Source organism: Paenibacillus sp. D9 (genome assembly GCF_001188365.1).
Taxonomy (GTDB): domain Bacteria; phylum Bacillota; class Bacilli; order Paenibacillales; family Paenibacillaceae; genus Paenibacillus_O; species Paenibacillus_O humicus.
In genome coordinates this window covers 4,485,400-4,541,901 of sequence record NZ_JZEJ01000001.1, presented here as the reverse complement: position 1 = coordinate 4,541,901, position 56,502 = coordinate 4,485,400, and the positions used below count along the sequence as shown (strand labels likewise).

At 60.2% G+C, this 56,502-nt stretch carries 45 protein-coding genes and 1 pseudogene; 17 read left to right on the top strand and 29 right to left on the bottom strand.

Translation table 11 applies throughout. From position 1 onward, the window contains the following. Positions 1–49: 49 nt before the first annotated feature. Positions 50–1,771, bottom strand: a complete 1,722-nt coding sequence (locus VE23_RS20395; RefSeq protein WP_049868928.1) for an ABC transporter ATP-binding protein — start codon at positions 1,769–1,771, stop codon at positions 50–52. A gap of 772 nt (positions 1,772–2,543) precedes the next feature. Continuing rightward, positions 2,544–3,566 (bottom strand): phosphotransferase enzyme family protein, encoded by a 1,023-nt coding sequence (locus tag VE23_RS20390; RefSeq protein ID WP_049868927.1) that lies wholly within the window; start codon positions 3,564–3,566, stop codon positions 2,544–2,546. A gap of 137 nt (positions 3,567–3,703) precedes the next feature. Between VE23_RS20390 and VE23_RS20385 the strand changes: the two genes are divergently transcribed. Continuing rightward, the gene (locus VE23_RS20385) at positions 3,704–3,979 is read left to right on the top strand and encodes a YciI family protein (protein WP_049868926.1); all 276 of its coding nucleotides are present in this window, start codon (positions 3,704–3,706) and stop codon (positions 3,977–3,979) included. Positions 3,980–4,091: 112 nt separating this feature from the next. Here the strand turns inward: VE23_RS20385 and VE23_RS20380 are convergent, their stop codons facing one another. Both VE23_RS20380 and VE23_RS20365 read right to left on the bottom strand, forming a co-directional pair. Beyond that, positions 4,092–7,217: a glycosyl hydrolase family 18 protein gene (locus tag VE23_RS20380; RefSeq protein WP_157054010.1), complete on the bottom strand. Its 3,126-nt coding sequence runs from the start codon at positions 7,215–7,217 to the stop codon at positions 4,092–4,094. 1,226 nt (positions 7,218–8,443) lie between these two features. Next, the gene (locus VE23_RS20365; RefSeq protein WP_049868922.1) at positions 8,444–9,391 is read right to left on the bottom strand and encodes a ribose-phosphate diphosphokinase; all 948 of its coding nucleotides are present in this window, start codon (positions 9,389–9,391) and stop codon (positions 8,444–8,446) included. Positions 9,392–9,823: 432 nt separating this feature from the next. Here VE23_RS20365 and VE23_RS20360 point away from each other — a divergent pair, with 432 nt between their 5' ends. From VE23_RS20360 to VE23_RS20345, 4 genes are all read left to right on the top strand, one after another. Then, a complete protein-coding gene (locus tag VE23_RS20360) occupies positions 9,824–10,537 on the top strand; it encodes an MOSC domain-containing protein (protein ID WP_049868921.1) in 714 nt (237 codons plus the stop codon). Between the two features lie 156 nt (positions 10,538–10,693). Then, entirely contained in the window at positions 10,694–11,101 is a 408-nt protein-coding gene (locus tag VE23_RS20355) for a hypothetical protein (RefSeq protein WP_157054009.1), read from the top strand. Between the two features lie 342 nt (positions 11,102–11,443). After that, positions 11,444–11,923, top strand: a complete 480-nt coding sequence (locus VE23_RS20350; protein ID WP_021879703.1) for a hypothetical protein — start codon at positions 11,444–11,446, stop codon at positions 11,921–11,923. A 122-nt stretch (positions 11,924–12,045) separates the two neighbouring features. Continuing rightward, a complete protein-coding gene (locus VE23_RS20345) occupies positions 12,046–12,354 on the top strand; it encodes a DUF1871 family protein (RefSeq protein WP_049868919.1) in 309 nt (102 codons plus the stop codon). Here VE23_RS20345 and VE23_RS20340 read toward each other — a convergent pair. The 3 genes from VE23_RS20340 to VE23_RS20330 form a co-directional block, all read right to left on the bottom strand. Beyond that, on the bottom strand, positions 12,348–13,130 hold the full coding sequence (locus tag VE23_RS20340) for a DUF4367 domain-containing protein (protein WP_049868918.1): 783 nt from the start codon (positions 13,128–13,130) through the stop codon (positions 12,348–12,350). The genes VE23_RS20345 and VE23_RS20340 overlap by 7 nt on opposite strands. After that, entirely contained in the window at positions 13,127–13,702 is a 576-nt protein-coding gene (locus VE23_RS20335) for an RNA polymerase sigma factor (RefSeq protein WP_049868917.1), read from the bottom strand. The genes VE23_RS20340 and VE23_RS20335 overlap by 4 nt, the downstream gene beginning before the upstream one ends. 269 nt (positions 13,703–13,971) lie before the next feature. Next, the gene (locus VE23_RS20330; RefSeq protein WP_174806390.1) at positions 13,972–14,862 is read right to left on the bottom strand and encodes a formylglycine-generating enzyme family protein; all 891 of its coding nucleotides are present in this window, start codon (positions 14,860–14,862) and stop codon (positions 13,972–13,974) included. Positions 14,863–15,244: 382 nt separating this feature from the next. On the opposite strand from VE23_RS20330, the gene VE23_RS20325 reads away from it, so the two are divergent. After that, complete coding sequence (locus VE23_RS20325; protein WP_048746014.1) at positions 15,245–15,883, top strand: NAD(P)-dependent oxidoreductase; 639 nt, start codon at positions 15,245–15,247, stop codon at positions 15,881–15,883. Between the two features lie 163 nt (positions 15,884–16,046). Beyond that, a complete protein-coding gene (locus VE23_RS20320; protein ID WP_049868916.1) occupies positions 16,047–16,580 on the top strand; it encodes a cysteine hydrolase family protein in 534 nt (177 codons plus the stop codon). Positions 16,581–16,751: 171 nt separating this feature from the next. Here VE23_RS20320 and VE23_RS20315 read toward each other — a convergent pair whose 3' ends face one another. The 4 genes from VE23_RS20315 to VE23_RS20300 all read right to left on the bottom strand — a co-directional run bounded on the left by VE23_RS20315 (position 16,752) and on the right by VE23_RS20300 (position 20,667). Beyond that, positions 16,752–17,678: a TauD/TfdA dioxygenase family protein gene (locus VE23_RS20315; protein WP_049868915.1), complete on the bottom strand. Its 927-nt coding sequence runs from the start codon at positions 17,676–17,678 to the stop codon at positions 16,752–16,754. A 52-nt stretch (positions 17,679–17,730) separates the two neighbouring features. Then, the gene (locus tag VE23_RS20310) at positions 17,731–18,765 is read right to left on the bottom strand and encodes an aliphatic sulfonate ABC transporter substrate-binding protein (RefSeq protein WP_049868914.1); all 1,035 of its coding nucleotides are present in this window, start codon (positions 18,763–18,765) and stop codon (positions 17,731–17,733) included. Positions 18,766–18,887: 122 nt separating this feature from the next. Next, positions 18,888–19,811: a TauD/TfdA dioxygenase family protein gene (locus VE23_RS20305; RefSeq protein WP_049868913.1), complete on the bottom strand. Its 924-nt coding sequence runs from the start codon at positions 19,809–19,811 to the stop codon at positions 18,888–18,890. A 235-nt stretch (positions 19,812–20,046) separates the two neighbouring features. Next, complete coding sequence (locus VE23_RS20300) at positions 20,047–20,667, bottom strand: TetR/AcrR family transcriptional regulator (RefSeq protein ID WP_049868912.1); 621 nt, start codon at positions 20,665–20,667, stop codon at positions 20,047–20,049. A gap of 291 nt (positions 20,668–20,958) precedes the next feature. Between VE23_RS20300 and VE23_RS20295 the strand changes: the two genes are divergently transcribed. Continuing rightward, entirely contained in the window at positions 20,959–21,723 is a 765-nt protein-coding gene (locus VE23_RS20295) for an ABC transporter ATP-binding protein (protein ID WP_048746023.1), read from the top strand. A 118-nt stretch (positions 21,724–21,841) separates the two neighbouring features. Beyond that, positions 21,842–22,666, top strand: a complete 825-nt coding sequence (locus VE23_RS20290) for an ABC transporter permease (RefSeq protein ID WP_021879691.1) — start codon at positions 21,842–21,844, stop codon at positions 22,664–22,666. Between the two features lie 87 nt (positions 22,667–22,753). Here VE23_RS20290 and VE23_RS20285 read toward each other — a convergent pair whose 3' ends face one another. The 6 genes from VE23_RS20285 to VE23_RS20260 all read right to left on the bottom strand — a co-directional run bounded on the left by VE23_RS20285 (position 22,754) and on the right by VE23_RS20260 (position 28,215). Continuing rightward, positions 22,754–24,121 (bottom strand): dihydrolipoyl dehydrogenase family protein, encoded by a 1,368-nt coding sequence (locus VE23_RS20285; protein WP_049868911.1) that lies wholly within the window; start codon positions 24,119–24,121, stop codon positions 22,754–22,756. 129 nt (positions 24,122–24,250) lie between these two features. Continuing rightward, positions 24,251–24,883 carry an ABC transporter permease gene (locus VE23_RS20280; protein WP_049868910.1) on the bottom strand — a complete coding sequence of 211 codons (633 nt, stop codon included), beginning with the start codon at positions 24,881–24,883 and terminating at the stop codon, positions 24,251–24,253. Then, the gene (locus tag VE23_RS20275; RefSeq protein ID WP_048749104.1) at positions 24,855–25,853 is read right to left on the bottom strand and encodes an ABC transporter ATP-binding protein; all 999 of its coding nucleotides are present in this window, start codon (positions 25,851–25,853) and stop codon (positions 24,855–24,857) included. Before VE23_RS20275 ends, VE23_RS20280 begins: the two co-directional genes overlap by 29 nt. A gap of 19 nt (positions 25,854–25,872) precedes the next feature. Then, positions 25,873–26,796, bottom strand: a complete 924-nt coding sequence (locus tag VE23_RS20270) for an ABC transporter substrate-binding protein (RefSeq protein WP_232317003.1) — start codon at positions 26,794–26,796, stop codon at positions 25,873–25,875. Between the two features lie 14 nt (positions 26,797–26,810). After that, complete coding sequence (locus VE23_RS20265) at positions 26,811–27,449, bottom strand: ABC transporter permease (protein ID WP_049868909.1); 639 nt, start codon at positions 27,447–27,449, stop codon at positions 26,811–26,813. 250 nt (positions 27,450–27,699) lie between these two features. Beyond that, complete coding sequence (locus VE23_RS20260) at positions 27,700–28,215, bottom strand: acyl-CoA thioesterase (protein ID WP_048749099.1); 516 nt, start codon at positions 28,213–28,215, stop codon at positions 27,700–27,702. A 239-nt stretch (positions 28,216–28,454) separates the two neighbouring features. Between VE23_RS20260 and VE23_RS26680 the strand changes: the two genes are divergently transcribed. After that, positions 28,455–28,898, top strand: coding sequence for a hypothetical protein (locus VE23_RS26680; protein WP_157054007.1), 444 nt, complete (start codon positions 28,455–28,457; stop codon positions 28,896–28,898). Between the two features lie 200 nt (positions 28,899–29,098). Here VE23_RS26680 and VE23_RS20255 read toward each other — a convergent pair whose 3' ends face one another. Then, complete coding sequence (locus VE23_RS20255) at positions 29,099–29,779, bottom strand: TetR/AcrR family transcriptional regulator (protein ID WP_049868908.1); 681 nt, start codon at positions 29,777–29,779, stop codon at positions 29,099–29,101. 170 nt (positions 29,780–29,949) lie between these two features. On the opposite strand from VE23_RS20255, the gene VE23_RS20250 reads away from it, so the two are divergent. Both VE23_RS20250 and VE23_RS20245 read left to right on the top strand, forming a co-directional pair. Continuing rightward, on the top strand, positions 29,950–30,897 hold the full coding sequence (locus VE23_RS20250) for an SDR family NAD(P)-dependent oxidoreductase (RefSeq protein ID WP_049868907.1): 948 nt from the start codon (positions 29,950–29,952) through the stop codon (positions 30,895–30,897). A 691-nt stretch (positions 30,898–31,588) separates the two neighbouring features. After that, positions 31,589–33,082: a long-chain-fatty-acid--CoA ligase gene (locus VE23_RS20245; RefSeq protein WP_049868906.1), complete on the top strand. Its 1,494-nt coding sequence runs from the start codon at positions 31,589–31,591 to the stop codon at positions 33,080–33,082. 166 nt (positions 33,083–33,248) lie between these two features. Here VE23_RS20245 and VE23_RS20240 read toward each other — a convergent pair whose 3' ends face one another. Next, positions 33,249–34,181, bottom strand: a complete 933-nt coding sequence (locus VE23_RS20240) for a DMT family transporter (RefSeq protein WP_049868905.1) — start codon at positions 34,179–34,181, stop codon at positions 33,249–33,251. A 230-nt stretch (positions 34,182–34,411) separates the two neighbouring features. Between VE23_RS20240 and VE23_RS20235 the strand changes: the two genes are divergently transcribed. The 4 genes from VE23_RS20235 (at position 34,412) to VE23_RS20220 (ending at position 37,579) form a co-directional block, all read left to right on the top strand. Then, complete coding sequence (locus VE23_RS20235; protein ID WP_049869808.1) at positions 34,412–35,086, top strand: lysoplasmalogenase; 675 nt, start codon at positions 34,412–34,414, stop codon at positions 35,084–35,086. Between the two features lie 388 nt (positions 35,087–35,474). Continuing rightward, positions 35,475–35,828 (top strand): ArsR/SmtB family transcription factor, encoded by a 354-nt coding sequence (locus tag VE23_RS20230; RefSeq protein WP_048749092.1) that lies wholly within the window; start codon positions 35,475–35,477, stop codon positions 35,826–35,828. 102 nt (positions 35,829–35,930) lie between these two features. Then, positions 35,931–36,434, top strand: coding sequence for an SRPBCC domain-containing protein (locus tag VE23_RS20225; RefSeq protein ID WP_049869807.1), 504 nt, complete (start codon positions 35,931–35,933; stop codon positions 36,432–36,434). Between the two features lie 368 nt (positions 36,435–36,802). Next, the gene (locus tag VE23_RS20220; RefSeq protein WP_049868904.1) at positions 36,803–37,579 is read left to right on the top strand and encodes a GNAT family N-acetyltransferase; all 777 of its coding nucleotides are present in this window, start codon (positions 36,803–36,805) and stop codon (positions 37,577–37,579) included. A gap of 122 nt (positions 37,580–37,701) precedes the next feature. Here VE23_RS20220 and VE23_RS20215 read toward each other — a convergent pair whose 3' ends face one another. The 6 genes and pseudogenes from VE23_RS20215 to VE23_RS20190 form a co-directional block, all read right to left on the bottom strand. Then, positions 37,702–38,406: a copper homeostasis protein CutC gene (locus tag VE23_RS20215; RefSeq protein ID WP_049868903.1), complete on the bottom strand. Its 705-nt coding sequence runs from the start codon at positions 38,404–38,406 to the stop codon at positions 37,702–37,704. A gap of 67 nt (positions 38,407–38,473) precedes the next feature. After that, positions 38,474–39,649, bottom strand: coding sequence for an acyl-CoA dehydrogenase family protein (locus VE23_RS20210; RefSeq protein ID WP_048749115.1), 1,176 nt, complete (start codon positions 39,647–39,649; stop codon positions 38,474–38,476). A 200-nt stretch (positions 39,650–39,849) separates the two neighbouring features. Continuing rightward, positions 39,850–40,938 (bottom strand): aspartate-semialdehyde dehydrogenase, encoded by a 1,089-nt coding sequence (asd, locus tag VE23_RS20205; RefSeq protein WP_083436603.1) that lies wholly within the window; start codon positions 40,936–40,938, stop codon positions 39,850–39,852. Between the two features lie 561 nt (positions 40,939–41,499). Further along, on the bottom strand, positions 41,500–41,820 hold the full coding sequence (locus VE23_RS26675) for a hypothetical protein (protein ID WP_157054006.1): 321 nt from the start codon (positions 41,818–41,820) through the stop codon (positions 41,500–41,502). Positions 41,821–42,071: 251 nt separating this feature from the next. Next, a complete protein-coding gene (locus tag VE23_RS20195) occupies positions 42,072–42,443 on the bottom strand; it encodes a VOC family protein (RefSeq protein WP_049868902.1) in 372 nt (123 codons plus the stop codon). Between the two features lie 379 nt (positions 42,444–42,822). Next, a pseudogene (locus VE23_RS20190) lies at positions 42,823–43,365 on the bottom strand (acyl-CoA thioesterase); the annotation flags it as partial. A 152-nt stretch (positions 43,366–43,517) separates the two neighbouring features. Between VE23_RS20190 and VE23_RS20185 the strand changes: the two are divergent. After that, complete coding sequence (locus VE23_RS20185) at positions 43,518–44,414, top strand: LysR family transcriptional regulator (RefSeq protein WP_048749110.1); 897 nt, start codon at positions 43,518–43,520, stop codon at positions 44,412–44,414. An 84-nt stretch (positions 44,415–44,498) separates the two neighbouring features. On the opposite strand, the gene VE23_RS20180 is transcribed toward VE23_RS20185, so the two are convergent. From VE23_RS20180 to VE23_RS20165, 4 genes are all read right to left on the bottom strand, one after another. Then, positions 44,499–45,062 carry a hypothetical protein gene (locus VE23_RS20180; protein WP_049868901.1) on the bottom strand — a complete coding sequence of 188 codons (564 nt, stop codon included), beginning with the start codon at positions 45,060–45,062 and terminating at the stop codon, positions 44,499–44,501. Between the two features lie 315 nt (positions 45,063–45,377). Then, positions 45,378–46,061 carry a S1C family serine protease gene (locus VE23_RS20175; protein WP_021879237.1) on the bottom strand — a complete coding sequence of 228 codons (684 nt, stop codon included), beginning with the start codon at positions 46,059–46,061 and terminating at the stop codon, positions 45,378–45,380. 46 nt (positions 46,062–46,107) lie between these two features. Then, the gene (locus tag VE23_RS20170) at positions 46,108–54,702 is read right to left on the bottom strand and encodes a chitobiase/beta-hexosaminidase C-terminal domain-containing protein (protein ID WP_049868900.1); all 8,595 of its coding nucleotides are present in this window, start codon (positions 54,700–54,702) and stop codon (positions 46,108–46,110) included. 89 nt (positions 54,703–54,791) lie between these two features. Then, the coding region (locus VE23_RS20165; RefSeq protein ID WP_198156194.1) for an S-layer homology domain-containing protein at positions 54,792–56,502 on the bottom strand (1,711 nt) is incomplete at its 5' end.

Genomic DNA, 56,502 nt, shown 5'->3' with positions numbered 1-56,502 from the left:
CGAAGGGTCCCGCCCGGGGCGAGGAACTCTCAGCGGTTCGAGCCATTGCTTAGGCATGCCGGGCCTCCTCTCCATACTGCGACTCGTAGATTCGGCGATACAGCTCCGAATCCGCCATCAGCTGCTCATGGCGCCCAGCTGCCGTCAGACGGCCGTCCTCCAGCAGCAGGATCAGGTCCGCCGACACGGTCGAGCTTATTTTCTGCGTAATCAGGAATGTTGTGCAGCTCATGACTTCCAGCTCCTGCAGCAAGAGGGCTTCGGTCTTCAAGTCCAGGGCGCTGGTGCTGTCGTCGAGTATAAGGATTTTCGGCTCCCTGACGAGCGCTCTGGCGATGGAGAGGCGCTGCTTCTGGCCGCCGGAGAGGTTCACGCCGCGCTGGCCGAGCATCGTTCCGTATCCGTCCGGCAGGCGCATGATCGTCTCATGCAGCTGGGCCGCCTTCGCTGCGGCCGCGATCTGCTCCTCCGTCGCATGCTCGTTGCCCCAAGAGATATTTTCGCTGACTGTGCCGGAGAACAGCGTCACGTCCTGCGGGACATAACCGATCGCCCGGCGCAGCGCCTTGACATCAAGCTCCCGAAGATCGGTGCCTCCGACCGCGATCACGCCATCGGTCGGCTCATACAGGCGCAAAATCAGCTGCACGAGCGAGGACTTGCCGGATCCCGTCGCCCCCATGATCGCGACTCGCTGCCCTGCGCGCGCATGGAAGCTGATGCTTTCCAGAATCGGGATGCTGCTCTCCGGGTAGGTAAAGCCTACCGAGCGGAATTCGACATCCGATCCCGCAAGCGGCTTCGTTCCGGAAGCCGCTTGCGCATCGCAGCGGTCCGCGTTCAGCACTTCGCGGATACGCCGGGACGATGCGCCGGCCCGGGAGAACATCGCGGCGATCCATGCCAGCATGCTCATCGCGCCGATCGTCCGCAGCGCATAGTTGATGACCGCAACCGTCTGTCCCTCCGTCGCCGATCCGGATGCGATATCGAGCCGGCCGTACCAGAGAATGGCGATAATGGCGGCGTTGACGATGAGCATGATGAACGGCTGGGTCGTTTCCGTCAGGCGCAAGGCGCGTACGGTGCCCTTCATCAGCTCGGCGCCGGCTTCCCCGAAGCGCTTGACTTCATAACCCATGCGGACAAAAACGCGGATGAGGCGGATGCCGGTCAAGTTCTCCTGAATGACGGCGTTGACCTTGTCGAGACGGCGCTGCACCGTCTGGAACACGGAAGACGCCCGGCCGATCATCCAGCCGACGAAGAGCAGCAGCAGCGGCAGCGTCGCGGCCAGCATAAGACCAAGGCGGAAGTTGACGACGAGCGCCATCAGGACGCTTCCCGCGACCACAAGCGGGATTCTCGTCATGAAGCGGAGCGCCATGAAGACCGTATCCTGAACCTGGCTGACGTCTCCCGTCAGACGGGTGATCAGGCTGGACGCCGCGAACCGGTTGAACACCTCGTAGGTGAACGACTGCACCTTGCCGTACAGCCGCTCCCGCAGGTCGTAGCCGAATCCCTGGCTTGCGTACGAAGCGTAGAAGGAGCTGCATATCCCCGCCGCGAAGGCGATCAGCGCTCCTCCAGCGAGCACGCCCCCCCACAGCCAGACGACCTGCAGATTTTTATGGGCGATGCCTTCATCGATAATCTTCGCGATGATAAAAGGCTGGGACAGCTCCACCGCCAGCTCGACAAGCATCATCAGCAGAGCGACCCCGGCCGAGATGCGGTACTTGGACAGCGATGACAATACTTTCTCCATATGCCGTGATGCACCTCCGAAGCTATGTATGCGTTTATTATACCCTATATTTCCCAAGGCCGGCTCCGGCTCTATCCTTGCGGGCAGGTGCCCTGCTCCGGCTCTATCCTTGCGGACAGATGCCCGCCTCCTTTGCGGCTGCCCTTCCTTAGGGATAGCAGGGCTGTAATGGCAAGCCTTCTTCAAGTGCAAGCAAGGAGATGAGCCCGGCGCGTCCCTCCCTATCGGACATACGATCCGTTATTTGGATTCCGGCACCGTTTTAAAAAATTTAACGGACATCAGATTCGTTATTGTTGGATTTCCCGCCCTGCCAGACCGGTTTCCGTTCGAATAGCGGATCCTATGTCCGATAAAAGGGGTTTTTCGGGAATTTGGAACAACTAACGGATCCTATGTCCGATATAACGGCATTTCAAGCAGCCATGCCTCCTGCAAGCGGCTGAAAAGGCTGCTCGTGCTGCCAACGTCCCCGTACAACCAATTCTTACCCCGGTGCAGGAGAACTAACAAGCGCTGTTGGCAGATACCGTCCCTAAGGTACCAAAACGCTCCGGCGGAACGGGCGGAATAAGGGCAGGCAATACGCTGCACAGGCAGCGAGAGTTCTGGCTCCGAACTACCGGCGGCATTCGAAAGCCGTCCATGCGGACGGCTTTCTTCAAGCTCTAACGGCGGGCAGCCCCCTGAAAATCGAGAGAGACATCAAGAAATCCCGGCGATAATCCTTCCCTTGATTTGAACTGTCCGCACGGACGGTTGTCGCAAGCATCTACCTGCGCGCAGCGGCCAGTTCCCTGAAATCAAAAGAGACGATCGGAGTTCCGGCCATAATCCGTTCCTTCATTTGGCCCATCCAGGCGCGGATCCCTTCCGTCAGCTCCTCCGGTCCAAGCTTCTTGGCAAGGACGGTATACAAAGTGAGATCGCGCATCTCCAGGAACAGTCCCAGCACATCCAGCCACTCCTCCGGCATCTCCCGTTCGCTGCGATAGCCTTGCAGGAAGCCAAGGAAGAAGTCCGCCGCATATGCGTCCCGATCCGCGCCGTATCGATCTGGAATTCGGGAGCTGAGCGCGTAATAGAGCGGAATGGCGACATCATGGATGTACCAGCTGTATTCCAGGTCGTCGAAGTCGAATACCGTGATGCGGCCTTCGTGGACAAAAAAGTTGCCGTTATGGATATCTCCGTGAAGCAAGCCGTAACTCCCTTCCGGCCGAGGCAGCGCATGCAGCCTATCCAGCACGGATGCAAGCTGCGCGATAATCCCGGGATCCTCGTCCTGAAGATAGGCTGAGGCGTTCGCGATGAGGTCATCCTCGCTCCACTGCCTTCGGGCGAAAGTCCGATCCAGCTTGGCGGATGCGTTGTGGAACCGAGCCGTTACCGCCCCCCACTCGGCAAACAGCTGCCGATTCCATGCTTCCGAGTCCGGCACCGCTCTTCCGCCCGGCGCTTTGCGGAACAGGCACGCATAGAAGCACGATCCGTCCGCGGCCATGATCTGCTCGATGCGGCTGCCGGACGGCGAGGCCAGACTTGACGCCATATCCTTCCCGCAGCCCTCCGCCTCCAGATGCTGAAGAAAATCAAGCTCGGCTTCAATTTCTTCCAGCGATCTATGGCTGCTGTGGGTCAGGCGCAGAATGACGGAAATGCCCTCCGCTGTCTGCATTTCATAGATATAGTTTTCAAAATCGCCCAGCTTCTTCGGATCCCCCTGCAATCCGAAACGGAGCGCCGCATCCTCCAGCCGTTCGGGACCGAACAGCTTCTCTACCGATGCCTCCATGTTTATCCCCCTTGCCTGAATAGGTTTTCAAATCCTCTTTGATTAGGTTTAGGGGGCACCCCCTGAATCTCCTGCCCGTTCCCTCAAATAAATCGTATACTGAAGCTATTCCCGAAACGATGGAGGAGGAGTCGACAATGGCATTTTTCGCGGTCATGCTGCCAATGCTGGATGAAGAAAAGAGCGCGAGGCTGCGGACGGAGCATCTCGCTTACCTGGAGAAGCTGGAGCAGGAGGGCCGTATCGCCGCCAGAGGAAGATTCACAGATGGATGGGGCGGCCTCGTCATTTACATGGGAGAATCGCTGCAAGAGGTAGCCGCGCTCGTCGAACAGGATCCCTATGTCCTGCATCAGGCTCGCAACTATGAGATTCACCCTTGGGAAATGACCTCCCTGCATCTGAAGGTCTGACCCCGGACGAATGATGCCGATCCGTTCTTGCTGTCCACATTTCCTTGACATCGACAGCATCGCTCAGTCCGCAAAAAGCCCCCTCACCTGAACGGTGAAGGGGCTTTTTTTGTCACGGAGCCTTTTTGGCATAGTCGATCAGATTGAGGATCAGAACCGCTGCTTGAGCGCGTGTCAGAGGCTGATCTCCATGGAACCGATTCTTTTCGTCGCCCTGCATAAGACCGGCGATTTCCAGCGCGGCTGCGTGCTTGGATGCCCATGCCGGGATGGAAGAGGCGTCGGCGAAACCAGGCTTGGAATCTGCGGCCGGAAGCCGGAGCGCTTTGGCGACAAGCACCGCGATCTCGGCGCGGGTGATCGTCTTTTTCGGTCCGAACGTGCCGTCTTCGTATCCTTTCAGCCAGCCCGCCTCCAAAGCCTGCGCGATGTAACCGCGAGCGTAAGCCGGAACGGAGGCAGCATCCTTGAAGTCCAGGCTGCCGCCGGTGCTGTCCAGACCGAGCGCGCGGCCCAGCATGGTGACGAAGTCGGCGCGGGTGACGCTTCCATTCGGATGGAAGCTGCCGTCTCCGAACCCGATGATGATGTTCAGCCCGGAGGCTCTAGCGATGGCATCGCTCGCCCAGTGCTTGGAGCTGACATCGTTGAACGGCAGCGGCTTTGCCGAAGGCTCGGGCAATGCCGAAGCTGTCGGCGCAGGCGTGACGGATGGAGCCGGGCTTGCGGATGGCGTCGGCGTAGCGATAGGGTATGTCGGGTACCATGGCGCTGCTGTCGGCGTCGGTGTCGGTGTCGACGTTGCTGTCGGCGTCGGTGTCGGGTTTGTTGTCGGTGTCGGCGTCGGATCGGAGGCAGGAGCTGTTTTCGCCATCAGAGGGGAACTGAAAATCGAAACCCGGATCGCTTTTCCATCCCCTCCTTTTTGGATGGCGGCAATTTCAATCGTATATGAAGTATCCGCCTCCAGGGATTTCAAAGTCCATTCCGTTCCGGCAGCGTACCCCGCCCATTGGCCATTGGCAAAGATGTCGTAGCCGGTCGCACCCGGTACAGCCTGCCATTGGAGCGGAATTTCAGTGGCGTCCGCTTTGCCGGCAGTCGGCGCTGCCGGCGCCGGCAGGCTGACCGCAGAGCCGCCTCCCGCAGGGAGGTCGGCTGCGAGCTGGTCCGACATCGTATGATTGCGGTCGGCGCTGATTTCCCAGTTCATGGCGCCGGCGATATCGATCGACCGGATATAAGCGGTTTTGTAGGCGGTCGACTCCGCATCGTCGTAAGAGATGAACACGCCGGTCTTTTCATTGTACAAATATGGAACCTTGGCGTAGTTGTTGAACACCCGCTTGAAGTCCGGATTCGTCAGGTAGTTGTTTTCGAGATCGGCGATGTCGAACTTCGCATCAGCCCCCCACGTTCCAGCGATGATCGTGCTGGAGCACTGCTGGTACTCGCCGCCGCTCGCGCAGCCGCCCCAGCCTGTTCCGTAATACGGAATTCCCGCTACCAGCTTGTAATTCGGCACTCCGCCTTTCAGATGTCCTTGCAGCCCTCCCGCTGCATTGAAGCGTTTGGCCGAGGCAGTCTTGTTGTTCGGATCGTAGTAAAGCGGGGCGTTGTGGGCCGCTTCCGTCTGCCAGGTTCCATTGTAGTCGTAGGTCATGATGTTGATGAAGTCGAGGTATTGGACCGAGTTGGCATAATCGGCATTTACCGTGAAGTTGTCGCCTTGGCCGGAAGCGATTGTCAGCAGATAATACTTGCCGTCTTCCTGGCCGGCGGCGTCAAGCGCCTCGCGGACCGTTTTCACCAAAAGCGTGAAATTCTCCTTGTCCTGAGGTCCTCTGGCGTTGGTCGTTTCTCCGCCCTCGACCGGATATTCCCAATCGATGTCGAAGCCGTCGAAGCCGTAGGCGCGAAGGAACTGGACGGCGGAGCCGGCAAACGTCCTGCGGGAAATTTCATCCGCGGCGACGAGCGAGAAGTTTTTGGACCACGACCAGCCGCCCACAGAGATGAGCGTCTTCAGGCCCGGGTTGTCGGCTTTGAGCTCCTTCAGCTCCTCGAAGCCTTGGGGATCGAACTCCGGATAGCCTTGAATGACGCCTCCATTGAACACATATCCCTGTTGCAGCTCAATGTCAGGGTTCTGGCATTCGGCTCCGGTCGTGCCGGCGCCCTTCCAGCAAATATCGCCAAAAGCGTAGTTGATATGCGTAATCTGCGAGCCGTCGATATCAGCCGGACTGAACTGGCGGGCCCCCTGTGCCCAGGCGGCATAATAGGCGACGATGTTGTACTCGCGGCCCGGAACGGCCGTTGCCGGCTCACTCGCTTCCGATTGCCACAGGCTGTTTTTGGCGACGACCGTAAAGTCGTAGGCTTGGCCCTCGGTCAATCCCGTCGCGGCATAACGCGGAACCGAGCTGGTGCCGATGAGGTCGCCGTCGCGGTAGATTTCATACTCGGTCGCTCCGGCTGCCGGAGCCCAGCCGAGCGAGATCGCGGTGCGGGTGCCCGATATGACCTGCACCGATTGCGGAGCGTCGAGCTGGCCCCAGACGATGCGCAGGCCGTTGCTCTTGCCGGATACCCGGCGATCTTTATCCTGGGCGGCGACCTGGAAGTACACGGATTGGCCTGCCGTCGGATTGGCGATTTCGTAGGAGAATTTGCCGGCCGCTGCCCAGTCTCCTCCGAACCATTTGTTGTCCACATACACGTCGTATCCCGTAGCGAGAGGACTCGTCGTCCATCCAAGCTCGATGGAATTGTAGGTGACGTCCGTCACGCGGAGATACTGCGGAGTCGTCAGCGGCGGCTCCGGATAGGCGTTGGGATCCTCGGCGACGGTCGTTGCCGTGACCACATTGCTCTTCTCGCTCTGGGTGCCAAGCACCGGAACGGAAGTGACGTAGAAGGAATAGGTCGTCTCCGGCTCCAGGCCGCCGACGATTTTCGGGGAGAATCCGGACCAGGCCGCCCAGTTCCACTGGGTGCTGTCTCCGATTTTGTAGTAGATCTGATACCCGTTGTTGGGATCGATTCCGGGAACTTCATCCCAGGTCAAGGTAATCGATTTTGCCTTTACATCGGATACGGCCAGATTCTGGGGGATGTTGGGATCCGCCGCAGCGGCAGCGGGAGCAGCGGCTGCTCCGAACATGCTTATCAGGAGTGCCAACGTGAGCAAGGAAGCAAGCGTGGAAGAAACGTTCTTTTTCAGTCGCGTGGACAATCAAGTCACCTCATCCATATTAATGATTTGGGCAATCATGGAACGGCTTGTCGACTTCTGTCTGGACCGGCTGACTCAGGAAAAGAGGGGGCGTGCGGAAAGAGTTGAGCTGTCTGGCGGTGAGAGCAGCGTGCGGAAGGCGCTGACTTGCGGAACAGCTGACTTGCGGAACAGCTGCGGAAGAGCCGACTTGCGGAAGAGCCGACTTGCGGAAGAGCTGACTTGCGGAAGAGCCGACTTGCGGAACAGCTGACTTGCGGAAGAGCCGACTTGCGGAACAGCTGACTTGCGGAAGAGCTGACTTGCGGAAGAATTTAATGAGAGCGCTTACCACCCCGCTGGCGAATTTTGTGCCTGTCAAACTTCCCTATTCGCGGGGAATGCTCGAACACCTTTTCAAAATCTTTATAATCCGTGATATTTATCACAAAAAGATCGAAAGTATCATTTTTTCAACCATAAAATTGTCGTTTATGATCGCAATAGTTTTCAGAACGAAAACGATGTAGAGACGCCGCCGCGCTTTCTGACACCACAGGTGAAGACCACTGTTTGGCCGGCAGGCCTGGATTTAAATGAAGCATTTCGGAAATTCGTTCCTCTATGCGGCCGATTTCATGAGCCCTTGGCTTTTATCGGACATACGTTCCGCTATTTGGCCGAATTCGAGGGTTTTGGCATTTTATCGGACATACGTTCCGCTATTTCCTAAAAATTACCTCGATATCAATAGAGTGGAGGCAAATAACGGATCTAATGTCCGATACCTTCGCAGATTCCATTTTTCAAGGCAAATAACGGATCCTATGTCCGATAAGCATTCAAGGAAGGAAAACGTCCAAGGCAACGGATGCTTCCGCTTCCAAGGCAACGGGTGCCTCCAAGACAACGGGTGCTTCCACGGCAACGAATGTGCTCACCACAAACAAATGCTTTCTCAGCAACCAATGTGCTCACTACAAACGGGTGCTTCCACAGCAAAGGGTGCATTTATCCACTATCGGTCGGGCTACATAACGGAAACCGGCTGTTTTTCCCGAAAGTCGCAAAAGGCTTGTCCTTATACCTTTGCAATGCAATTGTCTTGCGTCTGCCTCCAGGATGCTTCAAGCAACCGGCTACGCCTGCCCGCTTATTCGCCAGCCGTTTTAGAGAGAACGGCAAAGAGGCCGGAACGGGCTTCCGGCCTCTTTGAATCGGTCCGTATATGCTGCTTCCGCGGACGACTAGATTCCTTTGTTCTTGAACATCGTTGCAATGGAGCCGCCGTAAATATTGCTCCGAATCGCTTCGGTGAACAGGCTTGCCATCGAGATGACGGTCAGCTTGTCGGAGTGCCCGGAAGGCTGCAGGATGGAGTCCGTTACGACGATTTCCTTGATATGGGCATGCTCCAGCCGCTCAAGCGCATTTTGAGAGAACAGGCCGTGGGTCGCCGCCACCATGATGTCGCGCCCGCCCTTCTCGACGAGCTTGTCCACGACGTTGAGGAGCGTCTTGCCCGTATCGATGATATCTTCAATGACAATCGGCGTCTTGCCGGCCACCTCGCCGATGACATGCGTCTTCTCTTCTCCCGTGTGGCTGTCGTGATTGGTCACGACCATCGCGAACGGGGCATGCAGGTAATTGGCCAGCTTCTCCGCCGTGGAGGCTCGACCTGCGTCCGGAGATACGATGACCGGGTTCTCGATGTTCTTGCTGCGGATATATTCCGCCAGCTCGTCGAGCGCCGTAAGATGGTCGACCGGGAAGTTGAAGAAGCCCTGGATAGCGGCCGTATGCAGATCAAGCGGGATAATCCTGGAGGCGCCTGCCGTCTCCAGCAGATCGGCGACCAGCTTGGCGGAGATCGCCTCGCGCGGATGGCGCTTGCGCTCTTGGCGGGCGTAGCCGTAGTACGGCATGATGATGTTGATCGTCTTGGCGGAAGCCCGCTTGGCCGCGTCGATCATGATGAGCAGCTCCATGAAGTTCTCGTTGACCGGGTCCGAGAGCGACTGCACGATGAAGATATGGCAAGTGCGGATCGGCTCCTTGTAGGAGACATACAGCTCTCCGTTATCGAACTGCGACAGCTCCACCTCTCCTAGAGGAATGCCCAGCTGCTCGCTGATGCTCTTCGCAAGCGGAATATTGGAAGATCCGCTGAAAATTTTCACTTTATCCGTCATATTGATCCCTTTCCCTCCCGCGCTTCGGCTATCATCCTTTTTATCCATTATAGCCTATCGGAGCCAAATCAACAGCCCGAAGGAGGATAAGATTCCCGCGGCTTTACGGCCCGGTCCAACGGACATCCGGCATGGGGATGGGTTCTCCGCCTGACATCAGCCTCTTGCACAACGAAACTCTCGCAATAATAGAATACTTCAAAAAGTCATACGTTTCCCCCAGTCCTTCTTTAAAAGAGCAGCCTTCTATCCATTCATCCTTTTATCCATTCATCCTTCCCTTTGTTCATCCTTCCCGCTGTTCATCCAACCATCTGTTCATCCTTCCCTCTGCGCAACCTCGCCCAGATTATCCGCTCGGGCTCCACCGATGGGCAAAATGGGCTCCTGCCCCTATAATAAAAGGCATGATTCATTCGGGGAGGAATAACAATGGAAACGTCTTCCGGCAAAGTCTCCTCCATTATGAGGTATCCGGTCAAATCATTTGCGGGTGAACGCCTGGATGCCTGCGAGATGGAAGCCTCAGGGCTTGCAGGCGATCGGATCGGAGCATTCCGCGACCAAACCAAGCAAGGATGGAGCAGCTACATCACCGCCCGGCAGATTCCGGCGATGCTTTCTTATGAGGCATCTGTAAAGGACGATATCCTGCATATTGTCTCTCCGGAAGGAAGATCCCTCCGATGGGACGGAGAACTGCTGGCGGATATGCAGCGGCATGCAAAGATCGAGTTGTCGATGACCGGATACAAAGCCCCTCATCTGGAGGAACCGGGTCTCCTGGCTGTCGATGCCGCTCCCGTTCTGATTGTGACAGACGCTTCACGGCGAAAGCTCGAAGCCGCATGGGGCAAGGAGCTTGATATCCGACGTTTCCGTCCGAACCTGGTGCTCGCGATGAACGATCCCGCCTTCGACGATGAGCAGTGGATCGGCAGACGGCTCCGCGTAGGAACCGCTGAGCTGCGGGTGGACTCATTCTGCGGCCGCTGCTCGATGATCGGCCTGGAACCGGACACGCTGCAGCCCGACCCGTCGCTGCACAAAACCGTAAGCCGGCAGTTCGGAAATCATTTCGGCTTATATGCTTCCGTCTCGATGCCGGGAGCGATCCGAATCGGCGACGATGTCTATGAAATCTGAGCGCATGAAAGTCTTAGCGGGCGGTGTAGATCAACAGCATCTTGGCGCCGTCGACGATAATGCCTTGGGCAGAACGGTCTCCTCCCGGCTCGATACCGCCGCCGGGAATGCCGTAGTCGTCGTCGAACGAAGGCTGAGCCCGACGGGTCGGCTGCCTTGGAATGGACCAGCTCGTACAGCAGCTCCATAAGTTCGTCCCCCTTTATGCTCTCGGGGCTGCGCCGAGAGCTGGAGGAAGAAGCCGGTGCCGCATCGGTCAAAGTGGTCCGAGAGCCCGGCCGCGTGGAGGAGCTTCGTCCCGCGCTGGAGCCGGAATACGACAATCTGAGAATGATCTCCTGTTTTTACGTGTGCAGGGCCGAGACTAACTTCACCCGGATTCGCCCGGAATCCTATGAGCTTGCCGACGGCTCGCGGCCGGAGTGGGTGGAAATTGCGGAAGCCATCAACCACAACCGCTCTGTGATGCGGCAGAAAGGTCCCCATATCGGCTTTGCCATCGAGCGGGAGACGCTCGTCATGGAGCTCATGCAGCGGCAGATCCGGGAGGGGCTTCCGTTTTGACCGGCGGCAAGGCGTTGTTCCGCGCAATAGGCAGCCCCGCTTTGCAAGGATGCGAAGCGGGGCTCGGAATGGATGAATACGCCACATGCAATCATGCCCATTTCTTCCTTCTTTCAACTGGACATTTCTGATTCTTTGGAACTATTGTAAGCGCTATCTAATTGGAATATCAATCCATATTCCTTCAATCTTATCGGAATGAACGTAGACTGCAAGGGGGTAGCTGCAGGCGATGATCACTATTTTAATACACGCAAATATTTTTTATTAAGGCTGCAACTACACTCGGTTTGCGGTTGTTATTCTAGTGTTGGACCACTACATAATGGAGGCTGATTTAGTATGTATCGTAACGTAAGGATCATCGGCATTTTCTGGAGCGTTTTTTTCGCAGCGGCCTTGATATTCGGTTCCATGAGCTCACCGTTGTCGGCAGCTTCGGCTGACGGAGCCAAAACATCGCCTCCTCCTCCGGTATTCTCCACCTTTGGTTACTACGACAGTTATACCTATCTCGGCTATGGCAATGAATCTATCTATTCCGAAAAAGGAGTCATAACATTAACGGCGATGACCCAGTCCAAAACGACGGTCTCGGAATTAGGCGCTACCTTCCAGCTGCAAAAGTGGACGGGAACCCAATGGATCGACTCTGGAGTGCTAGCTACATTGAGTTCCAAAGATACGAACGTATTCCAGAATTCCGTCCTCCGCACAGGTGAAACAGGGTACTACTACCGCGGCAAGATCGTACACTTCGTCAAAAACGGTTCCGTGACCGAGCAGGCGTCGGCCTACACCGCCAACCTTCTCTGCAGCTAAGACTTAATTCATTATTCCATAACAAAAATAAGCGGAGTTCAACATAACGACTCCGCTTTTCTTATGAGGAAAGTCTTCACAATCGACTAGAACGCTATCACGCGAGAGGGGATTGACTGCGTATGTTTGAACTGATTAGAGACGTCGTGAACGAGTGGGATCCCTTTAATCTGTTGCGATCATACTGCTGTCCTCCCGATGAATACAAGCACGAGGTGAGGGCAATCGTGTGCCACATTCATGATAATATAACTGCCGAGGAGCTTTCCTTCCGCATCAGCGCCATCTTCAGCAACCACTTCGGAGAGAGCGAAAAATGCAAAGGCACGCTTCGCGTCGCTCAAAAGATTATCGAAGGTTTAAGACATCAAGGCCTGTTGCCGCGGCTTCGTCCCGACCCCCTGCCCTTCAATCCTTCCTCCTCTCAATAGATATCTTCGGCTATCTGCGTAATTTCTTCCGGAGATAGCTCTCCGTATATCAAGATAAACAGATCGCTCTTCATGTATTCAAGGCTCACTCCCATGTCATTTTCCGAGTGAAAGAGATACCCATTAATGCCGTCGATTTTGATTTCCTGATAATCCGCTTTGCCGTTGAGTTCGCCGCCTGTTGTGACCAGTTCACCCGCCCTGACCTTCCGCACCGTGACCGTGAATATCTTGCCCTCGCCATTGCTGTAGTTCAGAATGGCGCTTTCCGACTTGCCTTTTTTGCTGCTTAGAATCATGGCTTCTTTCAGCTCGTACCCATCAGGGACATAATTCATCGCGGGGAGCTCCATATCCGCATGCGCTTTGGCATCCTTCAGGCTGTGGAAGCTTTGCTGCTCGGTTGCTCCGCCCGGCTCATCGGTGCTGCCCTCCGGCCCCGAATGCTCCGGAGGGGGCGCCGTTTTCGGTTCGACCGCATTGTCGCCGTCCGATCCGAAGATCAGCTTCACGACGTCATCCTGGATGGACTTGACCGCATGGAAGAAAGGAAACGCCTGCGATTGCACTGGAGCTCCCAACAGGACTGCTCCTACCAGTAACGAAGCTGCGATATAAGGAAGCATCTTCATCCGGGAACGCCTTTTTGCCCTGCGTCCAAGCTGCTTCTTGACCTTCATCCAGGATATCTCCGGATCGGGCACGAATTCATGCTTGCCGGAGGCCTCGGCTATCGCCCGGTCGAACATCTGGTCGAATTCTTCGTCGCTTTTCATTTTTCCGCCTCCCATTCCTTCAAAAATCTCTTCCTCATCGCTTCCCTCACCCGGAAAAGCTTGTATTTCACTGTTTCTTCCGTCGTGTCCAGCCTGAGGGCGATTTCCTTGTAGCTTAGGTCCCGCTTCCAGCGAAGCTCGATCAAGGATTTGTATTCGGGCTTGATGTCCTCGAGATACTTCTCCAGAGCCTCTATCATAAGCTTGAGCTCGATTTGGCTTTCGATGTCGCCTGCTTCCGTCGCGTAAACGGGGCTTTCGTTAATGTAAACATGATCCGAATCCATTTCGTTGCGATTTTTTTTCGATTTTTTGAAAAAATCATAAACCGTATTTTTTACGACAACATGAATCCAAGCCTTCAGCTTGGCTTCGTTTTCCGCCGCCGGCTTCTTCTTGATTACTTTGAGGAAGGAAATCTGGATGATGTCCTCCGCTGTCGCATGATCCTTGACCATGTAGATGATCGGAGAATAAACGAGTTTATAGTATTCCATGTATATCTCTCTCTGGAGATCCGGGTTCAATGCAACAAAATCGTCTGTAGCGATGAAAAAGAGTTTGCTTTCCATTACTGCCACGTTCCCCCATGTAAGAATAGTCAGCCTGACCATGAAGATACTAATTCGAATAAAATTCCAGATTTATTGAATAATAAATTGAAAACCCGACATTTTCCGTGTTTGTTTCCTTCTATGTCCATGAACGGAATACCTTCCGGAACGGCTGAAATGGAATCTCTCCAGCTCAAAAAAACCTGCCCCCATGGACAGGTTTTCTAACCTTATACAGATGGAATCGGCATTCGGGTCGGACCGAAGCCCTGCTTGCAAAGAAAGGCTCAGCAATCCGCCGCCACCCGGAAGCCGGCATTGCCCATGGAGCTGTCCGGCGTATTGGAGCTGCGCGCCGCTACGCGGTACCGGTTGCAGTAGGAGCGGTGGCATAGGTAGGACCCGCCCCGGATGGATTTTTTGCCGGTATCCTCCGCGTAGAAGGGATTTACCTCCTTCGTCTGGCGATGGTAATCGGGGGCGAACCAATCCCGGCACCATTCCCACACATTGCCGGCCATATTGTACAAGCCATATCCGTTGGGAAGGTAGGCATGGACGGGGGCGGTTCCGACGTAACCGTCGCCGGCATTGTTTTTGACAGGAAATTTCCCTTGCCAGATATTGCAGCGATGTTCTCCATCCGGCTTCAGCAGATCTCCCCATGGATATGTTCTGCCTTCGAGACCGCCGCGGGCGGCGTATTCCCACTCCGCTTCGCTGGGAAGCCTCGTGCCGGACCAGGAACAGAACGCCTGCGCGTCATTCCAGGATACATGCACGGCAGGATGGTCGCCGCGATCGCGGATAGTGGAATCCGGTCCCTCCGGCGCTCTCCAGCTGGCACCTTCCACGACCAGCCACCAGGGAACGCCGGCCGGAACGCGGCTTACCCGGCGTCCGATCTCTTCGGATACGAGCAGCTGGAACACGAACGACCAGCCGAACGCCTCCGCCTCCGTGACGTATCCGGTGTCGCGGACAAAGGCTGCGAACTGGGCATTGGTGACTGCATAAGGCGCGATTCGAAACGGATCGAGCGTCACGCTCCGCGACGGACCCTCTCCATCAGCAGGAAACCCGTCCTGGGCGTCGTTGCCCATCCGGAAGCTGCCTCCGGGCAGAAGCACGAGCTCACGGCGCACCTCGGCGGCAGCGTCGGGGATCTCTCTCGGCATTCCCTCCCGCCCCTCCGGACCTCCGTCAGCGGCCGGGATCGACGCCGCCTCTCCGGATCGAAGCCTCACGGAAGCATCGTTATTGCGGATCGACACTCCGGACAGCCTGCGAGCCGTCTCTCCTTGGTCCCTGTCTCCCGCACAGGAGCATGAATCCATCCCTGCCCTCCCCTTTCCAAGCCTTTCCTATTGCCTTCATCATACTTCACCTATAGGCCCGCTGTCCTTTCCCCGCCACAAAATAATGGACAAAACGAACTAGTTGTAACCATAATAGTTATAACGTTGCCGGAAGCCCTATTTCCGCCTCCTCAGGCGGTCGCGTTTGGTCGATTCGGCGTCGGGAATACTAAATACGAACCCATTCGAGGAGGATACAAGCATGAAGATCGGTATTATCGGAGCGAGCGGCAAAGCAGGAAGCCTGATTGCGGAAGAAGCCGTCAACAGGGGGCATCAGGTGACCGCGATCGTGCGGGACGCCTCTAAGGTGAAAAACCTTTCGCTGCAGATGCTGGAAAAGGAAGTCTTTGACCTGAAACCTGAAGACCTCCGTCCGTTCGATGTCGTCGTCAATGCATTCGGCGCCGCTCCCGGCCAGGAACATCTCCACGTCGAAGCAGGCAGAAAGCTGATCCAGCTGCTGACGGGAAGCGATACCCGCCTCATCGTAGTCGGAGGCGCAGGCAGCCTGTTCGTCGACGAGGCGCATTCGGTACGCGTCATGGACACGCCTGATTTCCCTAAAGAGTATTTTGCGACCGCTTCGAACCAAGGACAGAACCTGACCGACCTTCAGCAATCGCAAGGACTGGATTGGACGTTCATCAGCCCCGCCGCCTTCTTCCATGCGGAGGGCAAGCGCACGGGCTCCTATCGGAAAGGCGGCGATCGCCTGACGGTCAACGCCAAAGGAGACAGCTACATCAGCTATGCGGATTATGCCGTCGCGCTTGTGGACGAGATCGAAAGTCCCGCCCATCGCGGCGAGCGCTTCTCGCTCGTCGGCGAAGCGGAGTAAGGAACGGAGGCGGCCAGCGGGATCAGCTCAGCCTGTCCCAGTCGCAGCCAAGCCAGCCGGACTCATCCGGCTGGCTTTTTTTGACTACACGGATTGCAGAAAGAACATTTGTTCCTATATAATAAAGGGGATAAAAACCTGAATATGGAAAGAGGTCGGAATCATGAGCAAGGTTACAGCCCTGCTGGTCATCGATGTCCAGAACGGCATGTTCGAGGAACCGGAACCGATGCATGACGGCCCAGGCTTGCTTGAGCGCATCGAGAGCCTCATCGGGAAAGCCAAAGCAAGCGATGCCCCTGTAATCTATGTCCAGCACAATGAGGACGAAGGCTATCCTTTGGCGACCGGCAGCACCGGATGGGGCATCCACCCTCGGATCGCGCCCACAGCTGGGGAGCCGACGATCCAGAAGCATGTCCCCGACGCTTTCCAGAACACGGACCTGCAGGAGGTGCTCACTCGGCTTGGAGTCGGGAGACTGGTCATGGCCGGCCTCCAGACCGACATGTGCATTGCGACGACGGCCAAGGGAGCCCATGACCGCGGCTATGAGGTGGCCGTCGTGAAGGACGGGCACAGCACCTGGGGCCAGGGCGGGGAGAGCGGTCTCCAGATCATCGGCCGGTACAACGATAAGTTCCGTTCGTTCGCCGCCAATCCTTCCGCCTCCGAGGTGGACTTCCGCTCGGCATGACAGCACAAATCCGTGTCCGCCAGGGCGGACAGGATTCCTTCGCTTCATCCCTCACCTCCATCCGACAAGCTCGAGTCTGACCGCTCCGCCAGCCAGACGCTTCAACGAAGGAGCAATAAAAGCCGATGACGGCTGGTCTTTCCGGCCGGCGCCCACGCCGGCTTCTGCTTTTCAGGATACCTTTTCCTGCTCCTCCTCCAGCGGCGCAGGCTGAATGACGCGGCTGCGGCGGCCGTCAAGGCCGACCGGAACGTCGCCGGCTACGGTCACCCGCCTGACGACGCGATGCTGGCTGCCGTAATCGTTGACGGCGTAATGCTGGGTGGCGCGGTTATCCCAGATAACGACGTCCCCGGGAGACCAGCGCCAGCGTACCGTGTTCTCCAGCCTGGTCACATGCTCTTGCAGAATGGCAAGGAGCCGGTCGGAATCCGGCGTTTTGAACCCCGCGATCCGCTTCACGAAGTGGCCCAGCAGCAGATGGCGCTCGCCCGTCTCCGGATGGACGCGGACAACCGGATGCTCGGTTTCATAGACCGTCGAAGCGAATACCTCGCGATGCCGGCGAATCTGCTCGGCCGTCGCATCCCGGCGCACAGCCGCATAATCGTACGCGTTGCTGTGGATCGCCCGCAGGCTGTTCGCCAGCTCCTGCAGCTCCGGCGTCAGATCGTTGTAGGCCGCCGCCGTATTGGCCCATACCGTATCTCCCCCGGCAGGAGGCACGACAACCGCCCTCAGGACGGATGCCTTGGGATAGGCATCCACGAAGGTCACGTCGGTATGCCAGGAGTTGGCGCGGCCGCCATGCTCGGAATCCAGTTCAAGGACCGCATTCGTGCCGTTTTTGACCGGTACGGTCGGGTGGGCGTACAAGTCGCCCAGAAGCTTCGCGAATGCTTCCTGGCCCGCGTCGTCCAGGTGGCTCTGCCCGCGGAAGAACAGCACCTTGTAAGAGAGCAGGGCTTCCTCGATGGCTTTCAACTCATCGCCTTGCAGGCTGACGGACAGCTTGATTCCTCTGACCTCCGCTCCGATGCGTCCTGACGCAGGCGCAATCTCCAGTTGAACCTCTTGATTTTGAACGGCTTCGCTCATGTTCTTCTCCTCCTTGGCGGCTATGCCGCGATATCGTTTTTGACAGGCACCGTTATTTCAGCGCCTCGATGACGAAAGAGTCATTGATGGCAGACTTGAAGTCCGCCTTCTGCTTCAAGAACTGGTTTTGCAGCAGGATGCCTGCCGACTCTTCCTGAGCCTGAAGCGACTCCGGCGTATAAGCGGACAGCCTGGTCGCACTGCGAGAGAGCACCTGCTTGATGATGCCGGCCGGAATCTTCGTCTGCGCGGCGTACAGCCCGGCAGCCTCGTCGAGGTTGTCATTCTGCCATTTGACCGCCTTGTCGTACTGCTTCAGGAACTCGACGACCAGATCGGGATGCTCCTTCGCGAATTCCGTATGCGCGATCATGGACACCGGGGCGTAGATCTCCGTTTTGACATCCAGCACGCTTGCTTTTTTCTGCTGCACGTTCAAGGTCACATAAGGATCGATTGTAACCCAGGCGTCCAGCTTGCCGGCCTCGAAGGCCGCCTGCCCATCGTCGAACTGAAGATTGATGATCTTGACATCCTGCTGGGTCAAGCCCGCTGCCTGCAGCACTTTGATAAGAAACACATGAGAGGTCGTTCCTTTGGCGGCGCCGACCGTCTTCCCCTTCAGATTCTCGACGGTGGCGATCGGACTGCCCGTCGGGACGAGAATGGTGTTCAGGTCTCTCCCTTCGCTGATGAGCCCGATCACCTCGAAAGGAAGCTTGTTGGCGACCCCCGATATGGCGGCTCCATCGCCCAGCCAGCTGAGATCCACCCGCCCCGAGACCAGAGATTCCAGCAGCGGCGGACCGCTGGTGAACTTGCTCCAGACCGCTTCCGCATGATGGAACTTGAAGGCTTCGTCCAGCCACCCTTTCTCCTGGGCGATGATAAGCGGACTGAGTCCTCCGTTGAGGGCGATATGGACCTTGACCGGTTCGCCGCCCTGCTCGGGGGCTTTGGCCGCTGCCGCTTTCCCTTGTCCTGCGGAAGCCTGCGTATTGGAATGGCCGCTGCCGCATCCCGCGAGAACCAGGCCGAGCACGATCGCAGCGGCGAACGCGATGCCGGCTGTACGGTTTCTCTTCATCTTCTCTGCCCCTCTCCCTGGCTCTTAAGCCCCTCTCTCTCACTGTCTAGCCCATACACTCTCCGGCTCCATACACTCCCTAGTCTCAAATACTCTCTGGCTCCGCTCACTCCGAACGATGCTCAGTAAGGCCGGCCGCCCGCGATGGACACCCGTTCCGCCACCCTGCGGTTAGGGAAGTAATCGGAAGCCGCATAATGCTGCGTCGCCCGGTTGTCCCAGAGCGCGATGGAATGCGGCTCCCAGCGGAACCTGACCTGATACTCGGGAACATGGGCCTGACGGAACAAGCAACCGAGCAGCTGCTCGCTCTCTTCCTCTTCCAGCCCGACGATGCGCACCGTGAACGCCGCGTTGACGAACAGCGTCTTGCGCCCGGTCTCGGGATGCGTCCGGACGACAGGATGCTCGGCGGCGGGGAACTCCTCCTGCTTGGCGGCCAGCACCTCCGGCGTCATGAACCTGCCGAAGGAAGGGGTGAAGTCATGAATGGCAGACAGCCCGTCGATTCTCTGCCTGATTTCTTCCGGCAGGTTGTCATAGGCAGCCCCCATGTCCGCCCAGAGCGTATCTCCCCCAAGCGGAGGCACCTCCGACAGGCGCAGGACCGAGCCGAGAGCAGGCTCCAGCCTCCAGGTCACATCCGTATGCCATACATTTTCGTTGCCGGTCATCGTGGCATCTTTCTCGAATCGGGTAATCTCGTCCGCGCTGCCCTTCGGCAGGAAGGGATGCTTCTCCAGCTGCCCCCATTCCCGGGCGAAAGCCAGCTGCTGTTCGCTCGTAATCGGCTGATTGCGGAAGAACAGCACCTTCCACTCCAAAAACGCTCGCTGGAGCTCGGCTTTGACGTCAGGCTCCAGCGGTTCAGCCAAATTCACGCCTTCGATCTCGGCTCCAATGATCGGTCCAAGCGGCTTCAGCGTGAACAGCGTGTACGGCCGCTCGCCGGACAAGCCATCCGGCTGCCTGCGAAGCTCTCTTGCTCCCGCACGGAATTCGCGGGACGGAAAATAATGGCAGGAAAACGGAATGGTCTGGCTCATGAACCAACCTCCTGAAATGAATAATTATATTCCTACCTGAATTCTTGGTATTTGGATCAAAAAAAAAACGGGACGTCCCAAGAATTCAAGCCGATGCGGGCCTGAATCTCTGGACGTCCAGTCGATTCAAAGAAAGACGATGAGAGACGATCGAGAAAATCGTTCACCGAATGAGTTTTCATTCACTCTGTGGATTGACCAAATCGTATCAGCATGCCGCCAAAGATGTCAACCCTCATTTTTCCAAATTTTCGGTAGCGGCATCCGCCGCCGGGCGAATCATCTTCAGCAGCAGCTCGATCGTCTCCTTGGTCGCCGGCGCATAACCCCGCATATCCAGCAGCATCAGGTTCTGGATCAGCGTGCCGAGCAAGGTGGCCAGCTGCACGGGATCGCCAGGCATGACCGAGCCGTCCTCCTGCCCTTCGCGGATCAGCTCCACCAGCAGCTGGAGGTTGCCGTCCGCTCTTTCCAGAATGACCGCTTTGTCCTGAGCCGGGAGCAGATCCGTGAACAAGGCCTGCAGCAGCACCAGATACATGTCCGGGCTTCCGCCGCTGGGCAGGGAGCGTTCCGCCAAGCAACGGAATTTGTCCTCCGCGCTGCCTGGCATGGAGATCGTTTCCCGCAGGACAACGCCGTAGCCGAGCTGCCCCTGTTCGATGACGGCGAGCAGAATCTCGTCCTTGGACTTGAAGTAATTATAGACATGTCCCTGGCTCAGCTTCGCTCCGGCGGCGATGTCGCTGATCTTGGTCAGCATGCCTCTGCGGGCGAAGATGCGGGCCGCGGCTTCAAGAATCTGCTGCCGCCGCTCCTCCCTCAGCAGCTGGTCCTTCCTTTGATTTCTGGGCATGACGTTCCTCCATGATGTCCTTGAGCTTGTTATCGTTCCCTCCAGTGTAACGCATCCCTCCAGGCATGAGAAGAAGACGGGACCGTCGAGCTCCTTAATTCCCACTTTCCCAATCGGTTATTGACAGCCCGGAATCCGCGATGCTAAGATGAGCCACAACCACAAGTTGAATACTTGATCAGCCTGTAAAGGAATCGACCGGAGCGACTGGAGATTCGGCATGCATATCCATTGCTGCCGGTCTCTTTTTTTTCGCCTGGACTCAAAAAAGCCGAAGGGGAGGGAGCATGCATGCAACCTGCAGTGGAGATAAAAGGCGTCAGCAAGACGTTCCGGAGCGGCCATGCCGATACGCATGTGCTGGACCGCGTAGACCTGACCGTCCGGGAAGGAGATTTCACGACTTTGATCGGACCGAGCGGCTGCGGCAAGAGCACGCTGCTGAAGATCGTCGCCGGATTGGATTCCGATTACGAGGGCGAAGTGCTGCTGGAAGGAGAGGCGGTCCGCGGTCCGTCCCAGGAGAAGGGAGTCATTTTTCAGGAGCATCGCCTCTTCCCCTGGCTGACGGCGGAGCAGAACATCGCGGCCGACCTGTCCCTCCGGAATGCCGACGTCCGCAGGAGGACCGACGAGCTGATCGCTCTCGTCAAGCTCGGCGGCTTCGAGAAAGCCTACCCCCGCCAGTTGTCGGGAGGCATGTCGCAGCGGGTCGCCATCGCGCGGGCTCTCTTGCGGCAGCCGAAGGCGCTGCTGCTCGACGAGCCCTTCGGCGCGCTGGACGCCTTCACGAGAGCGCATCTTCAGGAGGCTCTTCTGGATATCTGGCAGACCCGCAAAACCTCGATGCTGCTGGTCACGCATGATATCGACGAGGCCGTATTCCTCTCGACCCGCGTCGTCGTCATGGATACGAAGCCCGGCCGCATCAAGGCTTCCGTACCGATCGACCTGCCTTATCCGCGCTCGCGCTCCAGCCGCTCCTTCACGGAGCTGCGGACGGCCGTGCTGGGCCATCTGGAGCAGAGGCAGGAGCAGGAAGCCTACAGCATTTAAGTTCTTTTGGGCTCGCATGAACATCCGGGATCTTGCCTCACGGCCGATTCCCCTCCAACTAAGCGCAGCTGCTGCCATTATCCCGATTCCCTGATAAAAAAAGGAAGGTGATGTCCCTATGTCCGTATCCTTGGCAGCTCCGGAAACCGCTCTGGAAGCGAAGCCCCCGGCTCACCGGAGAAAACGCCGCGGCGTCTTCCTGCGGGGCGCCGTTCTCCCGGCCTTGATCGTCGCCGTCTGGCAATGGCTCAGCTCCGCGGGACTGATCTCGGAGCAGCTCTTCTCCTCGCCTTGGCTTATCCTCAAGCAGTATGCCGCGCTTGCCCGATCGGGCGAGCTGCCCCATCATCTGCGGATCAGCCTCATTCGGGCTTCGCTCGGCTTCCTGCTCGGCGGCGGCACCGGCCTCCTGCTCGGCCTGTTCGTCGGCATGTACCGCCGCTTCGAGGAGGTCGTCAATCCGACCGTGCAGATGCTTCGCACCGTGCCGCTGCTGGCCATTACGCCGCTGTTCATCATGTGGTTCGGCTTCGGGGAGCTGTCCAAGGTGCTGCTCATCTCGCTTGGAGCCTTCTTCCCTCTCTACGTGAACACGTTCCTCGGCGTCCGCAACGTCGACGCCAAGCTGTTCGATGTGGCGCGGGTGCTGGAGTTCAGCCGCTATCGCCAGATGACCCGGCTCGTGCTGCCGGCGGCGCTGCCGAACATCCTGCTCGGCATCCGTCTCTCGCTCAGCATCGCCTGGCTCTGCCTCGTCGTCGCGGAGCTGCTCGGCGCCGACAGCGGAGTCGGTTATATGATCCAGGACGCGCGCGCCTTCATGGCGACGGATGTCGTGTTCGTCGGCATCACGATTTTTGCCCTTGTCGGCAAGCTGTCGGATTCTCTTGTCCAATTTCTCGAGAGGAGGCTGCTCCGCTGGCAGGACAGCTATAAAGGCTGAGTCCCCTTCCTCATTGTGCGTGAACCAGGCAAAAAAGCGTCCCGAAGGACGCTTCGACGCGGCTGCCGCCATGGTGCGGGAGCCGCTTTATTCTTTTCCTTGGACGAGATAGGTCAGATCCGACGCCGCGCTCGGGTACGCGAACAGGACAGAGGAGATGTCCTTGCCCGTCAACCCGAAGCGGATCGCGGCCGCGAAATGGTTCACCAGCTCGTCCGCCGTGCTTCCCAGCAGATGGGCGCCCAGAACCTGGTCCGAATCCGCGTCCAGGATGACCTTCATCATGACCGCTTGCTCATTGGTCCGCTTGTACGTGTACCATGAGGCCGCATCCAGCTTGTTCACGGCCACGTTCAAGCCCCGCTCCAGTGCCTGCTTCTCCGAGAGGCCCACCGACGCCAGCTTGGGCACGGTAAAGACGACGGTCGGCACCTCGCTGTAATTCGGCTCCTGGCGGCTGCCCTGCAGCATGTTGCGGGCCGCTGCGGCTGACTCCACCGAAGATATCGGGGTCAGCGGAGGCCCTTGCGTATCCGCGCAGTCGCCGGCCGCGTAGACGCGCGGATTGCTGACGCTCTGCAGCCAGGAGTGGACCTTGATGCCGGCGCTGCCGCCCTCCACGGAGCCTTTGGGCAGATCAAGCCCGTCCACGTTGGCGACCCGGCCGGCTCCGTGCACGGCAAGCCGGCAGGCCAGCCGGAGGAGCTTGCCGTCCTTTTCCGCTTGAACGGTCAAGCCGCCTCCCGGTTCTGCCGCTATCGACTGCACCGCCGCTCCCAGATGGATGTCTACGCCGAGAGCCTCCGTCGCTTGGACGAGGCGGTCGACCAGATCCGGATCGAAGCCGGCCAGCGGCCGCTTCCCTCGATGCAGGATATGGACCTTCGCTCCGGCGCGCGCCGCCATATGGGCGAACTCGAAAGAGATATATCCGCCGCCGATGAATACGATCTCCTCCGGCAGCTCCTCCAGCTCCAGGAATTCGTCGCTGGTCGCGAGCAGCTCTTCGCCTTCGATTCCGAGCGAGGCAGGCCGCGCTCCCGTGGCGAGAAGGATACGGCTTCCTTTCAGCCGGGCTTCGCCGACCTCGATGATATCCTCCGACGCGAACCTCGCCGTCCCTTTCCATACCTCAATGCCCGCCTCCCGGAATTCCTTCTCCCTGGATTCCGGCACGCCTTCGATAAAGCCGTTTTTGAAAGCCATCAGCTCCGGCCAGGAGATGGACGCATCGCCCGTTACGCCCTTGCCCTTCATTCGGCGGTTCCAATCCACCAGCTCCGCCGCGCCGGCCAGCACCTTCTTGGGATCGCAGCCGCGCAGGGCGCAGGTGCCTCCCAGAGGGCGGTTCTCGACGAGGGCGACCTTCCACCCCGCCTCCCGGCAGCGATGGGCCGCCGAAGCTCCCGCCGTCCCGCTTCCGACGACAACGAGATCGTATTCATGCACGCTCATGCCTGATTCCCCTCCCATGCTGAATTCATGCTGCAGATCGCCGCTTCATCCAGACGCTTGCCGGCTGACCTGATCCCATGTGCCGGCATCAAGCACGGCAATCGATTCTTCCCGCCTGCCGCCCCAAAATCAGCCTTCTCCTGCCGCCCGCCGGATCGAGCGCCGCTCCAGAGCCAGCAGCAGCTGGTTGACCGCGATCGCCAGCAGCGCGATAAGCACGGTTCCCCATACCATTTTGGGCACGGAGTTCTGGTAGAGACCCTCGAACAAAATGACGCCGAGCCCGCCCGCATTGATCCAGGCGGCGATCGTCGCGATGCCGATGATCGACAGCGAGGCGATCCGCACCCCGCCCAGAATGACGGGCAGCGCGAGCGGCAGCTCGATCCGCGTGAACAGCCGCCAGCGGCCGAAGCCCGCGCCGGCCGCCGACTCGCGAACGGCGGGCTCGATGGAGCGGAAGCCCGAGATTACGTTGCGGATCAGCACCAGCTGGCTGTACAGGACGAGCGCGGCCAGCGCCGGCTGCTTGCCGAGCCCCAGCAGCGGAATCAGCAAGGCGAACATGCCAAGGCTCGGAATGGCATACACGATTCCGAGCACCGCCAGGACAGGCACGGCGATGCGGCCGTGCCTGGACAGCCAGTAGCCTGCGGGCAGCGCGATCAGCAGCGCGATCGCCAGCGCCGAAGCCGACAGGAGCAGATGCTCCCAAAGGCCTTTCAGCAGATCGTCATAATGTCTCAGCAAATACTCCGACATCGGCTCCCCCCTCCCGAGGCTGGGGCTGAAGCCGGTCAAGCGTCAGCCGGCCAACAGCTTCCCCCTGCTCATTCACCACGGCCGCCTCGGAGGCTCCATGCCTCAGCATCTGCTCCAGCGCCGACTTCAGGCTGTCGGTGCGCTGGACGGACGGAGCCGACTCCGGCAGCATCGATTCCGCAGAGAGCGGAAGCATCCGGTCCTCCGCCTTCAGCAGCTCCAGCAGCTGGAACAGATCGTCTCCTCCCGTCAGCTGGCGCACGAAGTCGGTTGCCGGGCGGGTCAGAAGCTCCAGCGGCGTTCCAGCCTGCTCGATCACGCCGCCGTTCATGACGACGACGCGGTCGCCCAGCTTGAACGCCTCGCTGACGTCATGCGTGACGAACAGCACGGTGCGGCCGAGCCGCCGCTGGATGGCGAGCAGCTCATCCTGCAGCGAGCTGCGCGTGATGGCGTCGAGCGCTCCGAACGGCTCGTCCATGAGCAGCACCTTGGGATCGCCGGCCATCGCGCGGGCGATGCCGACGCGCTGCTGCTGGCCTCCGGATAGCTGCCTCGGATACCGCTTGCGCATGTCCTCCGGCAGCCGGACGAGCTCCATGAGCTCCGATACGCGGGCGGAGACGCGCGATTTGTCCCAGCCGAGAATGTCCGGCACGGTCGAAATGTTCTGCTCCACCGTCATATGCGGGAACAGGCCGGTCTGCTGGATGACATAACCGATGCCGCGCCTGAGCTCCGTCGCCGGACGCTCCCGGATATCCCGCCCGAACAGCGTGATGCTTCCCGAGGTCGGCTCGATGATGCGGTTCACCATTTTCAGCAGCGTCGTCTTGCCTGAGCCGGATGTGCCGAGCAGCGTGACGAACGAGCCTTCCTCCACGGCAAGCGAGACGTCCCGGACCGCCGGGTCGGCGGCCCCGGGGTACAGCTTGCTCACCCCTTTGAATTGTAGCGCCAGTCCGTTCATGGCCGATTCCCTCCTCCGCTTAGTCCAGCAGTCCCTGCTTCTGCAGGAAATCCTTCGCCACGTCCGCGTATTCCTTCTTGTCGATGTCCACCTGCGCGTTCAGCGCCTGCACCGTCTTGTTGTCCAGCTTGGCGGAGACGTCGTTCAGCACCTTCTCCACATCGGGGTTCTTCTCCAGGACGTCGCCCCGCACGACCGGCGCGACGAAGTACGGCGGCCAGAATTTCTTGTCGTCCTCAAGCAGCACAAGATCGGGATTGGTAAGGTCTCCGTCGGTCGTGAAGCCGACCGTCAAGTCCGCTTCTCCGTTCATGATGACGCGGTACTTCACGCCGTAGTCGAACAGCTTGATGCTTTTGAAGTCCATTTTGCCATAGAAGGAATTCAGACCCTTCAAGCCGTCCTCCCGCTCCTCGAACTCGGGAACGGCAGCCATCCGCAGCTGCGGAGCGAGCTTGGGCAGATCGGAGATCTTATGCAGGTTGTACTGGTCGGCGACTTTCTTGGTCGTGACCAGGCCCTGGGAGTCGTTGGCTTCCGTCGGCTTCAGCCAGACGAGGTTGAACTTCTCCTTGTATCCTTTGGCTACCTCGTCGTACACCGCTTGCGCATCCGTTTTCGGCGGCAGCTGCAGCACGTTGATGAGCCCCGTTCCCGTGTACTCCGGATACATGTCGATATCGCCCTTCTTGAGGGCTTCATGCGCGACGAGCGTGCCCCCGAGATTCAGCTTGCGGTCTACCTTGTAGCCCGCATGCTCCAGAGCGAGCGAGTACATCTCGCCAAGCACGAGCGATTCCGTAAAGTTTTTGGAGCCGACCGCGATCTCCGGCTTGCCGCTCCCGCTTGAGCCGCAGGCGCTCAGCATGGCGCCCATCAGAACAATTCCCGCTCCCAGCCAAGCTCTCTTCGCCAAGCTGTTCCTCTGCATGTTCGTATTCATTCCCGACACCCCTTCTATATTCGTTGAAATCTCGATGCGTAACGCTCCAACCCGGACAGGACCAGCTCCATGAGGACAGCCAGCGCCGCGACCGGCAAAGCCCCGACCAGCAGCATCGGGAAGTTGTACAAGCCCAGCCCGTTGATGATGAACGTCCCGAGTCCGCCGCCTCCGATGAACGCGGCGAGCGTCGCGCTCGCCACGACTTCCACGGCTGCTGTCTTCAGCCCGGAGATCATCAGCGGAGCCGCCAGCGGCAGCTCCACCCGGCGCAGCAGCCGCCCCGCTCCCATGCCCATGGCGGACGCCGCCTCCCGTACAGAGGGCTCGACCTTGCGGAAGCCGAGGTAGGTGTTGATGAGGATGGGCGGACAGGCCAGCAGCGTAAGCGCGGCGAGCGCAGGCGTGAAGCCGGTGCCCAGGATCGGGAGCAGGATGACGAGAACGGCCAGGCTCGGAATGACCCGCAGCGAGTTGAACAAGCCCATGACGGGCGCGGTCAGCCGGCTGTATTTGGCGCAGAGGACTCCGAGAGGAATGCAGATGGCAGCAGCGATCAGAAGCGCGTACAAGCTGATCGTTACATGGGTCTGCACGGCTTCCCCGAACCGCTCCCGGTTTTCCGTTATGTACCGATATGCTTCCGCAACCATGAATTCCCCGCCTTCCCTAAAAGACAATCTATAGTAGATACCCTATCCAACCCGCCCTCCAATCAGACCTGGCGCGACAACATTTTCCGGGCATAACCAAAAGCCAGCCGAATGCAGGCTGGTTTTTGGTTCACAGAAGGAAGTGCGCCGTGGATCCGCCGGCCCGGCTTAGAGGCCTCCGTGCCGGCTGAATCGGCTTGAGCCCACGGAATGAAAGGGAAAAACGGCTGCACCGTCCTTGCTATCAATGTCATTCCCAAGGGTGGTCCACGCCGAGAAAATCGGCAAAACGCTTGGATTCCTGGCGGCGCCGCCGGCGGATCTCCGCTCTAGCCGGAGCGGACTCGAACAGCTTCTTCTCCTCCTCCGTCTCCGGCACGATATCGGGCACCGGCGCCGGACGCTTGTCCGGCCCCATGGCCACGAACGTCAGGAAAGCCGTTGCCGCAACCATCCGCTCCCCGGTCATGAGATCCTCCTTGACGATCTTCACGAACACCTCCATCGACGACCGGCCGCTCCAGGCGACATAGGCCTCCATCGTAATGCTGTCTGTCGGGCGGATCGGGTGGAGAAAGTCGACGGAATCCGTCGATGCGGTCACGGTCGGCATCCGGCAATGCTTCATCGCCGCGATGGAGGCGATATCGTCGATATAGGCCATCAGCTTGCCGCCGAACATCGTCTGATGGTTGTTGACATCCGGCGGGAAGATGCGGGCGGTTTTGAAGCAGCGGGACTGGCGGACGAATTTGGCTGGCTGCATGGATGATTTCCTCCTATGCTCTCATTGCTTCATCGGAACTTAATCAACCTTTTCATTATGGTGATAAATGCTCATGTTGATGCTCTTCCAGCTTGATTGCGAGCACAAAAAATCCTTTACAATAAGTTAACGACCCAAAGCTGTTCTTGCATGCACAATTGCAAGGCAGAGAAGGACTTCGACCTAATGCTGAAGATGTGCTCCGTAAGACATTTCAAGAGGAATTGGGGCTCACGTCAATGTCGGCAGCTCAGCTCAGTCGTATGCACAAACAGGTGAATCCAGAGCTACTCCAGCACGTGTTTGAGCGTCTTGTTAAATGGATAGTTGCAAAATCGTATGGCGATGAGTCGGGGCGTGGTAGAGATTATCGACTCGTCAAACGGTGGCTCTCTGTTTACAAAAGTACAAAAGGGCAGCGTTTCGCAAGACAAAAGCGGGCATCAAACTCCATCTGCGCCTGGCATTTGTCGGTGAACATGATGTTATACCGGACAAGGCGACGATTACAGCGGCTAAGAAGAAGGACTGCACTCAGCTTGATGAGCTTGTCTTCGAACCTGCTCATGTATGCTTCTGTCGGTACACTGATGGGTTGTAAATGGATTGAATTTAATAAATTTGAAGAAATGTATTACGTATTGACCACTACTTCTTTCTCTGTGACCCATCCAGGAAACTGAACTTTATCAAATGTCCATCCCCTGCTAGTTATTAATGATTTAAAATCGAGCATTATCATTTACATTTTTGTATATTTTATTGCTATAAGGAAAACATATATTGAACCCCATTGGCGAAAGAAAACAACGGGACAGAACTAAGCTTTGTCGATTACTATAGGGTTTCGGCAGCTCGCTTGAGTGAGTACTGTTTTTATGGGTTAGTCTTGGCTCCGTCCCTTTTTTGCCATTTCCACGTCCTGCGGGTTGGTCGCAAATGAAAATACATAAGCGTAGGCCGTTTGAAGGGCAATTTTGAAAGGACGGGTCGATTTGCGGGTCTTGGTTAAGAGCTGCCCTCCCTGTAGACTGGTTATAACTGCACAAGCTAGTTCAGCCGGGTCAGACTCGGCCCGAAGATCACCCCGCTCTTTCATCTTGCTAAATCCATCAATAAAGTACTGCTCCCATTCATCAAAAGAATGCATCAGGGCCACCCTGGCTGTCTCGTCCTGGTCGGCTAGTTCGCTAGCCAATGAACCGAGCGGGCATCCTCCCAGGCTCTCGCTGCTTTCCTTCAAGTCTATAATCGTCGTTCTCCATTTTTCCAAGTTTTCCCATGTGTCCAGATGTTCCAGGAGAGGCAGCTGCGCACCCAGCACATTGACGGTTTGCCGCTCAATAACCGCCAGGATCAACTCTTCTTTATTGGAAAAATAGTGATAGAGCTGGCTTTTACTGACAGAAGCTGCGGCCCTCATATCGTCCATACTGGTACCCCGGACGCCTTTTTCGTAAACAAGTTGGGCTGCCTGATTCAGAATACGCTCTCTGCTGTTCTGCCCGCGTGAAGTTAAAGACCCGTTGTTTGGCATAAGCTTTCTTCCCTCTTCCTTTCTCATTCTTTTGGCCGTAATCTCCTATCCTGAAAGTATAGTACGATTTTTACCGATATTATATCATGAACTGGACTGTTTGGTCCATTAATGTTACTATGGACTAAATAGTCCATTTTTCATCACACAAAGTTTAAAATCAGCAAAACAACCCTAACCTCAGAAGGAGAATCCACATGGAACATTCGATTGCACTCGTCACAGGCGCCACCTCCGGGCTCGGTTATGCGGCAGCCCGCAAGCTCGCCATCGAGGGCTACCGCCAGGTCATCGTCACCGGGCGCAGCCTGGCCCGGGTTCAAGAAGCGGCCGCTCAACTCGCGGCTGAGACCAAGACACAGGTTTTCACTCCGCTGGAGCTGGATCTGGACGCACCGACCAGCGTTCAATCCGCCCTCGCCGAGCTGGTCAAACGAGGTCGGCCGGTTGATTTCTTGCTGCTCAATGCGGGGCTGGTTCCCTTCAAGCAGCGCAAGATTACCGCGGCGGGCGTCGAGGCATCTCAGGCCCCGCTCATTGGTCATCATGAACTGACTGTCGGGTTGCTCAATGCCAACCTGCTGAGTCCCGACGCGCGGATTGTTATCGCCGGCGCGGAGCCTGCCCGAGGGGGCGTGCCCATGTTCAAATACACCGACCTGCCCGCCTTCGCGGCCAAATACCATCAAGGCGACCGAACCGCCGCTGTTGAAGCTCTGATTCGCAACGGGCCGAACGTGAAGTACGTGCCCAACAATGCGTATGCCGACGCGAAGCTGATCATCGCTTGGTGGGTCGCGGCGTTGGCGCGCCGGCTGCCGTCCGGCATGGCTGTGTACGCTGTATCGCCCGGTGGGGCGACCGCCACCAACGTGAAGCGAAGCGCTAGCCCTCTGTTGAAGTATGTGTTTATCCCCATCGTGAACCTCATTCCCGGCATGAACCAGACGCCGGAAACCGCGGCCAGTCGCTACATCCAGGCGTCGGAGTTCGGAACCGACGTCTCAGGGCAATTCTTCGCCTCGGCCAAAGGGAAGTTCTCAGGCCCAATCGAGGTGCAGCTCGAGCCCCACCTCCACGATCGCGCCAACCAGGAAGCCGCGTGGCAAGCCGTCGTCAAGGTCTCCGACGTCGACTTGTCTTAGTGTCTCCGGCGTCCTTGTCTTATCGTATATTCCAAAAGTTAGGATACCTATGAGTGTTTGAATAATGAGGCGGGTTACGAGAGAAATCGTAACCCGTTCTTTATTTTCATCATTTGACAATGCAGCTTCGGACCGATTTTATACATAGGGCTTGCTGAACAATTCTTTAAAGGAAGGAAATTCAGGGCTTGCTTCAATTCTAATTCAAAAATCTTTGCACTCCTTTCATTTAATTCATATGGCCATTTGAGGTAGAAAACCCAGGAAAATCGATGGATATTCAATTAAATACATATTTTGTTAGTTCATAATTTATCTGTATGAGAAATTCATAATCGCTTTCTCTCCTAAAACGAAATTCTTCTATGGTTCACAGAGCAAGTAAACTGCGGCGTCAGCCTTCAACCGTCGAAGTCCTGCACGACGAAAATGACAAAATGCAGATCATTTTTTTAAGCTTGTCTGCTGAAGGCAGCATCATAGCTTGGTCTCTCGTACTTGATCTACTTGTTCGGCTGTACCTTTCAACCGCAATCTGCAACTGAGGGTCGATTTGTATCCGGATACAATTAACTTTTGCCGTCCGGCAGGGATTTGTTACCGCTTTCAAGAATATAATGCTGAATAAATTCATCCTTGCCTACATCACCGATTCTCATTCCAAGCCGATTGAAAGAGGAGATGAATGCGCATGAGTTGGAGTCTGGCCGAAATATTGGAGAACAGCGCCGCAAGCCACCCCCTGCGCCCCGCCTACGTCTGGGGCGGCCGGGAAACAAGCTATTCCGAGCTGATGGACCAAGTGATGCGGTGCGCGTCGGGGCTCGCTTCGCACGGAATCGTCAAGGGAGACAAGGTCGTGCTGCTCCTCGGCAATTCGCCCGATTTCGTCATCGCCTATTACGGCATCCTGCGCATCGGCGCCGTTGCGGTGCCGGTCAACCCGACCTACACGCCGGAGGAGATCGCCTACGTGCTGGACAACAGCCGTGCCCGCGCCGTCATTGCTGCCGCTCCTCTTGAGCCGGTCTTCCATGCTCTGCGCCCCCGCCTTCCGGAGCTGAAGCTTGTCGTCCTCACCGGAGCCGGCACGTCTTGGGATGAGCTTCTGGACGCTGGCGGCGGCAATCTTGAATCCGCTTACATCAAAGATGACGATACGGCGGTCATTCTCTACACCTCAGGTACGACAGGCAAGCCGAAGGGAGCGATGCTCTCCCATCGGAACTTGGCGACCAACGCGGAATCGGTCCATTCCATGTTCAAAATCAATCATGAGGACCGCGCCGTCGTCGTGCTGCCGATGTTCCATATCTACTCCATGACGGTGTGCGTCAACGCTCCGCTCGCAGTCGGAGCAGCGCTCATCATCATGCCGCGCTTCCAGCCGGCCGAGGTCATCCGCACGATCCGCGAAGACAGGGCGACGATGTTCTCCGGCGTGCCGACGATGTACAGCTTCCTGCTGCAATTCCCCGGAGCGTCGGCCGCAGACTTCGCGGGCATCCGGCTCTGCTCCTCCGGAGGCGCCTCGCTGCCGCTCGAAGTGCTGAACAGGTTCGAGGAGAAGTTCCAGACCGTCATCTATGAAGGCTATGGATTGTCCGAGGCGAGCCCGGTCACCGCCTTCAACCCTCTCGGAGGCATCCGCAAGCCGGGCTCCATCGGCGTGGACATCCCGAACGTGATCAACAAGGTCGTGGATTCGGAAGGGCGCGAGGTGCCTCGCGGCGAGGTCGGAGAGCTGATCGCGCAAGGACCGAACATCATGCAGGGCTACCTCGGCATGCCGGAAGCGACGGCGGCGACGCTCCGGGACGGCTGGCTCTACACAGGCGACATGGCCCGGATGGACGAGGAAGGCTATATCTTTATCGTCGACCGCAAGAAGGACATGATCAACGTCGGCGGCTTCAACGTTTATCCGCGCGAGGTGGAGGAAGTCATCTACCAGCATCCGGCCGTATTCGAGGCGGCGGTCGTCGGCGTGCCCGACGAGGTGTTCGGCGAGAGGGTCAAGGCGTTCGTCGTGCGGAGCGACGAATCGCTGTCGGTGGAGGACCTGCTGGCGTTCTGCCAGTCCCGTCTCGTCAAATACAAGATTCCGACGATCGTCGAGTTCCTGGCGGAGCTGCCGAAGAACAGCTCCGGCAAAACGCTCCGGCGGGCTCTGAGGGAAAAGTGACGCTTCGTGCCCGGCCCGCTGTTCCGGAGATTTCCTTGATTCATGAACAAGCAAAAAACGGCAGATCCTCGGGATTTGCCGTTTTTTGCGGATATTCATGCTGCTGACGATTAAGCGGGACAACCGTTGATGCCGTTGACTTCCAGGAGCTGCATCATTCACGCGGTTAACGGTCAACGAATCGATTCCTCTGCCCTGCGGGAGCCAGAGGGGCTTTCCCGCCGCCGGCATGACTTCCGCCCCGGGTAGCGAGGAACACGCCCCCGAGAATGACGGCCAGCCCCGCGAGCAGATTCCAATGAAGAGGCTCGCCGAGCAGCGAGTATCCCCAGACGATGGCGCTGACCGGCACGAGATAGGTGACCATCGTGGCGAACTCGGGACTTCCCTTCTGGATCAGGTAGTAGAAGATGATGTACGCGATGCCGGAGCCGAATACGCCGATGCCGGCCAGCGCCCCGATGAACGAGCCTGAGCGGAAGGCTTCAGCCGGAAAAGGCTCCGTGGAAAAAGCGGCGATTCCGCTCCCGGCTGCGGAGCATAACAGCGTTCCGAAGGTGAGCTGGTACATCGACAAGCCTTTCAGGCGCCTGGACAGCTGCGAGCCGATCCCGTAACAGAGCGTCGCGGCCAGCATGCAGGCGAAGCCGAGGCCGTCGACGGAGATGATCGTGGACGGATTGACGCCGAGCAGCACCATCATCCCGGCGAGAGCGGTCAGCATGCCCGCCCACTGCAGCCTGCCGGCCGCATTCCGGAAAAAGAGCGTGCCGACGATGATCGTCCACAGAGGAGTCGTCGCGTTCAGAACCGACGCCATTCCGCTGGAAAGCCTCGTTTCGCTGAAGCCGATGAGCGCCCATGGAACGGCGGTATTGAAGAGAGCCATGGCCGCCATGGGAATCCAGGGCACGGAGCGAAGCCCGAACGGCTTGCGCAGCAGCAGCATGACGGCGGTAATGGCGACGAGGCCGAACGAGGAGCGCAGGAAAGCGATCATCCACGGTCCCGTTTCTTCGAGCAGAAGCTTGATGAAATAGAAGGAGCCTCCCCAGATCAGGCTCAGAGCGACGAGTGCGGCATACAACGATTTTGGCATATGAACTCCCCCTGCGATGCCGTTCAGGCATGGCTATAGAACGGTCCTTCTATTAAAAGGGCTGAAGGTCCGTTTGTAAATGTGATGCGGATCTATTCTTTCTCCCTCGGAAAGTTGTGTTGTCATTCCCGGCGCTGTCCTCTATACGGAACCAAGGCCGGAACGGCGAGCTGCCTGAGCGAGCCGCCAATACCGACCCTTCAGCCTCCACGAACGGAGTGATGTATTCCATGTCCAGTGCTCTTTTGCCCGTCCTTATCCTGATGATGGGCCTGATTTATATTTTCGTCATCCCTTCCGATCCGGAAGGAGTCAAAATCGTCTTCAAGCTGATCCCGATGGCGCTCATCCTCCTTTATGCCTACCTCGGCAGTTTCGGCGGAAGGCGCCGCTATCCTGCGCTCGTGCTCTCGGGCTTATTGTTCTGCGCTGTCGGAGACGGCACGCTGCGCTGGTTCGTCGTCGGCTTGTCCGCCTTCCTGATCGGGCATCTCTTCTACATGTCGGCTTTCTTCGGCAGATGGCGGTTCTCCCGGCTGCGCTTCGCAACGATCGTTCCGATCGCCGTCTTCGCCTTTCTCATGGGCAGCAAGCTCATATCCACCCTCGCAGCCGACGGCAAGACGGAGCTGATTGTTCCCGTAGCCGCCTATGTGGCCGTCATCTCCCTGATGGCCTGGTCCGCCATCATGTCGGGCAATCGCCTCGCCATCGCGGGCAGCCTGCTGTTCATGCTCTCGGATTCGATTCTGTCCTGGAACATGTTCGTGTCCGATGTCGCTTATTCGGGTTATTGGATCATGCTGACCTATTACGCCGCGCAGTTCCTCATCGCCGGCAGCCTTCGCCCGGGCAGCGGAAAGTCCTCGTATCCATCCGTGTCTTACAGGGACTCAGCGCTTTGACAGGCAGTCGAGCAGGCTTTTGAAAGCAGGGAAGAAGGAGACGGCCCCTGTCATGGGCATCTCTTCGAACCGCCGGAAGCCTTTCGCCATCTGTCTCTAGTCCATGCCTCTTCCGCTTATGATCCTAACATGCCTTCTCTTTCGCTGTCTTGCTCTTTTATAAGCTTTGATCGTTGGGCGCGAGCCGGGCATCGGCTCCAGCCGGGCTTCCTAAAAGGAAGTCCGGCATTTACGGTTATAATATTCCTTTACAGGAATATTCCTATTGTGGTATATTCCAATCATGGGACGGCAATGAGGAAGGAAAAGAGGTGAGCGGGATGATTGGATCGGCAAGAGCCGTGCCGGAGTGGAGCTTTTCCTTGCATCCAGGCGACAACAGACAGCTATGGATATAACGACATTCGGTGCTTTAAGCGAGCCAAGCCGGCTGCGGATCGTCGAGCTGCTGTCGACGGGGCCGCACACGGTCGGCGAGATCGCCGAACGGCTTCAGATCCGGCAGCCTCAAGCCTCCAAGCATCTGAAGGTGCTGCTTGAGTCTGGCCTCGTAGACGTAACGGCGGAGGCGAACCGGCGCAGCTACAGCCTTCGCATGCAGCCCCTCCGGGAGATGGATGCTTGGCTGGAACGCTACCGGCGCATATGGGAAGAGCGGTACGACGCCTTGGAAGATTATTTGCTCAAGCTGCAGGCAGCGGACGAAAATTCGGATATAGACTCAAAGCGGAAGCCGGAATAGACCCTTGCCCTCGCGCTCAAGGTCATGGCGGACGAAGGCAAAGGCTGGCTGGCATAAGCATAGGCGGACAATCGATAAGAGGAGGAAATACGAGTGAACAAAATGACCCTCAAAGCCGAAGGCAATACCCTTATTCTGGAGCGGGTTTTCCCGGCTCCGCGCAAGCTGGTCTTCCAAGCCTTCACCGACGGCGAAATGCTCAAGCACTGGTGGGGCCCCCGCGGATGGGAGCTGACCGCAAGCCGGATGGATTTCCGTCCCGGAGGAAGCTGGCACTACTGCATGAAGTGCATGGACCAGGCTCAGGGCGACTTTTTCGGCATGGAATCCTGGGGCAAGACCGTCTATGAAGAAGTAGTCGACGGCGAGAAATTCACGGGCACCGATTACTTCTCCGACGCCGAGGGAATCGAGAACCGCGACATGCCCCCCGCCCGCATCATGCTGCTCTTCGAGGATGTCGAAGGAGGCACCAAGGTGACGAACCATTCCGTCTATGCGAGCGCCGAAGCTCTCAAGAGCGTGATCGATATGGGCATGGAGCAGGGCGTCACGGAAACTTGGGATCGGTTGGAGGAATATGTGGCTGCGGCTGCGAAAGCCTAGAGTGGGGGAAGCTGCCGAATCGCGGCAGCTTTTTTCGTTAGCGGCTGCCCCTCATGATCCGAAGCTGAAGAGTCCCCTCTGCATTCCGTCCTGCGGAATTCCCTCTGCATTCCTTCCCGCAGAATCCCCTCTGCCGTCCCGTCCTGCACAATCCCCTCCGCCATCCTGCCGCATGCCCTCTTTTCGAAACGCTGCCGATTCCGTACAATGAAGAGAAAATGGATTCGGTCCAGCAGATGGGAGAATGCCGATGAACAAGCCGATTGCCGGGTATCTCCTGTACGAGCCTGGTCACCGATCATTTGCGGCTTGAGGCCGTCGCCCGCTTTGCCAAGACGTACTAATCTCCCTTAGAAAGGAAGCCGTTCATGGACCGTCCAACCTCCGCATCCATAACCGCCCGCCTGCAGTCGGATCCGCTGCTCCATATTACCCTGCTCAAAATGCTGGAGAGCTTCGGCGGCGGGATGACCGCCCATATGGCGGAGGAAGGAGAGCAATGGGGCGCTCTTCTGCTGCTGCCTGCCGAGCTGAACGCCTATGACCGGCTTACTTATCCCGAGGCCTCCCATGCCGGATTTCTGGCCGGAAACAGCGACTCCCTGCTGCTTGGACTGCTGGACCGGCTGCCGGAATCGGGACGCTTCGTCTTCAAGCTCCAGCTCCCGCGCTTCAAGGCCATTTTGGCCAGCCGTTTCCGTCTGGAGAAAGCGAGAGGCTTTTATACGTATACGGCGGGGGACACAGCTTTCCAGGCTCCGCTCGACGGCCGCATCGTGGAAACAAGCGGTGTAGATGACGGACTGGCATCGTTCTGGACTCCGCCTGAAGCGGAGGAGCTGCTCGGCTATATCAATAAAGGAGCCCGGCTGTTCGCGCTATACGAAGGAGACGAGCCGGCCAGCGTATGCGCCGCTTTTCCGAACTTCGGGCCGATCTGGGAAATCGGCTTCCTGCGCACGCGGGAGAGGTTTCAAGGCCGCGGCCTGGCGAAGCAGGTCGTGTCCGCGGCGATGGCAAGCATCGGCAAGGACGGGCGCATTGCCCGCTATCATGTGCTGGAGACGAACGAGGCGTCCATCAAGGTCGCCGAGTCGGTCGGCCTGTCCAGAGCGGTCCATCTGGAGCACTTCCTGACCTGCTGAACATGGATTCCGCTTACAGGCGGGTCAGCCTCTGCCGGCATTTCTTGCCTCTGCGGCGTGACATCAACGCCAAGTTAAGTACGAAAAAGAGCGTTCTTCCCCACCGGAAGAACGCTCTTTTCCTAATCAATCCACAATGAGGCTGCCGCCAGCACCTTCTTGACTGCCGCAATCCGCTCCGGCACAGGCGGACGGAGCGAATGTCCGCCTTCTCTGACGGCGGAGCCGAAATGCACTTCGCCAACGCCCGTTTCCCTCAGGAAGCTTTCCAGCGCATCCAAGGTCAAGCCGCTGCCCGCCAAAATCGTCGTTCCGCTTCCTGCCGACGCTTGAACGAGCTGCCTCAGCCGGGCCATTCCCTGAAGCGAGCTCGGCTTCCCGCCGGAAGTGAGAATGCGGTTGACGGCAGGGTGCCTGGTCAAAATCTCCAACGCCGCAAGCTGATCGCGGACGGCATCGAATGCCCGGTGGAAGGTGACATCCAGACCTTCGGCTTCGCCCAGCAGAAGCTTCAGCGCTTCCTCGTCGACCGTTCCCTCCGGAGTCAACGGGCCAAGGACGACTCCCGCCGCTCCCGACCTGCGGATCATCCGGATGTCCGCCCGCATCGCCTGTAGGTCGAGCTTGTCGTACACGAACGACAAGCTGTGCGGCCGCACCATGACGTTGACCGGAATCGACACCGCCTTGACGGTCTCTTCGATAAGACCCGGTCCCGGCGTCAAGCCGCCCTCCAGCATCCCGGTGACGAGCTCGATCCGATCCGCTCCTCCTCGTTCCGCCAGCACCGCGTCCGATACGCGGGTCGCGATGATTTCCAGCTTCATCCCCGCCGCCCCCTCCTCTGTCTATCGGTCCCGCCTGCCCTTGCCGCGCCTATTCATCTAACGGCCGTCACGACTCCGCCAGGGCGCGGTTCGCCAGATTGGTCAGCACGACATCGTCCATGGGCGGGTTGTGCAGGCCCGCACGGACATCCCGGTACATGCGCTCCAGCGGGTAGCTGCGGGAAAGGCTCAAGCCGCCGACGATCCGCATCGCCTGATCCACGATGGAGATCGCGGCGTTGGTGGCGATGTATTTGGCAAGCCCCAGCTCCGTCTTCAGCTCTGCGCGGCCTTGCTCATCGCGGTCCCAGCGGTCCGCAATCCCGTACAGGTACGAGCGGGCGGCGAGCCAGTCGGCTTCGATGAGTCCGAGCTGGCGCTTGATGTTGGGGAGCTCGGCGATCGGCACGGTCAGCGAATTCGGCTTGTGGCTGCGGGCGAATTCCAGCGCGAAGTCGCGCGCCGCCCAGGCGATGCCGATATAACAGGCCGGAATATGGAGCATCGACGCCTCCGTCGGCGCGAACGGTGCGGCCGGGGACGCCGAATCCAGGCCGACGATCGTCTCCTCGTCGGGAACGAACACATCGCTCAGCACGACGTCATGGCTTCCCGTCGACCTCATCCCGAGCGTATTCCAGGTTTCCTCGACCTGCACGCCTGGGCCTCTGTGCACGAGAAACGAGCCGACCTTGCCGCTGCCCTCGAAGCCGGCCGTCACGGTGAACCGCTCCAGAATCGGGCTCAGCGTGCTGAACGTTTTGCGACCCGTGAGGAGCCAGCCCCCGTCGGTCCGTCTCGCGGTCGTCTCCGGCCGGCCTCCCCGGGTGGGGCTGCCCGTCGCCGGCTCGCTGGCGAGCTCATTGATGACGATGCCGTCCCGGACGATATCCTGACACAGCCGGACGAACAACGGCTCCGGCCAGGAGCGGGACAGCCTCAGCTTCATCAGCGTATGGACATGCCAGCCGACGGCCAGCGCCGTCGAGCCGTCGCCGCGGGCCAGCCGCTCCTGCGACAGCACGAGCTCGTAGGCCGATGCCTCCTCGCCTCCGTACGCCTCCGGCACGGTCAGCTTCAAGTAGCCGGATTGCTTCAAATCCTCGAAGTTTTCAAAAGGAAACGAGCCTTCCCGGTCATGCTCCGCCGCTCTGGGAGCGAACCGGGCGGCAAGCCGGTCCGCCCTCTCCGCGATCGCCGCCTCGCGTTCATTGCGGATATAGGGATCCATCGATGGTGTCATATTCTCAGCCGCCTTTCCTGCGAACTCATGAAGGATAAGATGCCCCGTCACGGTATAGGGCATGAATTATTCACATCCTAACATAGTTGCCCGATAGGGAACCAGGCTTATACCCTGACCTCTGTTCAAAAAAAAGAACTTATCTCCGAGGAAATAAGTTCTTCATGCCGCTGCCGTGTTCCTTGTCGGTTGTCGCGATGTTATCTCGCTTGAATATAACCTTCCGCCTTCAGCAGCTCGGCGATCAGCACCGCTCCGCCTGCCGCGCCGCGCAGCGTGTTATGCGAGAGGCCCACGAACTTGTAGTCGTAGACGGAATCCTCGCGCAGACGTCCCGCCGAGACGCCCATGCCGCCCTCGATGTCGCGGTCCAGCTTCGTCTGCGGACGGTTCTCTTCCTCGAAGTACGTGATGAACTGCTTCGGCGCGCTCGGGAGGCCGAGCTCCTGCGGACGTCCCTTGTAGGTTTTCCACAGCTCGAGAATCTCTTCCTTGGAAGGCTTCTTCTCGAAGGAAGCGAACACCGTCGCCATATGCCCGTCGGCTACAGGAACGCGAATGCACTGCGTAGTAATCAGCGGCGAGCTGGCCTTGACGATCTCGTCGTTCTCGATGCGGCCCCAGATGCGGAGCGGCTCCTGCTCGCTCTTCTCTTCCTCGCCGCCGATGTATGGAATCACGTTGTCGAGCATTTCCGGCCAATCCGTGAAGTTTTTGCCTGCTCCGGAAATGGCTTGGTACGTCGAGGCGACGACCGTCGTCGGCTTGAACTCGCGCAGCGCATGAAGAGCCGGCACATAGCTCTGGATGGAGCAGTTCGGCTTGACCGCGATGAAGCCGGTCTCCGTGCCGAGACGCTTGCGCTGGGCCGCGATGACTTCAATGTGCTCCGGATTGATTTCCGGAATGACCATCGGAATGTCCGGCGTCCAGCGATGCGCCGAGTTGTTGGAGATGACCGGCACGCCCGCCTTGGCGTAGGCTTCCTCCAGCGCCTGGATTTCGTTTTTCTTCATATCCACGGCGCAGAAGATGAAGTCCACCCCGGAGGCGACCTCCTCCACCTTGGACGCGTCCTGCACGACGATCCCTTTCACCGCTTCCGGAATCGGAGTCTCCAGCTTCCAGCGGCCCTGCACGGACTGCTCGTACGTCTTGCCTGCCGACCCTGCGCTTGCCGCGATTGCCGTCACCTCAAACCAAGGATGCCCATCCAGCAGCTGCACGAAGCGCTGCCCGACCATGCCCGTTCCGCCGACGATGCCGGCTTTCAGTTTTCTCTCTGCCATTCGAATTCCATTCCCCTCTGCGTATGATGAAGAAATGCCGCTCCTGCTACTACCTATTCAGGCCGCCGGCTCGATGTACCGCCTGCTGCCCTTATAGGCTGAACTTTCGGTCGTCCGATAGACAACAAAAAAATCCCACCCCCAAGACTGCGCTTCAGTCTCAGGGACGAGATTGGATTCCTCGTGGTACCACCCAGGTTCGCCGGCTTGGTCGCCCAATCGGCCTCTTCGAGTACGGCAGCGCCAAGCCATGCATGAGGCAAGATGCGTATACTCTAGCTCTGTAACAGGAGCTCCCGTCGCGCCATCCCCGCTCAAGCCGGTTCCTGCGCGCTGCTCGGAGTCTTTTTTCAATAAAGGCTTCTTTGCTCCTTTTCAGCGGACGGAGCTCTCTGGGAAAGAATCGCTTTATCTACTTCTCTCTTCATCGCATTTTGAATTGTTGCACCTATAGTAACAAATTATCCATGCCAAGGTAAATAAAAATTTAAATCCCTTTTGCGTGGGGTCATACGGCAAAGAAAAAAGCACGCCGCCAGGGCAGCGTGCCTCCTAAACCGATTACTGTTCGTTCGCAGCCGCTACCTCGGCATTCTCATTCTTGCGAGGTCTTCCAGGCTTGCGCCCGCTCGTGCTGCGAGGAAGAGACGGATTCCGGGGAGATCGGGTCTGCTTGACCGTGTCAGCCTTTTCAAAATGCTCTTTAATCATCTCGATAATGCTTTCATAAGCGTGAATATTAACTTCACGTACAATCGTGGAGCTGTTTCCTTCGACAGAAAGCTGCTTTTCGAACTCAAGGCTTTTGGATTCATGGTTTTTAAGAGTTTCCAGACGATGAATCAAGCTGTCTACAGAATCGGACGAGTACAGTTTAGCCAAACCAGTCACCTCATTTTTGTTTATTCGTTTAATTATACACAAAATGATGGCTTAAATACCTTTCCTTATTAATCGAAATGATATTTATTTATTTCCTATTCCGCTTTTATTTATGATGAACAAATGTCTTTATTTGACCCCATGAAAAAAAGAGCCGCGGGAAAATTCCCGCAGCTCTAACAGGTTGCGCCAATTCGTCCTGAAGAGGGACGGCAAGGAAGCCGATCGCTTACGCAGGGGCGGATGGCTGCCTATTTTTCCATGACCGCAAAATAGTTGCCTTCGGAGTCGGCGAAATTGAACACCTTTCCGAACGGCAGCGTCACGAGCTCTCCAAGCGTCACCTTCTTGTCGGCCAGGTCGCGGTACAGTCCCTCCAGATCCTCGGAGTAGAACATCAGCGAAGGCGTGCCGAGATTGATTTCCGGCGACATCTTGGCGACAGCTTCCTTGCTGTGCAGAACGAGGCTCGTCCCGCCTTCCTTCGGAGCGACCTCGAACCATCTCATGCCTTCTCCATTTTCTTCGGCTACGACCGCAAAACCGAGCTTCTCCGTCCAGAACTCCTTGGCCTGATCCTGGTTTTGGACATACAGCATCACCTGACCGATCTTGCTGATCATCGTTTGCACGCTCCCGTATCATATTGGCTTCCGCAGCCGTTTGCCGATGGGCTTAAGATCCCCGGCTTCAACGTCCTCAATTCCACATCCAACCCGGCGTTTTCCTGCTTCTTCATAAAAAGAATAAAAAACAGCCGCTATCGGGCTGTCTTTTGGGCACCTTATTCCTTTGTACGGCATGGTTCAAAAATACTTCTGAGCTTGCCGCCTACCACTCGCTGCCCCAGGCATTCGCGTAGGCTTCCATCATCCGCGGGGCGGTTTCCCTGACGCCGGTCATCGCCTCGGCTTCGAGCTCGTGTGCGAACCGGCGGGTTTCCGCCGGAGCGGCTTTTGTGTTCTCCGCCGCAAGCTTTGGCCGGCTGCGGTTCTCATCCAGCTTTTCCTTCGTTTTTCTCAAGCTGAATTCCGGACCAAGGACGTCGGCGAACAGCTTGCTTTCCTGCCTTCTGATCTTGCGCGCTTCTTTTCGTTCCCAGGCCGTTTCATGCAGCCGCTGCTCTTCCACGGTTTCCGGAATGACAGCCGCCACCTCGGTCGGCCTGCCGTCGTCGCCCAGCGCCACGAAGGTCAGGAAAGAGGTCGCGCATACTTTTCTTTCTCCGGTGAGCAGATCCTCGGTCACGACCCGGACGAAGATTTCCATCGACGTCTTATGGGCCCATGTTACGAAGGCGGACAAGCAGACGGCATCGCCTTTTTTGACCGGGTGCAGGAAGTCGACGGAGTCGGTGGAAGCCGTCACGACGGGACGGCGGGCATGGCGGGGGGCGGCGATCGTCGCCACGTCGTCGATGTAGGCCATCAGCTTGCCGCCGAAGATCGTCCCGTGATGGTTCGTGTCGGGCGGCAAAACGATGGAGGCTTTGATCGTATAGGAGAGGCTTGCCGGCTTCGCAGGCAAGGTTTCATTTTTTGCCATTATGCATGTACCTTCTTTCTCGATATAACCCTTGTATCCGGGCTAGACCTAAAGTGTACACGCGATAGAAGTATAGGTAAAATACATATATCGAATTGTTTTCATTCGTTTTCTCTATAGGTCAACTTCAAGAAAGGCTGGTGCCCGGAGCCGTGGATATCCGTCAATTAACGTATTTCATGGAAGTCGCGAAGCAAGGAAGCTTCACGAAAGCGGCTCAGCAGCTTCATATTACCCAGCCCTCCCTGTCCAAGATGGTCCGTCTGCTGGAGGAGGAGCTCGGCGTCGCCTTGTTCGACCGGTCCTCCAAGAAAATCGTGCTGACCGATGCGGGAGAGAGCATTCTGCGCTCCTCGCAGCAGGTCATGGAATCGCTCGACCATATGACCGCGGAGCTGGACGATGTCGTCCAGGCCAAGCGGGGAACGCTGCGTCTGGGCATCCCGCCGATGATCGGCGGACGCCTTTTTCCGTCCATTCTGGAAGGCTTCCACAGCAAATATCCTCAGATCCGCCTGCAGCTGGCGGAGCGCGGCGGCAAGCTGATCGAGGCCGGGGTCGACAGCGGCGAGCTGGATGCCGGTCTTGTCATTTTGCCGATCGGCAACGAAGAGAAGTTCCACCTGCTTCCATGCATCGAAGAGGAGCTTCATCTCGTCGTCTACCCGGAGCATTGGGCGGCTGCGCGCCCCAGCATCGGCTTGCGGGAGCTGCGTGACGAAGCCTTTATCCTGTTTCGGGACGAATTCACGCTGCATGATCTCATCCTGGACACATGCCGCCAGGCCGGTTTCGAGCCGCATATTGCCTTTGAAAGCACCCAATGGGATTTCATGGCGGAGCTGGTCGCGGCCCGGTTCGGCATCACCCTGCTGCCAAGCGGCGTGGCAGGAGCTCTGGACCCGGCCCGCTTCCGCGTCATTCCGCTCGTACAGCCGGCCGTCATGTGGCGCCTCTATATGATCTGGAAGAAGGACCGCTATCAGTCGTTTGCAGCGAGGGAATGGACGGCCTTCATGCAGAAGAGCCTGGATGGGGGCAGCGGGTAAACCTCGACGGAGCCGTGGTCCAGGCTCTCCGATTCGTCCTGGCAGATTCGGGTCTCCGAGGGGCGTGACTCATCCCCGCTTCTATTATCGGCGGCGTCTTCTGCGCAAGACAGCGGAAAGGCCGAGAGCTCCAAGGGCGGCCGCAGCCAAGATCAGCCCCGCCGCCGTCAAGCTTCCTTGCCCTTGGATCAGGTTTTTCCAGGCTGTGTCTTGCGCCGCAGGCTCCGCTGCGCGTTGCAGCGGAATTTCCTTTCCCTTCAGGTAGGCGAGCGCCGCGGCCGATTCGGCGACCGGCCTGGAGGGAGCGCAGAGCGGGTTTTCCCAATGGTCTCCTTTTATTTTCAAGAAGAACAAATAGTCCTCTCCGCTTGCGCTCGGTCCATTCACAACTCCCCAGAACTTGTCTTCATCGGCGATGATTCGTTCCTCCCCGACTCCTTTGTAGCTCGTTTTCACCGTAATTCGGAGTTCATTCCGGTTAAAATGGGAGACCGATTTATCCAGATGTCCCTCTAGGATTGCATCGTAATAGATATAGGCCTCTTCCATCGACCTAGGCTCCGCGCAGGACAAGGCCTGGACTTGGGAGGGCTGCAGCGGCAGCAGAACGAACAGCATTCCGGCGAGAAGCAGAAGCGGCTTTTTCATCGATGTTTCCTCCTTCCCTTTCCTAGAATTAGGAACGTGCTCAAGGGCCGATAAGGTTGCAGCGATTGTCTGGCAGCCCGGGGGCCGCATTTTTCATGGGCATGCAAAAAAAGCGGCTGCCGGCAAGGCCTGGCAGTCGCTTTTGTTTGTAGCTGGAGGTCTATCGTTCGTTCCTGTTTGCATCCGTCCCGCTCTTGCAGAGCTCGACTTATCGATGCTGAGAATGCGCCTTGGCGAGGGAAAGACGTCAGCCTGGGCGCCTGGTGTGCCAAGGTCCGTCCTGTCCGCCTCCCGCAGCACCCGCAGGCTGCGGATTCAGTCTGCCTGCCGGAAGCCGTCCGGCAGCAGCGCCGTCAGGTCGGCCATGCCGACCGCCAGATGGATGCCTTCCATCGTGCGCAGCGAGCCGGAGATGATGCCCGTCAGACGGCCCTGCTCGTCGATCAGCGGACCGCCCGACATGCCGCTGGCGATGGCCGCGTCGATCAGCACTCGGCTGCGGCCGTTGACGACCGCGTCCGGGCTGCTGACGATGCCTTGCGTCACGATCGGCGTATTTTTGAGCGGGAAACCGATCGCATAGACGGCGTCTCCATGCTCCAGCTTGGCCGATCGCAAGGTGACGTACGGATATTTGCCGCCCCCCTTGCGAGCCGAGAGCTCCAGCATGGCCGCATCGGTACGCTCGTCATACCGCCCGACCTTGACAGAGGCGACGGTGCCGTCCGCCAGCACGGCCTCCAGCCGGGCCGCGCCCTTTACGACATGATACGCCGTGGCGGCAGCTCCGCCGGAGGAGAGCAGGACGCCCGTCCCGGTCGCGGACACCGTGCCGTCGGCGCTCAACGCCCGCAAATAAAAGACGGCGTCCGAAGCGAGCCTGTAGCTTTCGTCGGCGGCCAGCGGAGCCTGCTGCTCCGCCTGGATGCTGCTTGCCGCATAGGGTCCTGCCGCCAGCATGGCGCCCAGCGCCAGCGCGGCGATCCATCTTTTTTTCATGGCTTGGCCTTCCTTTCCTTGAGCGTTGGGCTGTGCGCGGACAGGCTCAGCGGCCTGCCGGCGCCTTCGGGTCCACGGCCGACATGATGTCCTTGTACGCCCAGTGGGCGGACGTCAGGTCGGCGAAGCGCGGTTGGGCATCCGTACGCTTGACGGTGCCGGCCATCCGATTGATGAGCACGACGGCCTGGGCGCGCGTCAGCGGACTGTTCGGACGGAAGCTGCCGTCCGGGAAGCCCTGGATCAGCCCTGCTTCGGTCAACGCGCCGATGTAAGGCGCAGCCCAGTGCTTGAGGGCGTCCTTCTGCTTCGGCGCGGCCGCCTGATTGACATCGAGCTTCAGCACCCTGGAGGCGATGACGGCGAATTCCGCCCGCGTAAGGCTGCGGTCGCCGCCGAAGGTGCCGTCCGGATAACCGCCGACGATGCCGGCGGAAGCGAAGAAGGCCACGAGCTGCCCGCTGCGTTCCGATTTGTCCGGGAAGGCATTGAACAGCTCTCCGGGCTCGCGGTCGAGCAGCGGCGCCAGGAATTCGATCAGCTCGTAGCGGCTCATCGCCGCGTTCGGCTTGAAGGTGCCGTCGGCATAACCGGCGGCGTACCGGATCGTGGACGCATCCTTGCGGAGGTCATAGCCGGCATTGCCGACCTCGAAGACGTACGTCAGGATGAGCTTGTCTCCCTCAATTCTGGCCTTGACTGTCATAGAGCGGGTCAGCACCAGCTCGCCTACGTAGCGCTTGCTGTTCTCCGTCGGATCGCTGCCGTCGGTCGTATAGCGGATCCACTTGCCCTCCGGCGCCGTCAGGCGCAGGATGCTGCCGCGCGGCACCCGCACGGACTCCGGCTTTTCCTCGCCTATGGCCGGCTTGCCGATGTTGGATTCCAGAGCGGGCTTCGGCTCCGGCGTTGGAGTCGGAGACGGCATCGGGCCAGGGAAGAACACGAAGCCTCCCTCCTGCTTCAGCTTCCACTCCCCGCTCAGCGCCGGGCTGTATTCCTTGCCCGTCGCGACGGCGATCGCCGTCAGCGTCGTCGTCTCCTTGAGCGTGATCGGCGAAGCGTAGACGGCGGACATCTCGCTCGGCATGCTGCCGTCCAGCGTGTAGTAGATGACGGCTCCCGGCTCGGCCGCGAGCGTGATCTCTACTTTTTCCTTGAATTCCTTGGCGCCCGAGACGACGTGCGGAGCGTCTGCGGCCTGCGGCCAGCGCAGCTCCGGCGAGTTCAGGACGATGGAGCGGGAGAAGCCTCCAAGCTCGGCCTTCAGCACGGCGGCGCCGCCGGCCGGCAGCTTGCCGGAACCGGCTTGCAGCTGCGCGAGCGAAGCGTCCGCGCTCCAGCGAAGACCTTCGGCCTGACTGAGGCCGAAGCTGGACGTCAGGCGGTTCACCGTATCGCCTGCTGCCGGAACGGCAGCCGCGGCGGCGAGGCGCGCCAGAGTTCCTTCTGCCGGAGCCGGATAGAATCCGGCCGCCGCTCTCCAGACGCTGCCGGACAATCCGGCCGGCAGCGTGCCGGAGGTCAGCTCGGCGCCGCCGAGAGCCCCTTCCGTGCGGATGGAGCCTTCGGCATCGTAATAGGCGACGCCGCGCTTGACCATCTGCTTGTGGAACGAGGAGCCGCGGATCTCGCCGCCGGCTTCCAGCCTGCCGGCCAGGCCGCCGAAGAAGCTGCGGCCAGGCATGAGGGCTCCGTCTACGGCGGCGACAGCTTCGCCGCCTCCGACGGAGCGCTCGACGAGGCCCGCAACGCGCCCGGCGATGCCGCCCGCCCATGCCTGCTGCAGGCCGTCCGCCGTCGTCCGCCCCGTGGCCAGCGTGTCGGCGATGCGGCCCGCGTTGACGCCGGCCGCTCCGCCTGCAGCGGCTTCGGCGCCCTGTGCGGAGGCGTCGGCCGCGCTGTACGAGCGCTCGATGACGCCGCCCTCGCGGTTGTCGCCGGCCAGGCCGCCGGCGCTCGCAGCGCTCTGCGCCTTGCCGGCCGTGCCCGACTGGACGATGCGGCCTTCGTTGACGCCGGCGATCAGGCCGGCGCTCTCTCCGCCGCTGACGCCGCCCTCGGCCGTTACGCCGAGAATCTCGCCGCCGGCCGCGTTCACGGCCGCGACAAGCCCCGCATGGCGGGATGCTTTGACGTCCGCGCCGTCGAGCTGCAGATGGTAGATGCGGCCGCGGTTCACGAGCGTGAACGCCGCGTCGCCGCCTGCTCCCGCATCGGCGCGAAGCCCGCGGAGACGATAGCCGCCGCCGTCAAGCTCGCCGTCGAAATGCTGGAGCGGCGTCCAGCCGAAGGCGGACAGATCGATGTCCGCCGCCAGCCGGATCTTGTCGCCCGTGCCGAGCGGAGAGGCGGCCGCCTTCCGGTCGAACAGGCGGAAGTAGGCGAGGCCGGTATCGTTGCTCAGCAGCACGTAGCCGTCCAGCTGCTCCCGGCTGCCGATGACGATCTCGCCGCTGCCGGGCAGACGCAGGATGGAAGGATCGACCGCGTTCCGCCAGGCGCCGGAAGTCAGCGGATCGCGAGCCGGGACCGCCTCGGCCGAGGCCGCGGCTCCGGCGTTGCGGCCGACAGCCGCGCCGCTGCCGGTGTACGCCGAGGCGAGGATGCGGCCGTCGCGGAAGTTGTAGCCGACAAGCGCGCCTTTGTACGTGTCGGTGCCCTTGGCATTCGAGGTCAGCTCGCCGACGGAGGCATAGACTCCGTCGATGGTTCCGTCGTTGTAACCGGCAAAACCGCCGGTATACGAGCGGGTCGTGCCCGCGAGGCCGGTCGTGGAGACGACGCCCTGGAGCGCGTTCGAGCGCTTCACGGCGCCGGTCCGCTCCACGGCGGCGGCGAAGCCGCCCGTGCGCGTGTCCTGGCCGGCATTGCTCACGCTGCCGGAAGCATAGCTGTCCTCGACAGCGAAGCGCTCGATCGAGCCGGCAAAGCCGCCCGCATAGGAGCCGCGCTTGCCGGATGCCTTCACCGCTCCGTCTGCGTACGAGTAGCGGATCGAGCCGTTGCCGTTGCCGCCGTTCCCGTTGCCGCCGTCGCCGAGCAGGCCGGCGAAGCCGCCGGCGTACAGCGTCGTGTCGATGTTGGCGTCCGTCACCTCGACCGGGATCGAGGCGGAGCTGCGCGTCACCTCCATGCGGTCGCCTTGGCCGATCGCGCCGCCCGCGTAGGCGGCAGGCAGGTTCTCGCCGATCGTGACGGCCGTGCCGACAACGATCCGGGCTCCGTCCTCAGGCAGGACGCGGCTGTAATGGATCTCTCCGTCCTCGCCTTGGCCGACGAGGCCGCCGGCCCGGTAGAGGCCGGCGCCGGAGGCGTCGATGCCTCCATGGGCATCGGCATGGACGAGAATGCCGCTGCTGTAGCCGGCAATGCCGCCCGCAGAGACCGTGCCCGCCGTGCCGGCGGCGATAGCCGCGCGGCTGTCCGACTCGTAGACGGACGCCTGCAGCAGCCGTCCGGCAAGACCGCCGGCCAGCAATTCCGAGTCGCCGCCGCCGGCAGCCAGCGTGAGCTTGCCGCTGTAGTGCGTCTGGTAAAGGCCGCGATAAAGAGGGTAGAGCCCGCCGAAGTCGAGCCCCGCATCGCGGTCCGAAGCGCTCAGCTCGCCGGCGATGCCGCCCGCAGCGAGCGTGCCGGAAGAGCCGGCATCCAGTGTCGCGGCGATCGGTCCGGACATACTGGCATCCTGGATCGTGACGTCCTGCGCGCGTCCGGCTACGCCGCCCGCCGACGCGTTTCTTCCTTTGGCATTCAGCGCGGCTTCAATCTCAATGCCATGCAGCGCAGCGCGTTCGACGCGGCCGGCGAGACCGCCGACCGAAGCCGCCTGCACGCCCGCAGGCGACGTCACCGCCAAGCCCTTGACCGACGCATCCCGCACGTCCCAAGCGGCGATGCCGCGTCCTGTCTTCTCCCCGACCAGGCCGCCGGCGAAGCCGCCGCCCGTCACGCCGGGAGCGGACGAGGCCGCTTCGGCCTTGATTCCGCTCAGAACATTGCTCTCTTCCGAACGGCCGATCAGGCCGCCTGCCGCCGCTTCATCTCCTGCGGCGCGAACCGCTCCCGCCTCGCCGAAGAACACTTCGAGCTGCGCGGCAGCACCGTCTTGATAATGGCCGATGAGGCCGCCTGCGGCCGAGCCGGAGCCGGTTGCCTCGACGACGAGGCGCGTCAGCCCCAGCTTCAAGCCCTCCGACGCTCCTCTCTGGCGGCCGGCCAGGCCGCCTCCCGCCGCTTCGCCGCCGCTCGCCGCAATGCGGCTGGCCGCTTCGCCCGACGTCGACAGCTTCCAGCTGCCGGAGGCGATCGCGGAGACGTTCTCGCCGGCGATGCCGCCGGCCGCTCCGCTTGGCGCCGCGCTTTCGACGCGGCCGCCCGCCAGCTCGACGCTCAGGCCGGCGGCGGCGCCTTCATTGCGTCCGACGATGCCGCCCGCGACGCCGCCGATGACGGCGGCCTGCTCCGGCAGCTTCAGCTCTACCGCCTCGATGCGGCCGAAGCTGCGTCCGGCCAGAGCGCCCGCGTACGCGTAGCCGAGGACGGACTTCGGCTCCAGCTTGAGCCCGCTCACAGAGCCTTTGGCGCCGATGACGCCGAACAAGCCTGCGTTCTCCACCGTGCCGCTGACGGCATAACCGTCGATCAGATGGCCGCCGCCGAGCAGCTCGCCCTGGAACGCCAGCGTTTCGCTGACGCCGATCGGGCTCCACTGGGCCGACTGGATATGGATCGGACCTTTGATCTCGATCGTCCGTCCCTCGAAGCTGAACGGCTCGATGCCGACGAGCGTGCCGTTGACGATCGCCGCCAGTCCCGCCAGCTCCGCTTCAGTGCCGATTTGGAAGCTGGGTGCGTCTTTGTCCCGAAGATACCAGTTGACGTTCGTATTGACGCTGCCCCCGGTTCCGTCATCGCCGCCGCCGCTGCTCGCGGCGCGGTTCACTTCCGGGTACTGGTACTGGGCGCTCAGCGACCCGTACTTCCAGGCTGCCGCGAAGTCCCAGCCCGACAGCGCAGGGAACTCGCTGCGGTCCGCCAGCGTCGAGGACAGGATCGTGCTCAGCCGTCCCAGCACGCTCAGCCAGCGGTACTGGCCGTCCGCGAAGTCGGGCAGGTCCTTGTTGAGGTTGAGCTTCTCGTCCTTGATGTAATAGCTCTTGTAGAGCAGCTCCTTGCTCGCGTTGTCGTACCGGCCGGCGAAGCCGCCGGCCCGTGCGGTTCCGCTTGCCGTCACTTCGGCTGCAGAGTAGCTGTAGGAAACCTTGCCGGAGGCGATGCGGCCGGCAAAGCCGCCCGCATAGGCGCCGTTGCCCGACGCCGTCACGCTTTTGGCGCTGTAGGCGTTTTTCACCGCGCCTCCCGACAGTTCGCCGAGCAGGCCGCCGGCTTGGGTGTAAGCGCCGGAAGCCGCCACCCGGGAAGCCGCGTACGATTGCTCGATGCCGCCGCTGCTGCGCCCCGCGAGACCGCCGAGGAACACAGGCTGGACGGCCGTTCCGTACGCTTTGGAGGTCAAGTCGAGATCCGTATAGGACGACAGGATCCGGCCGGCGTTGTCGCCGACGAGGCCGCCGGCCAGCGTGCCCTGGCCCTCGATCGTCAGATTGGCATTTGTATACGTGTAGTACAGCGTGCCTGCGGCTGCGTTGCGGCCGACGAGGCCGCCGACGACGGCGTTCGCTCCTTTGGAGGAGACCGGCAGCTTGTCCGTTACGCTGACGTTGGCGATCAGGCTTCCGTTCTCGCCGACGAGGCCGCCGACCGTCATGCCAGGCGCCAGCGCCTGCACGCTGCCGGAGACGCGGCTGTTGGCGATGATGCCGAGCGAGCTTTGCGGCTGGGCGGCCGGATCGCTTGCGCGCGCCTCCAGCCGTCCCGCCAGGCCGCCGACCGTGCTGCCGGCTGCCGCGGCGTTGGCCTTCAGCTGCATGCCGGTGAACAGGTTGCCGCTGACAGACGGCTGCTCGCCGCCCTTATGCGTGCCGAGCAGGCCGCCCGCCTGCGTGTCCGGACCGCTCAGCAGCAGGCTTGCGCCGCTGCCGACAAGGCCGCGCAGCGTCGACTCCGCGCTGCGGCCGGCGATGCCGCCGGCCTTCGCCTCCGAGGCGGCGGAAGAAGCCGTCAGCAGAAGGTTCTGCACGTTGACTCCCTTTCCGTCGCCCTCGATCAGGCTGTTCTCTGCACGGCCGGCCAGGCCGCCGGCCTCGACGCCGGAAGCGCTGACGGCAAGCGCGACATAGCTCGGCGCTTCCGCCTGCACCGCCGGACGAACGATGTCCGCGCGGACGGCATATCCGGCCGCTCCGCCGATGCGCGCTTCGGCAGCCGTTGCCGTCACGGTCGTTTCTTCTCCGGCTTCCAGCGACGAATCGGTCAGGGAAGCGCGGCTGTCCGCCGCTCCCTGCAGCCGTCCGACGAGGCCGCCCGCTTCGGCTCCTGCACCGCCCGCTGCGATCGCGACGCGGCGCACAGAGACGCCGTTGATCGAGCCCTCGCTCAGGCCGGCCGCTCCGCCGAGCCTGGCGTCCGCGCCGGCAGAACGGAGCGAGATATCCTCCGCCTCGCCGCCGGTCAGGCTGCCGAAGCTCTCGCCGGCGATGCCGCCGATGCGTGCCGACGCGCCGCCCGACTCGATGTCGAGTCCGCGGACGAGCAGGCCCGCCTGCGCCGAGCCGTCGAGCCGGCCGACTGCGCCGCCGAGCGCGGCGTCGTCCGCCTGCGCATTCAGGCTGATGCCGGTGACGCGCACCGGCTTCTCCGCCGTGCCGAGCACGGCTTGTCCTTCAACGCGTCCCGCCGCGCCTCCGAAGATGTAGCCCGCCTTGCCGGCGGGCAGGTTCACGGACAGCCGGTCCACCCGGCTGTCCGTCACCGTCAGCTCGCCGAAGCCGCGGCCGAGAAGCCCGCCCGCTGCGAAGCCGTCTCGTCCTCCGGCCGAAGCGGCGGTTTCCGCCTCGAAGACGATGCTCGAGGAATCCTTCGCAGCCGGATCGCCCGCCGAGGCCTGCTCGATCCGTCCCGAAGCGCTGCCGGCGATGCCGCCGGCCGAGCTGTCGGATGCGACGGCTTTGAGCAGGAGATAAGCGGCCGACGCCTGCTGGATCGTCCCCTCGGAGCGGCCGGCGATGCCGCCGAACTCGCCTTGCGCCATGATGGATGCAGGCGCCTCTGCCGTGCCGCCGGAGAAGACATGGCGAATGACCGTGCCTGCGGCTGCGCGGCCGGCAATGCCGCCCGCCTGCACGTCCGCCTGCTCCGCCTGCGCCCTCGCGTCAAGCGAGCCCTTGAAGCCGGCCTGGCCCAGCAGGCCGCCGCCGAGCTCGCCGACGATGCCTCCGGCGCGCACCTTGCCGCCGCCGAGGACATGAATGTCGCCGCTCGACGAGAACGCGCGGGGCGAGGCTTCCACCAGCTGAAGTCCGCTGGCTGCGGAGCCGAACAGACCGCCCGCATAGACGTCGCCGCCGCCCTCTGCCTCGACTGCCGCCGACTGCGCATACCCCTTGGACCACGAAAGCATCGGGCCGACATGGCCCGCGATGCCTCCGGCATGGACGGTTCCGCCCGCATGGACGTTGACTGCTCCCGTCGCCGGCAGCGCCATCGTCACCTCAGGCAGCGCCCCGTCGATCAAGCCCGTCAGACCTCCGGCGTATACCTCCGCCGCATCCGGAGCCGTCACCGTGACGGAGCCGCTGGCCGCCGTCTGGCCGGAGAACAGGACAGGAGCGCCGAAGCCGCCGGAGAAGCCGCCGGCATGAACGATGCTGCCCGCCGTAACCTGGACGGGAGCGGTATTCGCGATGACCGTATTCTGGTCGTTCATCGTCAGAATTCCGGCCGTATAGCCGGCAAGGCCGCCTGCATAGATGACTCCGCCACCGCCGGCCGTGACCGGTCCTTCGTTATGCGCCGTCTTCATCTGCAGGCTGCCGGACGATACGTATCCGATCAGCCCGCCAGCGTAGGCCGAGCCTTCGGTCGCGACCGCGGCATCGTTGGACACATTCGCCACCTGGCCCTCGGCCGAGCCGACGATGCCGCCCGCATATGCGGTGCCCGCGAGGCTTTTGGCCCCGATGCCGATTTCGTTCTCGATGTCGTAGACGATGCTGTAGCCCGCCATCCTGCCGACCGCCGCGCCGGCATACACGTTGCCGGACACGGTGGAGAGGCCGATGTAGCCGTCCGCCTCGAAGCGGAAGCCGCCGACCGTGCCTCCCTCCATGTTGCCGACCAGCCCCTGGTAAGGGATGGAGGATGGGACGCGCATGCCGGAGATGCCGAACTTAGCTCCATCCTTGGCGATGAGCGTGCCTTTGAACGGGTGGCTCTCGGTGCCGATCGGCACCCAATCGTATGCGGACAGATCCAGGCTGTGGTCCACTTCCAGAATTTTGCCCTTGAGGCCGTCGACGCCGTCATCCTCGTTGACGAGCTTGGCGATTCCCGCCAGCTTGGCCGGCGTGTCGATCTTGAATGTGGTATACGTCGAATCGAACCAGCTCGTATCCGCCGAGCCCGACCAGGTCTGGGCGCCGGCCCTGACCATCATGGCCGTGCCGCCAAGCGCGCCCGCGAGCAAAACCGCTCCGAGCGCGGCCGCTTTCCAGGCCGGTTTTCTTTTTGCTGCCTTCATGTCCTGCCCCCCGCCTATTTTCCCGTCCTTAGCAGACAACCCGCATCACGCTTGGAGCATGATGCGGGCCTGCCGTCTGCTGCGGCCGATTATGATTTCATCCAGTCGTTCACCCGGACCGCGATCGCAGCCGCCTGGCTGCGCGTGAGCGGCTCGTTCGGGGAAATGCTGCCGTCGATGCCTTGAATGAGTCCTGCCTGCACGGCTGCCGCCAGCGGTGCCCGAGCCCAAGCGGGAATCGCTTTGGCATCACCGAAGGCGCCCAGCACGCGGGCGGTTTCTTCCTCGCCCAGCTCCTTGCCCGGCCGGGCAATCGCCATCAGCCTGCCGGCCATGACCATCGCCTCCAGGCGGGTCAGAGCCGCGCCCGGATCGTACCGGTCCGGACTCTTGCCGCTGGTGAGGCCGAGGCCGGTCGCGACGGCGACCGTCCGTGCGTACCAGCTGTCCGCCGGCACGTCTCCGAAGCGGGCCGTTGCCGCGGGCTCGGTCATGTAACCGGCCGAACGGAGCAGGATCGTCGGATATTCCGCCCGCGTCACCTTGGCGTTCGGAGCGAACTTAGCCGCCGACTGGCCGAAGACGAGCATTCTCGCCGAGGCCTGCCGGATCGTGTCCGCCGCCCAGAACAGCGGCGCTACATCCTGGAACGTCTTGCTGTTGCTTGCATAATAGAGGCTGCCGGAGCCGGTCAGCACGACCTCTGCGGCCGATCCGCCCGCAGCCGGCTTCCATGGCAGCGGCGTCCAGCTGCCGTCTGCCGCCCTCAGCAGCACTGCCGTCACATCCTTCGTCGTGACGCCCTCGGGCAGCGGCAGAACCGCGGCCGGAGCCGGCTTCCAGCCGGATGACGGAAGGCCCAGCTGCAGCTTGGTGCCTGCGCCGCCGCCCAGCAGCCTGAAGCCTTGGGCGAGCGCCGCCGCATCCAGCGCGGCACGATCGGCGTTGTCGTTCAAGCCGAACGACAACGTAAGATCGTCCTTGCCGCCGCGCAGCTGCGAGGCGCCGAGCGACAGGCTGGCCATCGGCAGCTCGATCCGCAGCGTCTTGCCTGCCGCGGCGAGCTTGTCGGCGAGCGCGCGGGCGACCGTGATCCGGTAGCCCTCCGCCGCCGCTTCCGCCGAGCGGAGAACAACGTCGGCCGAGCCGTCCGCGCTGGAGGCATCAAGCCGGATGACGACCGTTTTGCCCTCCCATGCCGCCTCGACGGGACTGCCGTTCACGCTGGCCTGCGCCTTGTCTCCCGCAGCCGGCGCTCCGCCGCCTCCGAAGCCGAAGCCGCCCGGCATGCTGTTCCAAATATTCGCAGGCAGCACCGAAGCGGCCATCGCCAGCTTGCCGGCGGAGGTACGCTTCGCCACGACGACGTTATCGCCGTGCTTCGCCCCGATGACGCCGTCCGAAGGGACGACGCTCCAGCCGGAAAGATCCTCCTTGAAGGCAGGCAGCTTGGCGCCCGCCCCATAGACGCGGTATGCCAGCTGCTGGCCGGTCATGTCTCCGGCGTCGGAGACGACGATGCGCGTCTTATCCGACGAGCCGAGCACGCTTTCGGTCGAAGCATGGATCGAGCCGAGCGAGGTCGGCGCCGGCAGCGCCACCTCCGCGACGGCCATCGCCTGCAGCGTCATGGCGTCCGAAACCCGGTACTCCGCCGTAATCAGGCTCGCTCCGGCACCAGTAGCCGTCAGCGTGCCGTCCTCGGCCAGCAGCGCCGCTTCGCCGTCCGCCGTCAGGCTCAGCCGCTCCAGCTCTTCCTTGCCGAGCGCGACTTCCTTGAATCGCGGCTTTTCGCTGCCC

Coding starts and splice junctions, on each gene's coding strand:
- VE23_RS20395 (WP_049868928.1), bottom strand. CDS start 1,771: ATGGAGAAAGTATTGTCATCGCTGTCCAAGTACCGCATCTCGGCCGGG.
- VE23_RS20390 (WP_049868927.1), bottom strand. CDS start 3,566: ATGGAGGCATCGGTAGAGAAGCTGTTCGGTCCCGAACGGCTGGAGGAT.
- VE23_RS20385 (WP_049868926.1), top strand. CDS start 3,704: ATGGCATTTTTCGCGGTCATGCTGCCAATGCTGGATGAAGAAAAGAGC.
- VE23_RS20365 (WP_049868922.1), bottom strand. CDS start 9,391: ATGACGGATAAAGTGAAAATTTTCAGCGGATCTTCCAATATTCCGCTT.
- VE23_RS20360 (WP_049868921.1), top strand. CDS start 9,824: ATGGAAACGTCTTCCGGCAAAGTCTCCTCCATTATGAGGTATCCGGTC.
- VE23_RS20350 (WP_021879703.1), top strand. CDS start 11,444: ATGTATCGTAACGTAAGGATCATCGGCATTTTCTGGAGCGTTTTTTTC.
- VE23_RS20345 (WP_049868919.1), top strand. CDS start 12,046: ATGTTTGAACTGATTAGAGACGTCGTGAACGAGTGGGATCCCTTTAAT.
- VE23_RS20340 (WP_049868918.1), bottom strand. CDS start 13,130: ATGAAAAGCGACGAAGAATTCGACCAGATGTTCGACCGGGCGATAGCC.
- VE23_RS20335 (WP_049868917.1), bottom strand. CDS start 13,702: ATGGAAAGCAAACTCTTTTTCATCGCTACAGACGATTTTGTTGCATTG.
- VE23_RS20330 (WP_174806390.1), bottom strand. CDS start 14,862: ATGCCGAGAGAGATCCCCGACGCTGCCGCCGAGGTGCGCCGTGAGCTC.
- VE23_RS20325 (WP_048746014.1), top strand. CDS start 15,245: ATGAAGATCGGTATTATCGGAGCGAGCGGCAAAGCAGGAAGCCTGATT.
- VE23_RS20320 (WP_049868916.1), top strand. CDS start 16,047: ATGAGCAAGGTTACAGCCCTGCTGGTCATCGATGTCCAGAACGGCATG.
- VE23_RS20315 (WP_049868915.1), bottom strand. CDS start 17,678: ATGAGCGAAGCCGTTCAAAATCAAGAGGTTCAACTGGAGATTGCGCCT.
- VE23_RS20310 (WP_049868914.1), bottom strand. CDS start 18,765: ATGAAGAGAAACCGTACAGCCGGCATCGCGTTCGCCGCTGCGATCGTG.
- VE23_RS20305 (WP_049868913.1), bottom strand. CDS start 19,811: ATGAGCCAGACCATTCCGTTTTCCTGCCATTATTTTCCGTCCCGCGAA.
- VE23_RS20300 (WP_049868912.1), bottom strand. CDS start 20,667: ATGCCCAGAAATCAAAGGAAGGACCAGCTGCTGAGGGAGGAGCGGCGG.
- VE23_RS20295 (WP_048746023.1), top strand. CDS start 20,959: ATGCAACCTGCAGTGGAGATAAAAGGCGTCAGCAAGACGTTCCGGAGC.
- VE23_RS20290 (WP_021879691.1), top strand. CDS start 21,842: ATGTCCGTATCCTTGGCAGCTCCGGAAACCGCTCTGGAAGCGAAGCCC.
- VE23_RS20285 (WP_049868911.1), bottom strand. CDS start 24,121: ATGAGCGTGCATGAATACGATCTCGTTGTCGTCGGAAGCGGGACGGCG.
- VE23_RS20280 (WP_049868910.1), bottom strand. CDS start 24,883: ATGTCGGAGTATTTGCTGAGACATTATGACGATCTGCTGAAAGGCCTT.
- VE23_RS20275 (WP_048749104.1), bottom strand. CDS start 25,853: ATGAACGGACTGGCGCTACAATTCAAAGGGGTGAGCAAGCTGTACCCC.
- VE23_RS20270 (WP_232317003.1), bottom strand. CDS start 26,796: ATGAATACGAACATGCAGAGGAACAGCTTGGCGAAGAGAGCTTGGCTG.
- VE23_RS20265 (WP_049868909.1), bottom strand. CDS start 27,449: ATGGTTGCGGAAGCATATCGGTACATAACGGAAAACCGGGAGCGGTTC.
- VE23_RS20260 (WP_048749099.1), bottom strand. CDS start 28,215: ATGCAGCCAGCCAAATTCGTCCGCCAGTCCCGCTGCTTCAAAACCGCC.
- VE23_RS26680 (WP_157054007.1), top strand. CDS start 28,455: ATGTCGGCAGCTCAGCTCAGTCGTATGCACAAACAGGTGAATCCAGAG.
- VE23_RS20255 (WP_049868908.1), bottom strand. CDS start 29,779: ATGAGAAAGGAAGAGGGAAGAAAGCTTATGCCAAACAACGGGTCTTTA.
- VE23_RS20250 (WP_049868907.1), top strand. CDS start 29,950: ATGGAACATTCGATTGCACTCGTCACAGGCGCCACCTCCGGGCTCGGT.
- VE23_RS20245 (WP_049868906.1), top strand. CDS start 31,589: ATGAGTTGGAGTCTGGCCGAAATATTGGAGAACAGCGCCGCAAGCCAC.
- VE23_RS20240 (WP_049868905.1), bottom strand. CDS start 34,181: ATGCCAAAATCGTTGTATGCCGCACTCGTCGCTCTGAGCCTGATCTGG.
- VE23_RS20235 (WP_049869808.1), top strand. CDS start 34,412: ATGTCCAGTGCTCTTTTGCCCGTCCTTATCCTGATGATGGGCCTGATT.
- VE23_RS20230 (WP_048749092.1), top strand. CDS start 35,475: ATGGATATAACGACATTCGGTGCTTTAAGCGAGCCAAGCCGGCTGCGG.
- VE23_RS20225 (WP_049869807.1), top strand. CDS start 35,931: ATGACCCTCAAAGCCGAAGGCAATACCCTTATTCTGGAGCGGGTTTTC.
- VE23_RS20220 (WP_049868904.1), top strand. CDS start 36,803: ATGGACCGTCCAACCTCCGCATCCATAACCGCCCGCCTGCAGTCGGAT.
- VE23_RS20215 (WP_049868903.1), bottom strand. CDS start 38,406: ATGAAGCTGGAAATCATCGCGACCCGCGTATCGGACGCGGTGCTGGCG.
- VE23_RS20210 (WP_048749115.1), bottom strand. CDS start 39,649: ATGACACCATCGATGGATCCCTATATCCGCAATGAACGCGAGGCGGCG.
- asd (WP_083436603.1), bottom strand. CDS start 40,938: ATGGCAGAGAGAAAACTGAAAGCCGGCATCGTCGGCGGAACGGGCATG.
- VE23_RS20195 (WP_049868902.1), bottom strand. CDS start 42,443: ATGATCAGCAAGATCGGTCAGGTGATGCTGTATGTCCAAAACCAGGAT.
- VE23_RS20180 (WP_049868901.1), bottom strand. CDS start 45,062: ATGAAAAAGCCGCTTCTGCTTCTCGCCGGAATGCTGTTCGTTCTGCTG.
- VE23_RS20175 (WP_021879237.1), bottom strand. CDS start 46,061: ATGAAAAAAAGATGGATCGCCGCGCTGGCGCTGGGCGCCATGCTGGCG.
- VE23_RS20170 (WP_049868900.1), bottom strand. CDS start 54,702: ATGAAGGCAGCAAAAAGAAAACCGGCCTGGAAAGCGGCCGCGCTCGGA.